We start from the raw sequence: 55,203 nt of genomic DNA, 5'->3' as shown, positions 1-55,203 counted from the left end.
GCCATCGCATCCCACAAGGCCATGTCGAAGGCGGACAGCGCCATCCGCACGATGCCAGTGACGCCGATCAGCGCGAAGCGGCGCTGCAGCTTGGTGGCGAGGGCCACGGGCGCGATGCGCTCGCCGCGCACCAGGTCCGCGGCGTCCTCCACCACCGCGGCGATCGGCCTGGCGCCGCTGCGCCGGTAGCAGAAGACGTACGAGCGGCCGGAGATGCCCTGCTCCGTCAGGACCTCCACCAGCAGCAACGGCGCGGCCTTGACGGTGGCGGCACTGGTGCCCAGCACGTAGCGCAATGGCACCTCCACCGCGGTGCAGGTCACGCCGCGCAGGCGCAAGTCGGAGATCCGGTGCAGTGCGGCGTCAGCCACGGTTGGCTCCATTCGCGTGCAACGCAAGGATGTCGGCAATGGCGCGGTTCAGCGGCGTCGGCACGCCCTTGGCCTGCCCGAGTTCCACCACGCCACCGGCGAGCCAGCGCACCTCCAGTGGATTGCCGCGCTCCAGGTCGTGGTGCATGGAAGACGTCATCTCCGGCGAGACGGTGTCGGCGCGCTGCATGGCGGCGTCGATGTGATCCTCCGGCAAGGCGACGCCGTGGGCACGGCCCACCGCGATCACCTCCCGCATCACGTCCATCAGGAAGGCGCGCGTCTGCGGATGCGAGCGGATCGGCCCGATCGTCCTGCGCATCGTGGTCGTCGTCCCGGACAGCCCCACCAGGAAGACGAACTTCTGCCAGATCTCCCGCACGATCTCCGAGGACAGCTCCGCGTTGATGCCCCCGGCCTGGCACGCTGCCAGCAGTGCCTCGCCGCGCGCGGAGCGGGAACCATCGAACTCGCCGAACAAGAGCCGCTGCATGGGCCCGGTCTGGCGGATCACGCCCGGCGACGCGATCGTGGTGGCCACGTAGCCGACGCCGCCCATGATCTGGCGTTCGCTGAACGCGGCGCGCAGGTACTGGTCTTTCAGCACGCCGTTCTGGAAGGAGATGACGGCGGTCTCCGGCCCCACCATGGCACGCATCTGGGCAATGGCCTGGTCCGTGTCCCAGAGCTTCACGCCCAGCATCACGACGTCCATCACGCCGGCGTCGGCGGGGCGGTCGGTGACCTTGACGTCGCGTACGTGCAGCGGCTCGGGGCCTTCGATCCGCAGGCCGTCACGGCGCATGGCTTCGAGGTGCTTGCCGCGGGCGATGAAGTGGACGTCGGCTCCGCCGAGGGCGAGTCGCGCGCCGAAGTAGCCGCCGAGGCCGCCTGAGCCCATGATTCCGATGCGCATTGGGGGTCTCCGATTGATGCGCGGTTATATCGGAAAACGCAATCTCCCCTCCGGTCGTCGTTTCAAGCAGGTTCCCCACGTGGCGACCGCGTGGGGCCGGCACGCTGCGCCAACCACCAAGCTACGCAGGCACGCGCCAAGGCGGCTGTCGAATCAATGCATTGCGCGCGCAATGGTGAGCCGACAGCATCCAGCGCCAGCGGCGTCTCGGTACACGCAAGGATGACGGTTCCTGCTCCCCGGTCGAGCAGGGCCTGCACGCTGCCGGCCAGCATGGCGCCAGCTTCGCAGGGGAAGCCTGCCTTGACTCGTTCGATGGCAGGCAACACCACCTCCTCGAGTTCATCGTCGGGCGGCATGATCGGCACGTAACCGCGCAGTTGCAGCGGCACGGAGAACAGGCCCGTGCTCAAGGTCGCGCCCGTGGCGATGAGGCCGACCTGGGCGCCGGGCGCCTCGCGCTTTGCCGCTTCGTCGCAACAGGCCTGCAGGATGCTGAGGAAGGGCACGCTGCAGCCCTCGGCCAACTGCGGGTACCAATAGTGCGCAGTGTTGCAGGGCATGGCCAAGGCCATGGCGCCGGCTCCGATCAGCCGGTCACGCCCGGCCAGCAACTGCACCAGTGGCGATGCACCGCCTCGCAAGATTGCGGCGGGACGGGAGGGCACCCGGGGATCGCTCTGGATCAGCAGCGGCACATGGTCTTCATCTCGCGCGGCCGGGGTTGCGGCGATGACCTTGGAGAAGAAGTCGGCGGTGGCCAGAGGCCCCATTCCCCCCAGAACACCAATCATGTGAGCTCCTTTCGAGCGCCGCCGTCCCCGGATGCCGCTCAGAGCGGCTTCAGGCCGGCGAACGCATCCATGTACCCATACAGCGCGACGGCACCGCCGGTGTGCAGGAACACCACGTTCTGGCCCTTCTTGAAGTGACCTTTCCGGCACAGGTCGATCAGGCCTGCCATCCCTTTGCCCGAATAAACGGGGTCGAGAAGAATCCCTTCGAGCCGCGCCATCATGGTCACGGCTTCCACCATGCCGGGGGTCGGAACGCCATAGCCGCCCCCCACATAGTCGCAATTGGCCTTGACGCTGTCGCGCGCCACGGCCCCGGGGACCCCGAGCAGTTCGGCGGTCTTGACCGCCAGGTTGTAGACGCTCGTTTCCTGGGCCTCCTGCGCTGCGCGTACACCGATGCCGAGCACCGGAATCTGGCTGCGCGTGCCCTCGAATCCGGCGACCAGGCCGGCCTGGGTGCCCGCACTCCCCGTGGCATGCACCACGCAGTCCACGGCAAGCCCTTGATCGTTGAACTGATCCACCAGTTCAAGCGCGCACACCACATAGCCCAGTGCGCCGATCGGGTTCGAGCCGCCGCCGGGAATGATGTAGGGCTTGCGCCCTTTGGCTTTCAGTTCCTCGGCCAGGTGGGCCATGGCGGCATTCATGTCGGTTCCGCCCGGCAACTCCTGGACGTTGGCGCCGTACAGATGGTCCAGGAAGACGTTGCCGGACCGCTTGTAGTTTTCGGCCTTGGAGCCGGTGCGATCTTCCAGGAGGATCTCGCACTTCATGCCCATCCTGGCGGCGATGGCCACTGTCTGGCGCGCGTGATTGGACTGGGTGGCGCCCTGGGTGATGATCGTATCGGCCTGGTTGCGCTGGGCATCCGCCATCAGGAACTCGAGCTTGCGCGTCTTGTTTCCACCCGTGCCCAAGCCGGTGCAATCGTCGCGCTTGACGTACAGGTTCGGGCCACCCAGGGCCTCGGTCATGCGCGGCATGAACTCCAGCGGAGTGGGACCATGCGTGATGCGAACGCGGGGAAAGCGGGTCAGTTTCATGAGCTTCTGTCCTGGGTTTGATAAAGGGGAACGAGGTCAGGTCGCCGACGAGGCGACGGCGCTGGCCGCCACCACGATCTTTCCGATCAGCGCGCAGTCGGCGTCGGTGAGGGACAGCGGCGTGCGCAGGTCCAGCAACTGCCGCAGCACGCCCATGGAGCGAGGCGAGTCCGGCTTGGCATCGAGGTAGTGCCAGTGTTCGTAGTTGCTGGTGAAAGCCACGGGGTTGGGCGCCCCGAACCACTTGATATACAGGCCGCGCAGATCGCATTCACTCAGGAAGCGCTCGATCTGCGCCGGGGACAGATCCAGGGTGAACTGGATCGAACTGGCGACGAATTCTTCTTTCTCCGGGCGCCGGGGAAACCTCAGGTGGGCCGCGTGCCCCAGTTCACGTACCAGCGTGGCGTAGATGTGATTCCAGCGCAGGGCTCGATCCGCAAGGGTCGCGATCTGCGGCCGCAGCAGCGCCGCGGCGAGATTGGACATGCGCATGCTGAAGTTGGGCGTCCGGTACTTCCAGCGCTCGAAGACCGCCGCGTCCGGCTTGAGGATGTGCTGGTCGTACATCATGTAGCAGCCGGACATCAGGATGGCCCGGGCAGCCACGTCGTCGTCGTCGGTGACCAGCAAACCGCCTTCGCCCGAGTTGATGTGCTTGTACGTCTGCGAGCTGTAGCACCCGACCTTGCCCCAGGTGCCGGTGTGCTTCCCATCCCACCTGGCACCCATGGTGTGGGCGCAGTCCTCGATCACCGCGACGCCGTGGCGGCCGCAGATGTCGAGCACCGCCCGCAGATCCGTGATGTGGCCTCGCATATGGGACAGCAGGAGCACCTTGGCGCCGCTGCCGGCGGCTTTGCGCTCCAGGTCCGCCAGGTCGGTCAGGTAGTCGGCATCGGTCTCCACCAGCACGGCGGTCGCGCCGGCGTGGGCAATGGCCCCCGGCACCGGGGCCAGCGTGAACGTGCTGGTCAGGACCTTGTCGCCGGGCTTCACCCCCAGCGCAAGCAGGGCGAGGAACATGGCCGCGCCGCAAGAGCTGACTGCGACACAGTACCTGCTGCCTGCGTATGCGGCGTATTCCTGCTCCAGCAGGGACGCCTCGGCGCTTCCCGAGCCTTGCTCGCCGTATCGGTGCAGCCGCCCCGAGCGCATGAGCGCGACCGCGCGCTCGATGGCAGCCTCTGGAATGGGCTCCGGCGTGCTCAGGTCCTTGCCGAACCACAGGCCGTCCGGTGCCCGGGGCCGGGCCGCGGACCTTGAGGGACTCGTGGATGCAGTCATGGTCAGGCCTCAGTGCTGGTGACCTGCCAGCGTGCCCAGCTCGAACGCCTCGTTCGGGTAGTACTTCTTCAGGCGGATGTCACCGGTGCGGGCGTGGCCTTCCATTCCTTCAAGGCGGGAGATCCGGGCCGCAACCTGCCCGACTTCCCGGCTGGCCCCCCTCGTCAGGCGCTGGTAGGTCACGGTCTTGATGAACTTGCCGACACTCAACCCGCCCGAGTAGCGCGCCGCACCCCGCGTCGGCAGGATGTGGTTGGGGCCGGCGCACTTGTCGCCGTACGCCACCGTCGTTTCCTCACCCAGGAACAGCGATCCATAGTTGGTCAGGTGCTCGAGCCACCAGTCGAGATCGCGGGCGAAGACCTGCAGGTGCTCGGGAGCATATTGGTCACTGATTTCGACCATCTCTTCGCGACTTTCCACCAGCACCACCTCGCCGTAATCGCGCCAGGCGGCGGTGGCGGCGGTACGAGCCAGCTCCGGCAACGCCGCAATCACTGAAGGCATCAACTCCATCACCTTGAGGCCCAGCGCGCGGGACGAAGTGAACAGCCAGACGGGCGAATCCGGGCCGTGTTCGGCCTGCCCGGCCAGGTCAGCGGCCACCAGATGCACGTCGGCGGTGTCGTCGGCAATGATGGCCGACTCCGTCGGTCCAGCCACCACATCGATTCCGACGCGACCGAACAACATGCGCTTGGCCTCGGCGACAAAGCGGTTGCCGGGTCCGACGATCACGTCCGCAGGCATGGACGAGTACAGGCCAAAGGCCATGGCGGCGACGCCCTGCACCCCTCCCAGCGCCAGCACGGTATCGGCGCCGCAGAGCTTCATCGTGTGAAGGATGGCGGGATTCACCCCAGCTTCCTTGTGAGCTGGCGAGGTGGCCACGATGTTCGGCACGCCTGCGACCTTGGCCGTGCACACGCTCATGATGGCCGATGCGGCGTGTGCGTAACGACCGCCCGGCACGTAGCAGCCAGCGGTGTTGACCGGAATCAGCTTCTGCCCTGCAACGAGCCCGTCGATCAGTTCGACCTCGAATTCGTGCAGCGATTCGCGCTGCCGCACCGCGAAATCCCTGACCCGCGCATATGCGAAGGCGATGTCGTCCTTGACGCCTTGCGACAGTCCCTTGCTGGCCGCTGCGAAATCATCCTCGCTCACCACGATGCTTCCATGCCAGCCGTCAAAGTCGCGGGCGTAGCGTTGGACGGCGTCCCGGCCATTCTTCTGGATGTCGCCCAGGAGACGCTGCACCGTCTCGGCGGTGGCGTTGTCGATCGACTCCTGCGGCGGCGTGGCCTTCTTGAGGTATTCAATGGTCATCTGGAGCTTTCCAAGATCGAGGGAAGGGGCCGCTGCATCAGGCGCGCCCCTTCCAGGGCACGACGCGGCGTTCGACAAATCGCACGAGGTGATCGAACGCGTAGGCAATCGCGGCAATCACGACGATGCCCATGATCACGATCGGCGTCTGCAGGAACTTGGACGCCGACAGCACCATGTAGCCAAGGCCCGAGGTGGACGCCACCATTTCGGCGGCAACCAGCGTGGTCCAGCCGAAACCGATGCCGATGCGCATCGCGGTGAAGATCTCGGGCATCGCGGCCGGGAAGATCACCATCCGGATGACCTGCCAGCGCGTCGCGCCAAAGGAATAGGCCGCATGGATCTGCTCGATCGCAGCGGACTTGACGCCCGCCCGGGCGCCGAGCGCCATCGGCGCCAGCACCGACAGGAAGATCAGCAGGATCTTGGACAGCTCGTCGATGCCGAACCAGATGATCATCAGCGGCAGGTAAGCCAAGGGCGGAATGGGCCGATAGAACTCGATCGGAGGGTCGAACACCCCACGTGCCACCGGGCTCATGCCCATGGCAATGCCCAGGGGAATACCGATCACGCATGCCAGCACGAATGCGCCGAAGACCCGCGCCGTGCTGATCCAGGTGTGCTCCCAGAAGCTGGCTCCCGTGAAGCCATCCCGCAGTACGTCGAAGAACGCGCCAATCACGGCCATCGGCGAGGGCAGGAACAGCGGTTTGATCAGTCCGACCTGCGTCACCAGCCACCAGACGAACAGCAGGCCGACGATGACCACCGTGCTCACGCGAAGGCTGTCCCCCTGCCCCGGAACGCCGTAGATCTCCCCTGGCTGCGCGGGCTTCGACCGCATCAGCCCGGCCCACATCGCATTGCCGCCCGTCGAACTCGCGTCACTCATGATGGGCTCCTTCTTCGTCGGTGAAGATGATCTGCAGGATCTTTTCCCGCAGCGCAATGAAATCCGCCGAGGCCTTGATCTCGCGGGCATTGCCGGTTTCGAAGTAGCGGCGGCTGAAAGGCAGGTCGAACACGTGCGAGATGCGGCCTGGACGGGGCGACATCACCACCAGCTTGGTCCCCATGAACAATGCCTCTTCGACGCTATGCGTGATGAAGAAAACCATCTTGCCGGTGTCGCGCCAGATCTTCAGGATCAGTTCCTGCGCTCGCTCGCGCGTCAAGGCATCCAGCGCGCCGAGCGGCTCGTCCATCAAGAGGATGTCCGGATCGCTGGTCAGGGCCCGCGCGATGCCCACGCGCTGCTGCATGCCGCCCGACAGCTGGTAGGTGGCGGACTGTTCGAACTGCTCCAGCCCCAGCAGCTTGATGAAACCGCGCGCGATCTCTTCGCGCTTGCGCCGCTCGTGGCCCTGGATCTTCAAGCCGAAGGCGACGTTCTCGAGCACGTTGAGCCAGGGCAACAAGGCATGCTTCTGGAAAACCACCGACCGGTCTGCGCCCGGGCCTGTCACCACCCGATCGCCAAGGCGGATGTCGCCCTTGCTCGGCGCCATGAAGCCCGCAATGAGGTTGAGCAACGTCGACTTGCCACAGCCGGAGGCGCCAAGCGCCACCACGAAGTCCCCCTCGTTGATGTCGAGCGTGATGTCCTTGAGCGCATGGACCGGCGCCTTGCCGGGGACTGGATAGAACACCGATGCGTTGCGGATGGCGAGTGCGGTCATAGGGCCTCGGCAGGTGGACGCCGCCCCGACCCGACCGGCCGATCCGGTCAGGCGCGAGGCAGGGAGCTCTTCAGGGTTACTTTGCGGCTGCGGCCTTGGCAAAGTCCGCGTTGACGAATTTGCTGTAGTTGTCGGCCACGGTATTGATGCGGCCGGCGCTCTTGAGAAAATCGGCCGTGGCCTTCATCGTGGTGGCGGCGCCGCCCCCCATCCAGGCCGGCAGCATTTGCGCATCTCCATCCGGATAGGAAGCGCCGTCCAGTGCCGCCACGGCGTCTTGCGGCGTCGAGCCGACATTGGCCGCAATCGCCTTGATCTGCGGCGAATCGGCGGTCCACGCTGCCTTGTTCTTGGTGTACTGGCCGTTGACCTCGTTCATGACGCGCAGGAAGTTCACCACGCCGGCACGATTCTCGGCGCCGAACTTGGTGTTGACGACCCAGCCGTTGAAAGTCGGGAAACCCGCCTTGGCAACTTCACCGGCTGTGGTCAGCGCCTTTCCGTTCTCGCGCAGCTTGGCCTGGACAGGGTTCCAGACGAACGCTGCATCGATCGCGTTCTGGCTCCAGGCCGCGGCGATCTCCGGTGGTGACATTCCGATGATCTGGACGTCTTTCTCGGTCAGCCCGAAGGTCTTCAGCGCGCCCATCAACGAGAAGTGCGCGGTGGAGCCGATCGGCACTGCGACCTTCTTGCCCTTGAGGTCGGCGGGCTTCTCGATGCCGGCGCCGTTGCGCGTGATCAGCGATTCGGATGTCACGATGGATTTGCCGATGGAAACCAGCTGGTAGTCGACCCCGGTGCTGGCGCCGGCGGACAGCGGCACCGAGCCGATCTCGGAAATCACGATGCCGCCCGATGCCATGGCCGCGTTGACCTCGGCCCCCGAATTGAACTTGCGCCACTCGATGGTCCAGCCCGTGGCCTTTTCGAGCCGGCCGTCGGCGACTGCTGCCTTGTAGGGCGCGGGGTCGCCGAAGTGGCCGATGACGACCTTGGTCTGGGCCGACACGGTGCCGGCAAGCAGCAGGGCGAAACTCGCGCCGGTCAGCAGCGTAGTGAGGACGGATTTCATGGTGTCTGGCTCCAGGTTGTCTTGCGGATTTGAAGCGGCTCCAGGCGACTGCACGCCGGGAACCTGTGCGGATAGTAGGCAGGAGCCATCTTGCGAACTAGGTCCAAATCAAGTTAACTCTGGTGCCAGAATCAACTTCGTGGATTTCGCTCGGCAGGCGATTCGATCGTGCGTCCACAAGCATGGGGATTACCCTGACCGCGCCGGGCACCGGCAGGGTTCCCGATGTTGTCCACCAGGGGAGAACGACTTGCGCAACCGGCACGAGATCACGGGCATCTGGGTCAAGCTCTTCCCGCAGTTCTCAGGCAGCAGCGCCACGCTGCAGGGGCGGGTGAAGGAGATGATGGTCCACAGCATCTTGCAAGGGCTCGTGCCGGCCGGGGCCAAGGTTCCTCCCAGCCGCGTGCTCGCCGACGCACTCGGGCTGTCGCGCAACACCGTCTCCCTTGCGCTGCAGGTCCTGGTAGACAAGGGCTTCCTGGTGGCACGGACCCGCAGCGGCCTGACGGTCAACGGCGAGATGCTGCTGGGCCAGGCCAGCCGCACCAACTTGATCCAGGCGCCCGCGACCGACCTGCAATGGAAAGACCGCCTGGTCTCCCGGTTGGGGCGGCAGCGAAACATCGTCAAGCCGGCCAACTGGCAGGACTTTCGCTACCCGTTCGTCTACGGGCAGTTCGACGCAGGGTTGATGCCGCTGAAGGACTGGCGAGCCTGTTCGCACCAGGCGCTGTTCGCTCCCGCCGTCAAGAAATGGGCGCAAGACTTCGTGGACCGCGACCATGACTTGCTGATCGACCAGGTCCAGCACCGGCTGTTGCCGGCCCGCGGCATCATGGCCCACCGCGATGAAATCCTGCTGACCGCCGGCTCCCAGATGGCCTGCTACCTGCTGGCAAATGTGCTGCTGGACCGAAATACCGTCGTCGGTGTCGAGGACCCGGGTTACCCGGATGCGCGCAACAACTTCAAGTTGCGCAGCGACCGGGTTCGGGCGCTGCCAGTCGACAGCGACGGCTTGATCCCATCACCCGGCATGAGCCAGTGCTCCTATGTCTATGTGACCCCCAGCCACCAATGCCCGACCACCGTCACCATGTCCATGCCGCGCAGGCAGCAAGTGCTGGAGCTGGCGCGCAAGAAGGACATCATCCTTTTCGAGGACGACCATGAGAGCGAACTGAATTTCTCCGGCAAGCCGCTGCCTGCGCTCAAGAGCCTGGATCCAGACGGTCGGGTCATCTACCTCGGGAGCCTGTCCAAAACCCTGGCGCACGGACTTCGGATCGGCTTCATCGTCGGTCCGGCTGAGCTGATCGCGGAGTTGCGCGCCTTGCGGCGCCTGATCCTGCGCCACCCGCCGACCAACAACGCCCACATCGCCGGGCTGTTCATCGCGCAGGGACACCATGACGCCTTCATCCGCAAGCTCAACCTCACGTACCGCGAGCGCCGCGAGTTGCTGGACAACGCCTTCGCCGAATGGCTGCCACAGTTCGAAGTCACCCCATCGCAGGGAGGTTCGGGCGCCTGGGTCAAGGGACCGGCGGGCCTGAGCAGCGCAGACCTCGCACGGCGCTGCGCGGCCCGGAGCGTGTTGATAGAACCCGGCGAGATCTTCTTCTCCAAGCCTGCCGGTCCGACGCAACGTTATTTCAGGCTGGGCTACTCGGCCATCCAAAGCGGCGCCATCTCGGCGGGCGTCCGTGAAATCGCCGCGGCGGCGCAGGAGCTTGGCTAGCGACCACCCGGTGGAACGTGCCGAGCGACCAACCCAGGGCACGAGAAAACAACTCGCAGGATCACCTGGCGAGTGCCAACAGCCGCCCCGCATTCCCCACCGCATCCGAAGCCACCTGCTTGAACACTTCCTTCGTCGCCGCCACCCGAGGATCGTCCCTGTACTTTCCCAGTCCCCCCAACGGATTCAACCGCGACCCCTTGGCCCACGCAGCCACCGCCGGATGCGCCGCCCTCGCCCGCTCACTGGCCAGCAGCGCGAGATACGCAGACAGGTAATCCGCAGGCCGGTCCCAATAGGCGATGGGCCGACACAGCCGATTCCGCTCCTCGTCGCTACCCACGAGTGACTCCACCACCCCCAGCAACTCGATCTGGAAGTTGTAGAAGCCCCAGGCGGTGGGCTGCACGGTCACCCGGTCCGCTTCGAAGATGGGCCGCAACGGCGGATGCCGCAGCCCCTGCGCCGCACAATGCACATGCACGGTGGATTCGTCGGTGGGCACTTCGCCTTCGTCCAGCACGATGCGATCACGCTCGATGCGCCGCACCCGGCCCAGGCGCACCACGTCATGGATGCGCCTGAGCTGCTCCACCTCCGCCTCGCTCACGATCGCGCCATGCAACATGGTCGCCGGCACGGTCGGATCGACGCGCAGGAAGAATCCATCCGCCTCCAGCTGGGCGAACATCCCGTCGATGGAGGTGGCCTTGGCCATCGCCTGCATCTGCAGGCCTTCGCCGGCGTAGAAGTCGGGCAGCATCTCGTGCGGCTGGTGGTAGCGGCGGTTCAACCACCAGGCCTCGCGCGGCTTGACCCAGCGGATCTTCTCCGGCGCCACGCCTTGCCCCAGCAACCACACGCAAGTGTCCAGCGCCGTCTTGCCCGCACCGATCACGCAAAAGCGCTGTGCGCTGCCCTCGATGCGCGTGACACCACCCGCCGGTACGAAGCGCACGCCGGGCGCCACCTCGAACGGCGGGTTCGACGTCGCGGGGATGTCGCCTTCCATGTACGTGGTGTCCACCAGCTTGCGGCGCACGCGCACCTCCTGCGTCACGCCGCTCAATCGCGACGTGAGGCGGTGGCCGCCGCCTTCGCTGCCCGCGTAATCCGTGCACGGCAGGAAACGCACCCTCCCGGTCGGCAGGAAGTGTTGCTGCATCACCCGGTCGTAGTAGGCCCGCAGTTCATCCGGGCCGGCCATCTCGTAGAAGCCGGCGTTCAGCCCGGAGCGCTCGATGGCATCGTTGCCCAGCGGCACCGAGTCCACGCCGTAGAAGGCCGATGGCTGGTGCAGGCGCACGAAGGGGTAGGCGTCCACCCAGTGGCCGCCGGGGGCGTGGCGCCGGTCCACGATGGTGACGGTGGCATCCGAGTGCGTGAGCAGTGCGTCCGTGAACGCCATGCCCGCCGCGCCGGCGCCCACCACCAGGTAGTCGGTGTCGATCACGTCACCGTTCGCAGACAGGTTCATGCTGAAATCCCCCGACCCATTCTAGGCATAACATGGCCATCGCCATGAAAGAACAACCCTCCCTGCTGGACGCCTTCCGTCTCGACGGCCGCGTGGCCGCCATCACGGGGGGCGCGCGCGGCATCGGCCTGGCGACGGCATCGCTGTTCACGGCGGCGGGCGCACGCATCGTGCTGCTCGACATCGATGCAGAAGCGGCTGCCAAGGCTGCCACGGGCCTGGGGCCGTTGGCCAGCTCCATGCAGCTGGACGTCTCGTCGGAAGCGGACGTGAACCGCGTGTTCGACGAGATCGCATCCACGTGCGGCGGGCTGGACGTGCTGGTGAACAACGCCGGCATCGCCTTGCGTCGGGCCAGCACCGAACTGTCGCTGGCCGACTGGCAACGCGTGGTGGACGTCAACATGACCGGCGTGTTCCTCTGCGCCCGTGCGGCCGCCGCCCACATGCTTCGGCGCGGCAGCGGCGCGATCGTCAATACCGCGTCGATCATGGGTTTCTCCGGCGGTGGCCTCTACCCGAACATCTCGTACCAGGCCACCAAGGGGGCGGTCGTCAACATGACCCGGGCACTGGCGGTCGAATGGGCCGCCGGCGGGATCCGCGTCAATGCGGTCGCGCCCACCTGGGTGGACACGGACTTCATCGGCAGCCTGAAGACGCAGCCCGAGCTGATGGCCCGCATCCGCGCCGTCACGCCGATGGGCCGCATGGCGCAGCCGCACGAGGTGGCCAATGCGATCCTGTTCCTGGCGAGCCCGGCCGCGGCGATGGTCACCGGGCATGTGCTCGCCGTGGACGGTGGCTTCCTTGCGCAATAGACACGCCTGGCTCGGAGCGGCCGCCCTTGCGGCGACCTTCTCCCAAGGCGCGGCTGCGCAGCCCGCGCCGCCCTTCGACGTTGCGTACCGTGCCTGGGACGCCGTGACCGACATCGCTCGCCATAACCGGGAGCCGGAACTCGGCGGGGAATGCGCAAAGACCTTCCGCCCTTTCGTCACCCCCGCCCTGCGAAGGCAGACCCGGGAGGAGCAGGACCTTGCCGCCACGGCTTGCGTCACCACAGCCCGATCGGTCTGCGCCACCGCCCGCTTGCAGCGGACGGCGGACATGGCGCGCAAGTGCCAGGAGTTCACGAGCGGTAGAACAGGTAGTCCGCCGTATACGGCACCTTCTCCGTCGCGCCCACCGTAGCCGCGTCGCACGCGCGCGCCGGAGCGATCCCGCCGAAGGTGTTGACGCGCTGGATGCTGCTCACCTGGGCGAACCGCCCGTTGCCGCCGGCGTGCCTGGCAGACAGCAGCAGCCACGGGATGGCGTCGGCTTGCGGTGCATCGGCGCGCGCGTCCACTGCGCCCAGCACCTTGCTGCCATCGACCGCCTCCCAGTGAGGGCCGGCGTAGTGCACGCCGACGGTCGCGCCGCTGCGATCGAAGAGCGTGGCCTCCGGCGCAACGAAGACCCACTTCGCGCCGCCCGGCGCCGCCGCATCGGCGCGGCACTCGTAGACCTGCGTTCCGCGCGCGGCGATGCTTTCGACGAGGGCCCCGCTCCGGGGAGCGATCGCAGCCGGAACCGCTGCCGTGGCCGGCGATGGGGCCACGCGCACCGCGGCCAGCGCCCCGATGCGCTTGCCCATGTCCAGCCCCACGTCGACGGACGTGCGGAAGTGGATGCCTTCCCACACGCGGGCGTCCGCCACTTCCTGCATGAAGGCCTCCGCCGTGCTCCAGCGGCGCGTCGCACCATTGGCGGTCGGGCTGGTGGTGGACAGTTCCGGCATGCGGCCGCGGCCCACTTCGGCCTTCAGCAGCGTGCCGACCGCGCCGGCCAGGATGCTGTGCGCGCTCGGGTACTCCGGATGGCCGGGGTTGTCGATCAGGGGCGTCCAGCCGGCTTCCATCTCGGTGCCCGGGTGGTCGTCACGGTCGCCGTTGCGGATGGCAGTGACGGGGCGCCAGAAGCCGTAGTGGTACTTCGCATCCATCACGGCGATGAGCGCATCGTCCATGGCCTGGCTGGCGGCCGCGAGCAGGCGCGCGTTCTGCGCCAGGGTGCGACCCGGCGCCTGCGCCACCGACCGCGTCACGGCGTTGTAGATCGGCGGCAGCGAGTACTCCCAGAAGCGCGCCACTTCGGTCTGCTGCGCGCTGCGCTGCGTGCTGGCCTTGCTGCCCAGCGCCTTGACCTCGTTGTAGTCGCGCACCCACTGCGCGCTGTCCAGCGCGGGCGGCGGGCCGGGGCGGAACTGCGCAGCGCCGGCCAGCAGCCAGGTCTTGCGCTGCGGCCACTGCGGTGCGGCCACGCTGGCCGTCGGCACATAGGCGCCGGGCGCGGCGTGCGGGCGGTAGCGGTCGGCGGCGGCAAAGCCATCGTCGGCGCGCCAGGCCACCACGCGCGCTGCGGCCTGTTCGCCGGCGGCCACGCCCGCGGACCGGGCGGCGCCATTGGCGACCTGCGCCATCGCGGCTTGATAAGCCTTGGCGATGGCCGGCTCCTGCTGCGGCAGCAACTTGACCAGGCTGGCGCGGGTGGCCGCGGCCACGGCTGCGTCGGCAGCAGCGGCGCCGTCGGCCGGTTGCAGCAGCGGCACGGCGGCAACGGCTTCGTGCACGGCGGTCTGCACGATGGCCATGATGCGGACAGCTGCGGGCGTGCCGATGCGGGCCTGCACGATGATGTCGCCGGCGACGGTGTTCCAGTCGGTCACGGCGTCGGCCGGGGCACGCGGCGCCACGGCCAGCAAGGCGGCCGCGACGACCAGCGTGGATTGGAATGCGTGTTTCATGGGGATCTCCTTGCGGGCCGCTTCAGCGGCGCGTGATCACGATTTCGAGGTAGTCGCTGGCCACCACCAGGCCGCGGTCGCCGCCCTTGTCGAAGCGGTGCATCTGGGCGACCAGGTCTTCGGCCAGCGCGGCCTGGCCGTCGGCGTCGAGCGCGGCGAAGGCCTTGAGGATCGGCCCGTAATAGCCGCGGAAGACTTCCAGCATGTGCTCGGCCGAGCGGTAGCGGAACATGAACTGGCGCGTCTGCGTGTCGATCTTCGTGGCCTCGTCGCCGAACAGCGCCACGATGCGATCGCGCGTGCCCCACATCGCCGGTGAGCTCACGCCCGCGGGCGGCGGCACGTGCTTGCCCACCGTCTTGAAGACCTGGCCGATGAAGCCTTCCGGCGTCCAGTTGGCCATGGCGATGCGCCCGCCCGGGCGGCAGACGCGCAGCATCTCGGACGCGGTGCGCGGCGGGTTCGGCGCGAACATGCAGCCGAAGGTGGACAGCACCGCGTCGAAGCGCGCGTCGTCGAAGGGCAGCGCCTCGACGTCGGCCTCGCGGAATTCGATGCCGTGCAGGCGCTCGGCGGCGGCGCGCTCGCGGCCACGTTCCAGCAGCGCCGGCACGTAGTCGGTGGACGTCACCTCGCACCAGCGCCGCGCGGCCGCCAGGGTGGCATTGCCGTTGCCGGCGGCCACGTCCAGCACGGTCTCGCCGGCGCGCAGGTCGGCGGCCTCGCACACCGTCTCGCCGACGATCTGCAGGGTGGTGCCGACCACGGCGTAGTCGCCGGAGGCCCAAGTCGCCTTCTGGCGCGCCTTGATGGCGGGGAAATCGGGTGTTGCAGGGGCCGCTTGCGGCGCGGCGACGGTTGAGGACAATGCGGTCATGGGGGCTCCTGTGGGATGACATGGGCGGCCCCGCGCATCGGGACCGTGCGGCCGCACGCGGTGCCAAGCGGCCGTCCACAGGACTTTCATCGCGGCGCATGGAATCCGGCGTTGGAGCCGGCATGGGAATTTGCGTGGAAACAGCCAGCAGGGTCGACGCCATGCCAGCCCCGGACGGGCTGGCGCTGCGCCTGCTCGGGCCGCTGGAGGTGCGCCTGGGCGGCGCGCCGGTGGAGCTGCCTCCGTCCCGCAAGGTGCGCGCCCTGCTCGCTTACCTGGCCCTCGTCGGCCGGCCCGTGTCGCGCAGCCACCTGTGCGAGCTGCTGTGGGACTTGCCCAGTGATCCGCGGGGGGAGTTGCGCTGGGCCCTGAGCAAGCTGCGCACCTTGCTGGAACGCAGTGGCCAGGCAGCGGTGGTCGCAGCGGGTGAGACGATCGCCTTGCAATTGCCCGACGGCTGTGTCGACGCGCGCACCGTCGCCAGCGCACTGCAGGAAGGCATCCCCACCCTGAGCCTCGACCGCCTGCAGGCATTGGCCGGGCTGCTCGAGGCCGGCGATTTGCTGGAGGGCCTGGACCTGCCGCGCAGCCCGGTCTTCACCGGCTGGCTGGTGGCCGAGCGCCGGCGCTTCCGCTCGGCGCACGCCGCCGTGCTGGAACATTGCGTGCGGCTCCTGCCCGCGCAGAGCGATCGGCTGCTGCCCACGCTGGAACGCTGGCTCGCCGTCGCCCCCTTCGACCGGCAGGCGCACGAGCGGATGCTGCAGGCGCTGGCCGCCCGTGGCCGCCTGCGCGAAGGCGAGGAGCACCTTGCGGCCGCGGCCCGCCAGTACGAGGCGCAAGGCCAGGACTGGGCGCCGATCGGGCATGCGTGGCGGGCGGCGAAGGCGCGGCACGCCGCCGGCGCCCTGCAGGCGATCGCGGTCGCGGCGGCGCCCGAATCGGACGTGCCCTCATTGCCCGCCGATGGCCGCGCCTCGCTGGCCGTGATGCCCTTCACCGACCGCACGCCAGGCGCCGCGCTGCGCGGTGGCGTGGGCGACGGCATGGCCCACGACATCATCACGCGGCTGGCCAAGCTGCGCAGCATGTTCGTCATCGCCGAAGGCACGATGTTCGCGCTGTCCGAGCGGCGCGTCGGCTCCGAGGATGCGGGCCGCCGCCTGGCCGTGGACTACGTGGCCAGCGGATCGCTGCGGCGCACGGCGGATGCGCACCTGCACGTGAGCGTGCAACTGGCCGAGACGCGCGGCTCCAGGATCGTCTGGGCCGACGAGTTCAGCGGCCGCCTGGACGAGACTTTCGCGGTGCTCGACGACATCGGCAACCGCATCGTCACCGCCATCGCGTTGCAGGTCGAAGTGGCGGAACGCAACCGCGCGATCCTCAAGAATCCGAACTCCCTGAACGCCTGGGAAGCGCACCACCGCGGACTGTGGCACATGGTGCGCTTCGACCGCGACGACAACGAGCAGGCGCGCCAGTTCTTCCAGGCCGCCGTGCGGCTGGACCCCGCCTTCGCGCGGCCGCACGCCGGGTTGTCGTTCACGCACTGGCAGGACGCCTTCCAAGGCTGGCGCGACGCGGCGCCCGCCATCGAGCAGGCCTACCGCGCCGCGTCCGAAGGCTTGATGGCGGACGAGAGCGATCCTTCGTCGCACTGGTCGCTGGGCCGGGCCATGTGGCTGAAAGACCGGCCCGATGATGCATTGCGCGAGCTGCAATACGCAGTGGACCTGAGCCCCAACTTCGCGCTCGGCCACTACACCATCGCCTTCGTGCATGCGCAGACCGGCGACCCCGAAATCGCGGTCGCCGAAGCGGACCACGCGCGTGCGTTGAGCCCGATGGACCCCTTGCTGTTCGGCATGCTCGCGTCGCGGGCGCTGGCGCTGGTTCGCCTCGGGCGGTATGAGGAAGCAGCCGATTCGGCAGTGCGCGCCGCGGCACGGCCAAACGCGCACGTGCACATCCAGGCGATCGCCCTGCTCTGCCTGGCGCTGGCAGGCAAGACTGCAGCGGCGAGGGAGATGTCCATCGCCCTGCGCCGCGCGCGGCCAGGCTACGGGGTGGACGATCTGCTGAAAGCCTTCAAGGTGGGGCCGGAGCTGCAGGCGCTGACGCGCAAGGCGGCGCGCATTGTCGACGCCTGACCCTCGCAAGCCCGAGCCAAGCTCAAGCGGCCGCGGGCCCTGGGCCCTGTTCGAGGACGACGGTCGGGATGTCGGTGACGCTGACCGCGCCCATCACCTGCCTTTGCGGCAGGTAGTGCAGCAGCAGGTCGGTTTCCTTCTTCACCACGCGATAGCACTCGCAGCTCAATGACTCGAGCTTCGCGCGGTCCAGCACGTGGATCAGGCCACGCTGGTACGAAATCACCTTCAGTTGTTCCAGCTTCGATGCCGCTTGCGTCACCCCGGAACGCCGGACACCGAGCATGTTGCTGATGAATTCCTGCGTCATGGTCAGCCGGTTGTCCGAGAGGCGGTCCATCGACAGGAGCAGCCAGCGGCAAAGCTGCTGGTCGATCGTATGGTGCCGGTTGCACACGGCGGTCTGCCCCACCTGCGTGATCAACGCCTGCGTGTAGCGCAGCATCAGCAGCAACAGTTCGCCGTGGCGCTCGAACTCCGCCTTGACCTTGGGGCGTGGCAGGCGATACGCGTAGCCCGCGCTTTGCACCAGCGAGCGGCTGGGCGTGCTCTCCCCGCCCATGTACAGGGTGATGCCGAGGAGGCCCTCGTTGCCCACCACCGAGATCGCCGTGGAGGCGCCGTTCTCCATCAGGTACTGCATGGAGATGATCGAGTCCGTCGGAAAGTAGACGTGTCGCATCGTCCGACCCGCCTCGTACATCAGCGCGCGCAGTGGCAGCTCCGCCAGTTCCAGGTGCGGGAACAGGCGCCCTTGCACCTCGGGGGACAGCGCCGCCAGCAGGTGGTTCTGCCTCGGGTGCGGTTCAGCGAGGCGGCGAGCGCCTGCCGAGCTTGAGCCGGGTGCGGGTTTCTTCGCCATCAGGGCCGGAGTGTAGTCTCGCGACTGCCTTCACCTCGCAAGGCGCGATGCCCCCACAATGAGCGGCTGACTCCCGGAGATTTCCATGACTGTCACCGTTGCCGGACTCCAGGCATTCGCCGAGGCGTGGAACAGGCACGACCTGGACGCGCTCATGGGATTCATGACGGACGACTGCGTGTTCGAGGCGTCTGCCGGGCCCGAAGTGCGCGGAGCTTCGTACACCGGCCGCGAAGCCGTCCGGGCCGGGTTCGCCGAAGTGTGGAAGACCTACCCCGATGCGCAGTGGCAGTCGCCCCGGCATTTCGTCTGCGGCGAGCGGGGCGTGTCCGAATGGACGTTCACCGGAACGCGCAGCGACGGCTCGCGCGTGGAGGTGAACGGGTGCGACGTGTTCACGTTCCGCGGCGGCAGGATCGCCGTGAAGAATTCGTACCGGAAGAACCGGCCGCCGCTCAAGTGAGCTGCTTCTCCAGCCGGTCCAGCACCTCGTAGCAAGCCAGCACCTTGCCCACGCTTGAATTCGGCTCCCGCCCCTCGCGGATGGCGGCGATGAACTCGCGGTCCTGCAGCTCGATGCCGTTCATGGAGACGTCCACCTTGCTCACGTCGATCTTCTCTTCCTTGCCGTTGAACAAGTCGTCGTAGCGCGCGATATAGGTGGCGGTGTCGCCGATGTAGCGGAAGAAGGTGCCCAGCGGGCCGTCGTTGTTGAACGAGAGCGACAAGGTGCAGATCGCGCCATTGGCCGCCTGCAGCTGGATGCTCATGTCCATCGCGATGCCGAGGGTCGGATGGATCGGGCCCTGCACGGCGTTGGCCTTCACGATCGGGCTGCCGCACTGGTAGGCGAACAGGTCCACCGTGTGCGCCGCATGGTGCCAGAGGAGGTGGTCCGTCCAGCTGCGCGGCTGGCCCAGCGCGTTCATGTTGGTGCGGCGGAAGAAGTAGGTCTGCACGTCCATCTGCAGCACGTTGAATTCGCCCGACTGGATTTTCTTGTGCACGTACTGGTGGCTCGGGTTGAAGCGGCGCGTGTGGCCGCACATCGCCACCAGGCCGGTCTTCTTCTGCGCCGCGACGACGGCCCGGCCCTCTTCGAGCTTGTCGCACAGCGGAATCTCCACCTGCACGTGCTTGCCGGCCTTCATGGCGGCGATCGACTGCTGCGCATGCATCTGCGTCGGCGTGCACAGGATCACCGCGTCCACGTCGGGGCGCGCCAGCGCTTCATCCAGGTTCGTCGTCACGTGCTTCGCGCCGTATTTCTGCGCCACTTCCTGCGCCTTGGGCAGCTCGCGGCCGATGATCGACGTGACCTCCACGCCCTCGATGTTCTTCAGGCCGTCCAGGTGCTTGATGCCGAAGGCGCCGGGCCCGGCCAGTGCGATGCGGATCGGTTTGGTCATGCGAGCCTCCGCAGAGCCGCCTCAAGGAGGCTCAGCCCCCCTTGGGGGGGCAGCGAACGAATGTGAGCGTGGTGGGTCATTTAGTTCTCCAGGATCATGTGGCCCACCGCGGTGTTGGATGCGGGGACGTGATAGAAGCGGTGGCGCAGGCTGGGCTTGGGGCCGCCGGCGACGTCGGACATGGCGCCGCGCGCGATCAGCCACATCACCAGCTCGATGCCTTCGCTGCCGGCTTCCTGCACGTACTCCATGTGGCCCACGCTGGCCAAGCCTTCCGGGTCGGCGACCAGGCGGTCGAGGAACTTGTTGTCCCACTCCTTGTTGATCAGGCCGGCGCGCGGCCCCTGCAGCTGGTGGCTCATGCCGCCCGTGCCCCAGATCTGCACGTTGACGTCCTCGTCGTAGCTCTCCACGGCCTTGCGGATCGCCTGCCCCAGCTTGAAGCAGCGCATGCCGCTCGGCACCGGGTACTGCACCACGTTCACGGCGAAGGGAATCACCTTGAAGGGCCACGCCTTGGCGTCGCCGCACATCAGCGACAGCGGCACGGTCAGGCCGTGGTCGACGTCCATCTTGTTGACGATGGTCAGGTCGAAGTCCTGCTGGATGACGGAGTGGGCGATGTGCGCCGCCAGGTCCGGCGCGCCCTCCACCTTGGGCACCGGGCGCGGGCCCCAGCCCTCGTCGGCCACCGCGTATTCAGCGGCGGTGCCGATCGCGAAGGTGGGAATGATGTCCAGGCTGAAGGCGGTGGCGTGGTCGTTGAAGACCAGGAACACCACGTCGGGCTTGTTGTCCTTGATCCACTGGCGGGAATACTCGTAGCCGGAGAAGACTTTCTTCCAGTACGGCTCCTCGGTCTTGCCCAGGTCCATGGCCGCGCCGATGGCGGGCACGTGCGATGTGTAGACGGATGCGGTGATGCGCGCCATTACTTGCCTTCTTTCTTGTCCTTGCCGGTCCAGGTGGACGGGCGGCCGCCGCCGATCATCATGTCGCGGTACGCCTCTTCGCTCATGCCGGTCATGGAGCCGGCCATCTGCTGGAAGCTCTTGCCGTCCGTGGCGCCGATCTTGGCCAGGAAATAGATGTTGCCGCCCAGCGAGATGCAGCGGTTCAGGTCGCGCGCCAGCACCGCCTGCTTCTGGTCCTCGGTCATCGCCCACTGGTCCAGATAGGCCCGCTCGTCCTTCTTGAAGCGCTCGCGGTTCTCGGCCTTCATCAGCGACATGCAGAACTGGTTGAGCCAGTAGCCCTTGCGGCTCTGGTCGGCGTCGAAGATGGTGGTGCCGGGGATGCCGGCGTAGGGCTTGTCGAGCGGCATGTCAGCCTCCTTGCGACTCTTCCGGCCAGTACAGCCGGTTGGGGTTGTCGACCAGCAGCTTTTGCTGGAGCTCTTTGTTCTTCGCGATGTGCGGAATGAAGTCCACGAGCAGGCCGTCGTCGGGCATGTGGTCCTTCAGGTTGGGATGGGGCCAGTCGGTGCCCCACAGCACGCGGTCGGGGAAAGACTCGACCACCGTGCGCGCAAAGGGTACGACATCCCGGTAGGCATTGCGTTCCCCGTCCAGCGCCCGTGGGCCGGCGACGGACAGGCGTTCGGGACAGCTGACCTTGCTCCAGACGTTGGAGTGCTCGCGCATGAACTTCAGGAACAACTGGAACTCCGGGCCGTCGACGGGCTTGGTGACGTCCGGGCGACCCATGTGGTCCACGACCACCGTCGTCGGCAGCTTGGTGAAGAAGTCCCACAGCTCGGGCAGGTCCACCGACTCGAAGTAGATCACCACGTGCCAGCCCAGCGGCTTGATGCGGTTGGCGATCTCCAGCAGTTCGTCCTTGGGCGTGAAGTCCACCAGCCGCTTGACGAAGTTGAAGCGCACGCCGCGCACGCCGGCCGCGTGCAGGTCCTCCAGTTCCCGGTCGGTCACGCTGCGCTTGACGGTCGCAACGCCCTTGGCCTTGCCATTCGAGCGCTGGAGCGCATCCACCAGGGCGCGGTTGTCGGCGCCATGGCAGGTGGCCTGCACGATCACGTTCTTGGAAAAACCCAGGTGGTCGCGCAGCGCGAACAGCTGCTGCCAGCTGGCATCGCAGGGCGTGTACTTGCGCTCCGGCGCGTAGGGAAAATCGGCGCCGGGGCCGAAGACGTGGCAGTGCGCGTCGACGGCGTTCGGCGGCAGCTTGAACTGCGGCTTGGCGGGACCGGTGTACCAGTCCAGCCAGCCGGGCGTCTTCTCGAAGGGGCCGCTTGTGGGTTTGTTCATGTTGTTTTCCAGGCCGTCATCCCCGCGGAGGCGGGGACGCAGAGCTTCCGCATTCCGGTGCATGGGAGCCCTGGGTTCCCGCCTGCGCGGGAATGACACGTTCTTTCAGTCGATGTATTTCAAGCCCGCCTTCTCCAGCGGCTCCCGCATCTTGTACATGTCCAGCCCCAGCACGCCACTCGCCAGCTTGGCGCGCTTCTCGCCTTCGTTCGCTTCGCGCGCCGCGGCGGCGTCCAGCACCTTCTTTGCCATGCCGGCGGGGACGCAGACGACACCGTCGTCGTCGGCGACGATCACGTCGCCCGGGTGCACCAGCGCGCCCGCGCACACCACGGGAATGTTCACCGAGCCGAGGGTCGCCTTGACCGTGCCCTTGGAGCTGATGGCCCGGCTCCACACCGGGAAGCCCATCTCCGTGAGCGTCCTGACGTCCCGCACGCCCGCATCGATCACCAGCGCCCGGGCGCCGCGCGCCTGGAACGAGGTGGCGATCAGGTCGCCGAAGAAACCGTCGGTGTTGTCCGTCGTGCACGCCGCCACGACGATGTCGCCCGGCTGCACCTGCTCGGCCACGACGTGCAGCATCCAGTTGTCGCCGGGTTGCAGCAGCACGGTGACTGCCGTGCCGGACACCTGGGCGCCGGCATAGATCGGCCGCATGTAGGGCTTCATCAGGCCAACGCGCCCCATCGCCTCGTGCACGGTGGAAGTGCCGAATTGCGCCAGGCCGTCGGCGGTGGCGCGGTCGGCACGCCGGATGTTGCGGTAGACGACTCCGAGTTCGTACATGGTCAGCGTCCTTGCTTCTTCAGGCGCGCGTCCAGGCGCGGGAACACGCGGCGCGTGTTGGCTTCGAAGATCTGGTGCTTGTCTTCGGGCGACAGGAGGGTCGAAGCGTCGATGTACTTCTTGGTGTCGTCGTAATAGTTGCCGGTGGTGGGATCGATGCCGCGCACCGCGCCGATCATCTCGGAGGCGAACAGCACGTTCTTCACCGGGATCACGGTGTTCAGCAGGTCGATGCCCGGCTGGTGGTAGACGCAGGTGTCGAAGAAGACGTTGTTCATGACGTGCGTGTCCAGCAGCGGGCGCTTCATCTCCTGCGCCAGTCCCCGGAAGCGCCCCCAGTGGTAAGGCACTGCACCGCCGCCGTGCGGGATCAGGAAGCGCAGGGTCGGGAAGTCCTTGAACAGGTCGCCCTGGATCAGCTGCATGAAGGCCGTCGTGTCGGCGTTCAGGTAGTGCGCGCCGGTCGTGTGGAAGGCCGGATTGCAGCTGGTGGAGACGTGGATCATCGCCGGCACGTCGTACTCCACCATCTTCTCGTAGATGGGATACCACCACTTGTCCGTCAGCGGCGGCTCCTTCCAGTGGCCGCCGGACGGGTCCGGATTCAGGTTGATGCCGACGCCGCCGTACTGCTCGATGCACCTGACCATCTCCGGCAGGCAGGTGCGCGGGTCCACGCCCGGCGACTGCGGCAGCATCGCCACCGGCACGAACTGCTCGGGGAACAGCTGCGACACGCGGAAGCACAGCTCGTTGCAGATCGCGGCCCAGGTGCTGGAGACGTTGAAGTCGCCGATGTGGTGGGCCATGAAGCTGGCGCGTGGCGAGAACAGCGTCAGGTCGTTGCCGCGCTCCTTCATCAGGCGCAGCTGGTTGGCGTTGATGGACTCGCGGATCTCGTCGTCGCTGATCTTCAGGTCCGACTCCCTGGGCATCAGCGATGCGTCCTGGATGCCCAGGACCTGCTGGTTGCGCCACTTCTCCAGCTGCGGGGGCGCCGTGGTGTAGTGGCCGTGGCAATCGATGATGAGGCTCATGTCTGTCTCTCTTTGGAATGGGGAGCGCGCCGCCCTCAGGCCGCGGGTTCCATGCCGTTGCGGCGCTTGGCCTCGTCGGCGGCGGGGGATGCCATGAAGGCGAGCAGCTCGCGCGCCGCGTCGCCTTGCTTGCTCCTGGCGCAGACGGCGCCGGAGAAAACGGTGTCGATCTCCACGCCCGCGGGCATGGGTCCGAGGATGGTGATGCCTTCCAGGTGGATCAACTCGGCCAGCTGCTGGAAACCGAGCGCCACTTCGCCGCGGGCCACCAGCGCGCCCACGGGCACGCCCGGCGGCGCCTGGACCAGCCGGCCCTGCAGGTCTTGCGCGATGCCCCATCGCTGGAACAGCTGGATCAGCGCCACCCCGCTCGGGCCGGTCGAATAGCCCACGGTCGGTGCGGCCAGCACCGCGGCTTTCAAGGCATCTTCGCTGGAAATGTCGATGCGCTTGGCGGTGTCGCGCACGGCGATCGCGACGCCCGACTCCACCAGGTCGACGCGGCTGCCCGCGACCAGGTGCCCGGCCGCTTCCAGCTTCTGGATGGCGTCGATGGCCAACACCACGACGTCGAACGCTTCGCCGGCCGCGACGCGCCTGGCCGCATCGACCCCGCCGACGGATTCGATGTCGACGTTGCCGCCGGTGCGCTGCTGCCAGTCGCGTGCGAGCTCGCCCAGCACCTGGCGCGTGGCCATCGACGAAATTCCCTGGAGGGTGGCAGTCATGGGCGGATTGTGTTCGCGGCTGGCCGCAGCAGGAAGCGAGCACGCAGACTAGCAGCTATACCCGTTCGGCATAATTGCCACCAAGGTATTCCACTTCATGGATCTCAAGCAGCTTGAATATTTCGTTCGCGTGGCCGAGCTCGGCAGCTTCACGCGCGCGGCGATCGAGCTCGAAGTGGCCCAGCCGGCGCTCAGCCGGCAGGTGCGGCTGCTCGAGGTGGAGCTGCGCCAGACCCTGCTGGTGCGCAACGGCCGCGGCGCCCTGCCGACCGAAGCCGGCAAGCTGCTGCTGGACCACGGCCGAGGCATCCTGCACCAGGTGGAGCGGGCGCGCGAGGATCTGGGCCGGCTGCGCGGCGGCCTGGCCGGGCGCGTCGCCGTCGGCTTGCCCACCAGCGTGGCCAGGGTGCTGACCGTCCCCCTCACCCGCGCCTTTCGCGAGGCCTTGCCGGAAGCGCGGCTCTCGATCAGCGAAGGCCTGTCCAGCGGCCTGCAGGAGGGGCTGGTCAGCGGCCGGCTGGACATCGTCGTGCTCTACAACGCCCAGCCCTCGCGCGAGCTGGACCTGGCGCCGCTGATGGAGGAAGACCTGCTGCTGGTGCGGGCCCGGCCGCGCGGCCTGCACGAGGATCCGCCGCCCGGGCCCGTCACGCTGGAGGAAGTCGCCGGCCTGCCGCTGGTGATCCCGACGCGCCCCAATGCCATCCGCATGCACGTGGAAGCCGCCATGGCCGACTTCGGCTGGCGGCCGAACGTGGTGCTGGAGATCGACGGCGTCTCGGCGATCCTGGACCTGGTGCTCGATGGCGCGGGCTGCGCGATCCTGTCGCGCAATGCCTTGTTGAACACACCGCGGCCTTCGGCGTATACCGCGCAGCAGATCGGCAGTCCGCCCTTGCGCATCCGCCTGTCGCTCGTCACCAGCCTGCAGCGGCCGGCGACGCCGGTGCAAAAGGCCACCCACGATCTCATTCGCGCCAAGGCTCCCGCCGTGATCGCGCATTCGCTTTGAAGGAGGATCCATGCGTTCGAGCCGATTCCTGTTGGCCCTTGCCTGCGCAGGCATCGCGCAGGTGTCATCGGCTGCCGAGCTGCGGGTGCTCACCGCCGGTGCGTTCAAGCCAGTACTGCTGGCGCTGCAGCCGGCGTTCGAGCGGCAGACCGGGCACCGGCTGGTGATCGACAACGACACGGCGGGTGCGCTGCAAAAGCGCATCACCGGCGGCGAAGTCTTCGACGTGGTGTTCTCCAGCCCCGCGTCACTGCAACCGCTGCGCGCGGCCGGCAAGCTGGCGGCCGAGGAACCGTTGCCGCTGGCACGCGTGGCGATCGGCGTCGCCGTACGCAAGGGCGCGCCGCTGCCGGACATCGGCAGCGTGGATGCATTCCGGGCGATGGTCGTGAACGCGCGATCGGTCGCGTACATCGACCCGGCCGCGGGCGGCTCGAGCGGCATCTACCTGGACCGTCTGTTCGAGCGCTGGGGCATCGCGCCGCAGGTGCGGGCCAAGGCGGTGCTGGTGCCGGGCGGGCTCGTCGCGCAGAAAGTCGTGGACGGCAGCGCCGACATCGCGATCCACCAGATCAGCGAGATCCTCGCCGTGCCGGACGCGGTGCTGGTCGGTCCGCTGCCGGCGGAGATCCAGAACTACACGGTGTATGCGGGAGCCGTTTCCGCGCAGGCCACGCAGCCCGGCGCTGCGCGCGAGCTCCTGGATGCACTGCGCGGCCCCCAGGCCAGCCAGGTGTTGGCGACGAAGGGGATGGAGAAGCCCTGATCGCCGGGTTCGGCCGCTACTGCCGCGGAATCTTCGCCCGCTCGATCACGTCGCTCCAGCGCTTCGTCTCGCTGGCCAGCAGGTTGCCCAGGTCCTCGGGCGTGCTCCAGCGGGCATCGACGTTCAGGTCGGCCAGCTTCTTCTTCAGCTCGGCGCTGCCCAGCGCCTTCTGCAACTCGCGGTTCAACCGTTGCACGACATGCTGCGGCGTCCTGGCCGGCGCGGCCAGCGCGTTCCACGACGCGACGTGGAACTTGGCCAGCGCGCCGCCGGTTTCGGCAGCCGTCGGAACATCGCCAATCCCCGTTGCCCGGTTCTCGCCGAAGGTCACCAGCGCCCGCAATGCCTTGCCGGTGATCTGCGACTTGATCGGCGCCAGGATCTCGACGGCCGCGTCCACCTCGCCGCCGCGCAAGGCAGTGACCACCGCCGGCGTGCCGTTGAACGGCACCACCTGCGCATCGACGCCGGCCGTGCTCTTGAACAGTTCGGCGGAGAGGTTCTGCGTGCTGCCGATCGCAACGGTGGCCAGGTTCAACTTGCCGGGGTTGGCCTTCGCGTAGGCCAGCAGGTCGGCCAGCGAGCGGAACTTCGAGTTGTCGGCGACCACGAGCGCGATGTCGAAAGTGCCCAGCAACGAGATCGGCGCGAAGTCCTTCTGCGCCTGGAACGGCAGTTTCCTGAACAGGCCTTCGCTCACCGCCGTGCCATTGCTCATGAGCAGCAAGGTGTAGCCGTCCGGCTCCGCCTGCGCCACCAGCGAACCCGCGGTCACGCCGCCGGCGCCGGGGCGGTTGTCGATGACCACGCTTTGCTTGAGTTGGTCGCCCAGGTGCTGTCCGACCGCGCGTGCGGTGAGGTCCGCCACCCCGCCCGCGCCGAACGGCACGACGATGCGGATCGGCTTGGCCGGCCAGTCGCCCTGCGCCGCGACCCAGGGGCTCGCCAGCGTGGCGGCAATCAGCGCCAGGCTGCTTCTTCGATGTTGGTCCATTGCGTCATCGTGCCACACCCAGCAGCCGGTCGAGCAGCTCGGGGGCACTTCGCAGCGCCGCCGCCGTGTCGCTGTGGACCACGGTGCCATGGTCCAGGACGATGGCCGTGTCGGAGATGGCCAGGATGGCCTGCGGATGCTGCTCCACGATGATCGCGGACAGGCCTTCGTCGCGCGTGATGCGCGCGATGGCACGCAGCAGCTCGGTCACGATGATCGGCGCCAGCCCTTCGAGCGGCTCGTCCAGCAGCAGCAGCTTCGGGTTGACGACCAGCGCGCGGCCCACCGCGAGCATCTGCTGCTCGCCCCCGGACAGCTGCGTGCCCAGGTTGCCCTTGCGCTCGGCCAGGCGCGGGAACATCTCGTACACGCGCTGCGGCGTCCAGCGGCCGGGCCGTGCGACGGCGGTCAGGTTCTCGTGCACGGTGAGCGACTTGAAGATGTTGCGCTCCTGCGGCACCCAGCCGATACCGGCCGCGGCGCGCTCGTGCGACGGCAGCCTGTGCAGCGCCACGCCGGCCAGCGACATGCTGCCGCCATGCTGGCGCGTCGCGCCGGCCAGCGTGTTGATCAGTGTCGTCTTGCCGGTGCCGTTGCGTCCGAGCAAGGCCAGCGTCTTGCCCTCGTCCAGGGTCAGCGAGATGTCGGTCAGGACCACGGCCTCGCCGTAACCGGCGCTCAGCTTCTCGACCTTGAGGAGTTCAGCCATGCGCCACCACCTCGCCGTGGCCGAGATACACCGCCTTCACCTCGGGGTTGTTGGCGATCTCATCCGGTGTGCCCTCGGTCAGCACCGTGCCGTTGACCAGCACCGTCATGCGCGTGGCAAAGCTGAAGACCAGGTCCATGTCGTGTTCGATCAGCAGCACGGACACGTCGGCGGGCAGCGCCGCCACCGTCTGCAACAGCTCCTCGCGCTCACCCGCGGGCACGCCGGCCACCGGCTCGTCCAGCAGCAGCACGCGCGGCTCGCACGCCAGAGCGATCGCGATCTCCAGCAAGCGGCGCTTCCCGTAGGCCAGGTGCTCGGTCTTCTGCGTGGCCACTTCGGCCAGGTGGAACTGTTCCAGCAGCTGCTGCGCGCGCTGCGCGATGTCCGCATCGGCGCCGAGCGACCGCCACCAGCGCGCACCCAGCCCGCGCTGCTGCGACACGACCAGCGCCAGCGTTTCCAGCGGCGTCATGGAAGCGAACAGCTGGTTGATCTGGAAAGTGCGCACCATGCCGCGGCGCACGCGCCGGTGCGGCGCCAAGCGCGAGATGTCCTGGCCTTCCAGCGTGATGCTGCCCGCCGTCGGTTCCAGCACGCCCGTCAGCAGGTTGATGAGCGTGGTCTTGCCGGCGCCGTTCGGGCCGATCAGCGCGTGGCGCGCACCGCGCCGGAGATCGATGGAAACGTCGTTGGTGGCGGTGATGCCGCCGAACTTCTTCACCAGACCCTGGCAGGAAAGCACGATGTCGTTCATCAACGCTTCCTCCACCAGGTCCAGGGCTTGAACAGGCGCTCGCGCCCCACCAGCACCAGGACGACGAGGAACAGCCCCAGCCAGAAGGTCCAGTACTGCGGCGTGATCTGCGAGAGGAAGTCCTGCATCAGGCGGAACGCCGTGGCCCCCACGATGCCGCCGTACAGCCAGCCCGTGCCGCCGATCACCAGCATCAGCATGACGTCCGCGGAGCGATGGAATTCCAGCACGTCGATGGACGCGAAGCCGGAGGTCTGCGTGAACAGCGCACCGGCCGCGCCCGCCATCGCCGCGGCGACGGTGTACACGGCGATGAGGCGCGCGTTCACCGGCACGCCGATCGCCATGGCGCGCAGGCGGTTGTCGCGGATCGCCTTCAACGTGCCGCCGAAGGGCGAGTTCACGAGGCGCCGCGCGAGGAGGAAGAGGACCAGCAGCACGGCCAGCGAGTAATACGACGCGGTGTGGCCGGCCAGGTCGAATTCAAACTTGCCGAGCACCGGCGAGAACATCAGGCCCTGGATGCCGTCGGTGCCTCCCGTCAGCCAGTCGAGCTTGTTGGCCAGTTCCGCGAGCAGCAGCGCGACGCCCAGCGTCACCATCAGCCGCGTGAGGTCCGACCCGCGCAGCACGGTGAAGCTGGCCACCAGCCCCAGCAGGCCCGCGGTGCCCATCGCCACCAGCAGGCCCAGGTGCGGGTCGGGCATGACGTGCTTGCAGAACAGGGCCGCGGTGTACGCGCCGAGGCCGAAGAACGCGGCGTGGCCGAGCGACACGATCCCGGCGTAGCCGAGCACCAGGTCCAGCGACACCGCGAACAGCGCCAGGATGGCGATCTCGTTGATCAGCGCCGCGTACTTGGGAAACAGCATCGGCATCGCGAAGGCGGCCAGCCACAGCACGGGCTCCCAGGGCTTCATGCGGCTCGCGCGCAGCAGGTTCTTCTGCCCGTCGCCGGGCGTAGCGCTCATGACTTGCCCCCCTGGCGCACGAACAGGCCGTTGGGCCGCCACAGCAGGATGACGATCATCAAGGCATAGACGATGAAGGCGCCCATCTTGGGGATGTAGTACTTGCCGGCCACGTCCGCGATGCCCAGCAGCAGCGCGGCGAGCAGTGGCCCCGTGATCGACGATGTGCCGCCGACGGCGACCACGATCAGGAAATAGATCATGAACTTGAGCGGGAAGGTGGGATCCAGCCCCAGCACCTCGGCGCCGAGCGCGCCGCCCAGCCCCGCCAGGCCGGAGCCGAAGGCGAAGGTGGAGAGGAACACCACGTTCACGTTGATGCCCATGCCGGCGGCCACGCGTTGGTCATCGACGGCGGCGCGCAGCCGGCTGCCGAAGCGCGTCTTCGCCAGGATGTACTGCAGGCCCACGGTGAGCGCTGCGCACACGGCGATGATGAACAACCGGTAGTGGCCCATGCCGAGCGAGCCGATTTCGGTGCGGCCCTTCAGCCACTGCGGCAGCTGCATGATCTGCTGCGTGGAGCCGATGTAGTAGTCGACCGCCGCCACCGCCATGAAGACCAGGCCGATGGAGAACAGCACCTGGTCCAGGTGCGGCTTGTGGTACAGCGGGCGGTAGAGCGTGCGTTCGAGCACGGCCCCCAGCAGCGCACTGCCGGCAAAGGCGATCGGCAGGCACACCAGGAAGGGCACGTCCAGCCGCTGCATCAACAGCACCGTGATGTAGCCCCCGGCCATGGCGAAGGCCCCGTGCGCCAGGTTGATGAAATTCATCAAGCCCATGGTCACGGCCAGTCCGACCGCCAGCACGAACAGCAGCATGCCGTAGGCGATGCCGTCGAAGAGGATGGTGAGCATGGCTTCTGGTATTCACTCCCTCCCCCACCGGGGGAGGGTTGGGGTGGGGGCGCCGCGCCCGCGCCGGACGGCACGAACACGAACAGCGCGTCCGGCTTCAGGTCACGCACTTTCTGCAGGAACGGCGCGAAGTCCGGGTTGGCCAGGGGCACGCGCAGCTTGTCGCTCACCTTGCCGCCGTTGAACAGGAAGCGGTCGTTGAAGAACTTCTCGGCGTCGATGCCGGGGCCGTAGTCGGACACCAGGGTCACGACGGACTTGATGCCGTTCTTGGGCGCCCAGTCGGCCAGCGCGACGGACGCCTGCGGCAGCGTGAAGCTGGTGCGGATGATGAAGGGCGACGCTTCCGTGATGCTCGACGTGGCGGCGGCCATCACCACCAGCGGCGTCTTCGACTGCGTGGCGATCGGCGCCACGGCCAGGGCGGACGGCGTGATGCCCATGCCGGCCAGCACGTCGACCTTGTCGTTGACCGCCAGTTCCTGCGCCAGGCGGCGGGTGTTGGCGGGCACGCTGGCGTCGTCCTTGACGATCAGCTGCACCTTCTTGCCGGCCACGGTGTCGCCGTTCTGCGCCATCCACAGCTTGGCGGCGGCTTCGATCTGGCGGCCGGTGGTGGCCTGCTGGCCCGTCATCGGCAGGATCAGGCCGATCTTGAAGCTGTTGTCCTGGGCCAGGGCGAAGCCGCTGGCGCCGAGCGCGGCAACGGCCACGGCGGTGTGCAGGAAGGTTCTCTTGTGCATGCGGGAGTCTCCTTTTTGGAAAGCGGTGGGCTGGCGGGCGCGCGACGCCGCGCAGCCTGGTGCGTCGGTGCGCATTCTGAGCGCGTCCGGCGCGGGAACGAAGCGAGGCAGGTGCACTAGCAGTTATCTCGAATTGCGATACCGGGGCGGCTGATATTCAGGCTGCGGGTTGAGCCGCCGAGCTTACCTTCTATCCATGCTGGCGGATCAACCGCACGCCGGGCATGCGGTCCAGGTGCGGGCTCTGCACCGCCTCGCGCAAGTTGCGCTGGGCCAGCCGGGAGTGCTCGCGCATGATGGCCTCGGCCCGCGCGCCCTCGCGCCGCTCGATGGCGTCGAGCACCTGCCGGTGCTGGTCCTGCGCCACGATCAACATGTCGCGGGCCCTGGGCGTGTCGGCCTGCACGACCACGAAGCCGGAAGGCGAGGCGAAGGGCAGGTTCACGACCCGCTCCAGCTCGCGCGCCAGCACCGTGCTGGCCGCCATGTCCGACAACAGGTTGTGGAAACGCTGGTTCAGGCGCACGTAGCGGGTGAAGGCCTCGTCGTCCAGCGCGGGTTGCCGCAGCACCTCGTCCACGCCATCGAGGCAGGCGCGCGCATCGGCCAGCACCTGCGCCGGCACGCCCCGCTCGGCCGCCAGCCGCGCCGCCAGGCCCTCGACCGTGCCGCGCAGCTCGATGGCATCGGCCACGTCGCGTTCGGAGAAGGTGCGCACGGCGTAGCCGCCATTGGGCAGCGCATCGAGCAAGCCTTCCTGCTCCAGCCGCATCAGGGCCGCGCGGATGGGCGTGCGAGAGACGCCCAGTCGCTCCACGATCGCCAGTTCGGCGATGCGGGCGCCGCCGGGAAGCTCGCCGGCCAGGATCATCTCGCGCAATTTCAGTTGCGCCTTCACCGCCTGGGAGCTGCCCGCCTCGTCCCGTTCTGTATACATCGCGGCAGGTTAACGGGCTTGCGCCGGGGCGTCAACGGGCGCTTCACCAATGAAGAGGAAGAACCCGGATCGGACACGTTGTATACAACGGCCGGCGTTTTCAGCATAATCGGACCCCTCCGCCAACTCCCCTCCGCGCCCGCCATGTTTCCGAAAAACGCCTGGTACGTCGCCTGCACCCCCGACGAAATCGACGCGAAGCCCCTGGGCCGCACCATCTGCAACGAGAAGATCGCCTTCTACCGCGGCGCTGATGGCAAGGTGGCGGCGGTGGAAGACTTCTGCCCGCACCGCGGCGCGCAGCTCTCGCTGGGCTCGGTGTGCGAAGGCAACCTGGTGTGCGGCTATCACGGCCTGGTGATGGGCTGCGACGGCAAGACGGTCTCCATGCCCGGCCAGCGTGTCGGCGGCTTCCCCAGGATCAAGGCCTATCCCGTCGCCGAGAAGTACGGCTTCGTCTGGGTCTGGCCGGGTGACGCCGCGCAGGCGGACGTCGCCGGGATCCACCACCTGGAGTGGGCCGACAATCCCGAGTGGGCCTATGGCGGCGGCCTGTACCACGTGAAGTGCGACTACCGCCTGATGGTGGACAACCTGATGGACCTGACGCACGAAACCTACGTGCATTCCACCAGCATCGGGCAAAAGGAAATCGACGAGACGCCGGTTGCGACCAGGACGGTGGGCGAAACCGTGGTGACCAGCCGCTTCATGAACAACGTGATGCCGCCGCCGTTCTGGAAAGCCAACCTGCGCGGCAACAACCTGGCGGACGACGTGCCGGTGGACCGCTGGCAGGTCTGCCACTTCGTCCCGCCCAGCCACGTGATGATCGAAGTCGGCGTGGCCCACGCCGGCAAGGGCGGCTACGACGCTGACCCGAAGGACAAGGTGTACTCCATCGTGGTGGACTTCCTCACGCCCGAGACCGACACGACCATGTGGTACTTCTGGGGCATGGCGCGCAACTTCAATCCGAAGGACCGCAACCTCACGGCGCAGATCCGCGACGGCCAGGCCCGCGTGTTCTCCGAGGACACGGAGGTGCTGGAGGCGCAGCAGCGCAACCTGCTGGCGCACCCGGACCGCAAGCTGCTGCTGCTGAACATCGATGCCGGCGGCGTGCAGGCGCGCCGCATCATCGACAAGCTGGTTGCGGCGGAACAACCGCAGAAACTGGCAGCGTGATCCCATGACCCAGATCGCAGTCAAGGTCCTGCGCAAGCAGCAGGAAGCGCTGGACATCACCAGCTTCGAACTGGGCAAGCCGGATGGCAGCGCCCTGCCCGGCTTCAGCGCCGGGTCGCACGTGGACGTGCAGGTGCCGGGTGGCGTCACGCGCCAGTATTCGCTGTGCAACGATGCCGCCGAGCGGCACCGCTACCGCATCGCGGTGCTGCGGGATCCCGCGTCGCGTGGCGGCTCGGTGGCCATGCACGACCGTCTGAAGGAGGGCGACACCCTCCTGATCAGCGAGCCGCGCAACCACTTCCCGCTGGTGCACGCCAGCCGCACGCTGCTGTTCGCCGGCGGCATCGGCGTGACGCCGCTGCTGGCCATGGCGCAACGCCTGTCGTCCATCCAGGCCGACTTCACGCTGCACTACTGCACGAGGTCGGCCGAGCGCACGGCATTTCGCGACGAGATCGCGGCTTCCGCTTTCGCCGGCCACGTGAAGTACCACTTCGACGACGGGCCGCCTTCGCAAAAGCTGCACCTGGAGCGCGCCTTCGGCCCGCCGCAGGCGGACACGCACCTGTACGTGTGCGGCCCGACCGGCTTCATCGACTGGGTGGTGCAGAGCGCGAAGAAGCTCGGCTGGGCCGATGCCAACGTGCATGTCGAGTACTTCGGCGCCACGCCACAGGACACGGCGGGCGACAAGGCTTTCACGGTGAAGATCGCCAGCAGCGGCGCCACCTACGAAGTGCCCGCCGGCCAGTCGGTGGTGCAGGCGCTGCAGCCGCACGGCATCGAGATCCTCACGTCGTGCGAGCAAGGCGTGTGCGGCACGTGCATCACGCGCGTGCTCGAAGGCGAGTGCGACCACCGCGACTTGTACTTCACCGATGCGGAGAAGGCCAGGCATGACCAGTTCACGCCTTGCTGTTCGCGGGCGAAGACGGCCGTGCTGGTGCTGGATCTTTGATACCGGGGTTCGGCTTCGCGCTCACCACCGGCCTACGGTTCGGCGATACGGCCTGCCTCGTAGGCCGGCGGTGAGCGCGACAGCCGAACCCCGGTAATGCACCCGTCTAGAATTCCAACATCCCCCGAGAGAGACACCGAAATGATGCAACTCCCCGCCCGCTACGACCACGTCGGCAGCTTCCTCCGCCCCCAGTACCTGCTCGAAGCGCGCGCCCAGAAGGCCCGCGGCGACATCACGCCGCAGCAGCTGCGTGAGGTGGAAGACAAGGCCATCACCGAGATCGTCAAGTTCCAGCAGGACGTCGGCCTGAAGAGCGTCACGGACGGCGAGTTCCGCCGCACCTACTTCCACCTCGACTTCCTCGAGCAGCTCGGTGGCGTCAAGACGGACATCCCGGTCACCATCCGCAAGCCGGACGGAACCGAGGAACTGGCGCCGCCGGTGATCCGCGTCACCGGCAAGGTGCACCACGCCAGGGACATCCAGAAAGCCGACTTCGAGTACCTGAAGTCTCAGGTGGCCGCCGGATTCACGCCCAAGGTGACGATCCCCTCGCCCACCATGCTGCACTTTCGCGGCGGTCGCGCGGGCATCAGCAAGGACGCCTATCCCGAACTCGAACCCGCCTTCTACGACGACGTGGCCAAGGCTTACGGCGAAGAGCTGCGCTCGCTGTACCAGGCCGGATGCCGCTACGTGCAGATGGACGACACCAACCTGGCCTACCTGTGCGACGAAAAGATGCGCGAGGCCGCCCGCCAGCGCGGCGACGACCCCAACGAACTGCCGCACCGCTACGCCAAGTTCATCAACAAGGTCGTCGCCCAGAAGCCGCAAGGCATGCTGCTGGCCATGCACCTGTGCCGCGGCAACTTCAAGAGCACGCACGCCGCGGCGGGCAACTACGAGCCGGTGGCCGAGGCGCTGCTGAAGGAGATGGACATCGACGCGTACTTCATGGAGTACGACGACGCGCGTTCCGGCGACTTCCGCCCGCTGCGCTACCTGCCCAAGGGCAAGACGGTGGTGCTGGGCCTGGTGACCACCAAGTTCGGCCAGCTCGAGGACAAGGACGCGCTCAAGCGCCGCATCGAGGAAGCGGCCAAGCACGCTCCCATGGAGCAACTGGCGCTCTCGCCCCAATGCGGCTTCTCCAGCACCGTCCATGGCAACAACATCGCGGTGGAAGACCAGCGGACCAAGCTGCGCCTGGTGATCGAGACGGCGCAGGAGATGTGGCGCTGAAATAGCCCCTGCCCCCCGGCCGCGCCCGTGCCGGGTGACAATGCGGGCATGGCGAACGTATTGTTGATCGAGGACGACGATGCCCAGCGCTTCGTCGCCAGCTTTGCGCTGAAGAAGGCCGGCCACCAGGTGCGAGAGGCCTCGGACGGCTCCCAGGGCGTGACCGCCGCCCGGCACGAGCGGCCCGAGGTGATCGTCTGCGACGTGATGATGCCCGGCATGACCGGCTACGAGGTCGTCGGCATCCTGCGGGCCGACCCCGAGCTCGCCAACGTGCCGGTCATCCTGCTGACGGCCATGTCAGACCGCAAGCACATGCGCCAGGGCATGACGGCCGGCGCCGACGACTACCTGACCAAGCCGTACCGGCCGGACGAACTGTGCGAGGCCATCGATTCGGTCATCGCCCGCCGGCAGGTGCAGGAAGATGCCTTTCGCAGCTCGATGTCGGGCCTGGTCGAAAGCGCCCTGGAAAAGCAGAAGGAGTCGCTGGGCCGCCAGTACGAATCGCAACTGCAGCGCGAGATCAATGCGCGCTGGACGCGCAGCGCCAATGCGTCCGGCGACGTGCACCTGGACCAGGCTTGCGTGCTGCTGGCGGACCTGCTGGGCGGCATCCTGCCCGCACCCGAGGCCGAGCTTGCGGGCCGGGTGAAGAAGGTGCAGCAGGTCGCCCGCGACACGCTGTACCTGTTCGGCGCGGACTATGTCCTGCCGTACGGCACCAAGCTGGTGGCGGTGTTCCGCGGCGACGAGGCCACGCTGACCACGCCGGTGGAGCTGCGCGTGCTGCGCGCTGCCCTGGCGCTGTCGAAGTCCGCCCCTCGCTTGCGCTCCTACACGGTGGCCATCCACACCGGGCCGGTGGCGCTGGTGGCGGTGAGCGACGAATTGCACGGCGACCTGGGCCACACGCTGGTGCCGGGCGAATGCGTGAGCGCCGCCTCCGCGATGGAAGAAGCGGCGGCAGTCAATGGCTGGCGCATCGCGGCCTCCGAAGCGATGCTGAAGGCCATCGAGCACCAGGCAACGGTGGGCCGCCGCGCGACCACCGAGCGCGGCGATCCGACCGTCGAAATCACGGGATTGGCTGCCTAGCCCGTCGGGGTCGGCTGCGCCGAACCCGGACCGACACCAACTTCATCCGTTGCGCACCGTGAAAACGTGCGCCTGGATCTTGCCGTCCACCGGGCCGCGGCCGAAGCGGCGCGCGATCGCCTGCATGGCCGCGTCCGTGGCCATCACGAGCCGGCCCTCGCCCCTTGCCTCGATCTCATTGCGCAGCGGCGTGCCCTGGCAGTAGGCCACGGCGGGGATGTTCGGTGATGGCGCGCGGCTGCGGGCCGTGACGGTCTCCACCTCCGGCGCGCGCGCGAAGCCGGCCCGCGCCAGGTCGACCGTCAGCGCGTCGGTGTCGTGGCTGCCGTGCGGCGTGCGCGCCAGGAAGAGGGGAGGATCGGCGGGGAAGACGTGGGCCAGTGCCTGCGTCACCGTGTCGGCGAACTCGTTGTGCTCGATGGCGTCCCACACGTTGAACAGGAACACGCCTCCCGGCCGCAGCACGCGCCGCGCCTCGGCGAAAGCCGCGCGCTTGTCGGGGAAGAACATCACGCCGAACTGGCAGAGCACGGCGTCGAACGATGCGTCGGGAAAGGGCAGCTGCATCGCGTCTGCCTGCCGCCACTGCACGGGGCGGGACATGGCGACCGAGGCCGCCTGGTCCAGCATCGGCTGCTGCAGGTCGGTAGCGACCAGCTCGCAGGCCGCCGGCAGGCAGCGCGCCAGGTGCCGGGTGACGGCGCCGGTGCCGGCCGCGAGTTCGAGCACCCTGTCCAGGCGACGCCCCCGCACTCGCTCCGCCAGGTCGGCGCCGTAAGGTTCGAAGATCAGCGGGACCAGGTACCGCTCGTACATCTCGGGAATGGAGCCCAGGAACTGGCGATCGACGGTGGAATCAGGCATGGTGCACCTCCGCCGTGGATTTCACTCCTGCCGCGCACGATCCGCAAGGTGGGATCCGCCGTGTGACAAGTCGGGACCGACGAGGAAGCGCCTTCAGATGACGATGCTGCGCAAGCACCAACGGCGTGTGGATGGCATGCCCGTGCGTCCCTAAGCGGCGCGCCATACGCTGGCCAGCCAGGGCTGTTGCGCCAGGGGCAAGCCCGGGGGACGGTAATAGTGCTCCAGTTCCGTGAAACCGGCGGCCTGCAGGAACGCGCGCCAGGATGCCATGTCGTGAAACACGCCATAGCGGCCGCCGTTCCAGCCCTCCTGGTTTTCGCCGCGAGGATTGGAAGTGAAGAGCACGCCGCGCGGCTTGAGCGCGGCATGCAGTTCGCGCAACACACGCGGCAGCTCCTTGCGTGGCACATGGAACAGCGAGGCATTGGCGAAGATGCCATCGAAGTGCGCGGCCGGCAGCTCCAGCGCCAGGAAGTCCTGCTGCCATACCTCGCACCCGCTGTGTTCCCGGGCCATGGCGACGAACGCCGGCGAGCCATCGAGTCCCACCGGGTGGTGCCCGAGCGACTTGAAAGCCGCCAGGTCCCGCCCGGGTCCGCAGCCGAGATCCAGGATGCGCAACGGCGGCGCACCTTCCACATGCCGCAGCAGCGCGTCGATGTTCTGGGTGACATCGTGCCCGCGCGTGCCTTGCCAGAAGTCCGCGGCTCGTGCTTCGTAATGCGCGAGGGTGCCCGCGCTGGTGGGGTCGGATTTGTCGGATGGGTGCACGCAGATGCGATCAGTGGTCCGTCACGGCCAGCCGCGCGCCCAGGCCGGCGAAGGCGGCGGAAAAGCTGTAGCGCAGCCACGTCTGCACGCGCGGCGACTCGATCACAAGCGTACGGAACGCATGCGCGATGAAACCGTAGATGACGAAGACCACGAAGGTCATGGCCATGAACACCGCGCTCAGCTTCAGCAGTTGCCACAGCGGCTGGCTGGCGGCCGGGTCCACGAACTGCGGCAGGAAGGCCAGGAAAAAGATGGTCAGCTTCGGGTTGAGGATGTTCAGCAGGAAGGCCTTGACCACCAGCCCGGCAGCCGTCGCCCGCGACACCCGCGCATCCACGGCGAAAGCCGACTTGTCGCGCCAGGTCGCATAGGCAACGTGGAACAGGTACAGCACGCCGGCAATGCGGAGCACCTGGAAGGCCAGCGCACTCGTGTGCATGATCGCTGCCAGGCCCGCCACGGTGGCGGCAAGGTGCGGCAGGATCCCGGCAGTGCAGCCCAGCGCGGCGTAGACGCTGGCGCGCCGGCCTTGCACCAGACCCGTGGACACGGTGTAGATCACGCCGGTGCCGGGGATGAGCACGACGATCAGGGAGGTGATGAGGAATTCGAGGGTGATCATGCACAAGCACCGGGCTGCAGGACGCCAGATGGTGCCGCGTCCACCGCGTCCCTGCAAGGCCCGCGAAGACTTACAGTGATGTCATGCACCTCATCCAGCTGCTGCTTCCGCTTTACGACCGTGCCGGACAACCGTTTCCCCCCGGGCTGTACGACAGAGTCCGCAAGGAATTGGTGGCACGCTTCGGCGGCCTGACCACTTACAGCCGGGCTCCCGCCAAGGGCCTGTGGAAGGAAGACGGCGACTCGGTCCGGAGGGACGACATCGTGGTCTACGAAGTGATGACGGACGCGGTCGACCGCGCGTGGTGGGCGACCTGGCGCAAGCAGCTGGAGTCGGAGTTCCAGCAAGACGAACTGGTCATCCGGGCACAGGCGATCGAACAGCTCTGACGGCCGCGCGCCGCGCGCGCCTTACTGGCGGGAATGCAGCCCGATCATGTTGCCCTCGCTGTCCGTCACCAGGGCTATGAAGCCATGCGCGCCGATCGAGAACTTGTCCTTGAAGACCTTGCCGCCGCTGGCTGCGGCACGGCGCGCTTCGACCGCGCAGTCGGTGCAGGCGAAATACACGATGGTGCTGTTGCCGCCCGACGTCAGGCCCGGCATCCGCACCAGCGCGCCACCGGCGCCCGCAGCCTCCGGCTGCATCGGGAAAGCCCACATCTCGAGCTCCGGGTTGTCCAGCCGTTGCAGGCGGACGCCGAACACGGCCTCGTAGCACGCGGACCAATTCGCTGCCACGCCCGGCTTTCGTCGTGACGAGAACGTCAGGTTGCGTCCGGCTCCACGCCATCGTGAAGGTTGCGTTCGGCAGCCGAACATCTCTGGCGGACATCACGGCACCGTGCTGGATTTCAAGCGACTTGGCATGCACCGCGTCGCCCCTGCCCTGCCAGGCGATGAGCAATTGCTTCCCATCAGGGCTGAGAGCCAAGAGCGTGGAATTCGGCAACCCGCCATCAGGACGCTCCGACGGCATGGAACTGCATGCTGCGGTCAACATCGCCAGTATCCAGAGCAGCCCAGCCAGCGCGATGTCACTGAGGCGGTTCGACGCTTCCGATTTCATCGTACCCCTTGCCGAGGAATTGAACGAGGCAGAAGCCGTGGCCGAAGGGGTCGGCCAGCAGTGCCAGCTTGCCCCAGTTGCTGGTGCGAATTGGCTGCTCCAGCCTGGCGCCGGCCGAGATCGCTTTCTGCAGCGCAACCTCGATGTCATCAACGACAAAATCCAGGTGGACCGGGCTCCAGTGCCGCCGGTACGTCCGGCGCTGGTCCGTGAATTCCGAGGGGGTGCTGCCCTCGGCCTTCGCGAGCAGATAAATGGCAGACGACGCGCCGAGCAGTTCGACGCCGTCGGCCCCGAAGCGCCGGCCGACAGTGAGGTCGACCGCGTTGCAGTAGAAAGCGGCAGCCTTGCGGAGATCGTCGACGTCGATGTTGACCAGCAGCTGCATGGCGGTGGCGCCCTGCATGCGGATTCGCCGGGCGGCCGTCCGGCCGCTCAGCCCTTCTTGCTACCCATCACCAGCAGCAGGCCGCCGATGACGATCGCACCCACGCCGGCCCACATCGGAACGTTGACCGTTTCCTTCTCCTTGACCTTCAGCTCCAGCGGGCCGACCTTCACCGCTGTCGTGTCCTTGGTGTAGCTGAAGCCCCCGTAGGCGAGGCCGAGCACGCCGGCGATGATGAGGGCGATGGCAGCGATCCTGATGGGGGTCATGGGTCAATCTCCGTGTGCGTGGCTCCAACCCTCGCCGCGAGGATCGCGGACGGGGTTGCAACCCATTGGAGCACAGGAAGGCGCATTCTCACCAAAGGGCGCGTGGTCAGTGTTGCGTGGTGTCGATACAGGTCAGACGTCCACCGGGTAGCCGAGTTCCACGTCGCAGAGCGCCTGGCCTCCGCGCACGCCGAAGTTCTCTCCTGGAAGTTCGTGAATCCGGACCAGCACACACACGCTCGGGATTCCAAAGGCTTCGAGGCGCTGCACGAGCGATCGGTACAGGCGGCGCTTGGCCGCCAGCGAGCGCCCGGGCAGCAGGAAGATGCTGACGTTGGTCAGGCGATCGGGATCCGGGCAATCGGTGCGGCCGATGAAGCGATGGGGGGCGTGCGCCACCAACGCGACGTTGCGGTGCACGGGGGAAACCTCGAAGGCCTCGACAATGGCTGCGTGCACCGCTTCCATGAGCGCCACTTCCTCGTCGGGCGAATAGCTGTGGCGAACTTCGATGGTTGCGCTGGGCATTCGGCGGCGCGCTGGCGGAGTGACAGACGTCGAGATTTTGCCTCAGGCAGCGCTGAAACCAGCGTGCCTGTGTTGCCTAAGTGAGACCCCGACTTGCTTTACCGTGTTACCAAGTTCCAGCTGGTCACTGGCACATTTCGCCTCCTTGTCGGGCAGCGTTCTCGCGATGGGAAGGGTCAGGCCGCTGCCACGGGCACCGACCTGCGATGCGTGGCCCGGTGGGCCAAAGCGATGACGAATGGCAGCAGCAGCTCCGGCACGAGGTAACCGAGCCACAAGGCCGCCGGTTCGGGAAGTCCGACTTGACTGATGGACACGAGCCTTCCCAGGCCGGCAAGGAGGACGCCCAGTGCGATCAGGTACACAAGCGTGCCCTGCTGCCGGATGGTGCTGGCTGCCCACAAGCTGATGAAGCCGGAGGACAGGTACACGCCGGCCATGAAGCGATGCACGTTGTCGAGGCGGGGGGAGACCTGTGGCTCTCCGAGGTACATCTGCAGCGTGCCGCCGATGATGGAAATCGCGGCGACGACGAACAAACTGATTTGCACGACGCGCTGGCTGGCGGGCATGGATGGGGCGGATCTCACGATGTGTTCTCCTGTTCAAGCCACTTGCGGCCGGATCCTACCCTCCCCTCTTCTGCCTGTCCTTCTCGTTCTGCTTATCGATCCGCTCCCGCGCCTCCGCCCACTCCTTGTCACTCCACTCGCGCAACTCATAGAAGTTGCCACCCGTGGCCAGTGCATTGCCTCCATCCATCATGATGCTCTGCCCGGTCAGCCAGTCGCATTGTCCGGGCGCCATCAGGAACGCGGCCAGGTTCTGCAGCTCCGCCATCCTGCCGGGCCGCGCCATCGGATTTCGCTCACGGCTGCGGGCCCCGGGTTCCTCGCCCGGATTCAGGCGCTTGCTCATCCCCTCGGTCGGGATCTCGCCCGGCCCCACCGCGTTCAAGCGCACGCCGTGTCTTGCCCATTCCACTGCCAGCGACTTGGTCATGACGTCGATGCCCGCCTTGCTCATGGCCGACGGCACCACGTACGGGCTGCCGTTGTCGACCCACGTGGTGATGATGCTCATCACGCTGCGGAAAGGCCGGGCCGGCGTCCACCTGCCGGCTTTCGCGTCGGCCACCCAGCGCTTGCCGACGGCCTGTGTCACGTAGAAGGTGCCGTGAAAGACGATGTTGGCGATGGCGTCGAAGGCGCGTGGCGACAGGCTTTCGGTGGGCGCGATGAAATTGCCCGCGGCGTTGTTGACCAGGCCGGTCAGGCCGCCGTCGCCCCACAGCGCGTCCACCATCTCCTCCACGGCTTGCGCCACGCGGATGTCCACCCCGAAGGTGTCGATGCGGCGGTCGGGGAATTGCCCGCGCCAGGCCGCGGCCGTCTCGTCGCACACGGCCTTGCGGCGGCCGCAGATGGCGACGTCGGCGCCGAGCGAGAGGAAGCGTTCGGCCATCGCCTGGCCGAGGCCGGTACCGCCGCCGGTGACCAGGATGCGCTGGCCGGAGAAGAGTTGGGGTGCGTACATGCGGATGACCTCCGGATGCGCAGTGTACGGCGGGGTCGCTGGCGCGAACCCGCCCTACGGGAGGGATGGGATTCGTAGGGCGGGTTCGCGCCAGATTCGTAGGGCGGGTTCGCACCAGCGACCCCGCCAGGCCCCCTCGGATCAGTGATGCGCCGGCGGCGTCACTTCCCAATGCTGCATGACACGCTCGTGCCCGTCCACGCTCTCCAGCCGCACGCGGAAGCCCCACAGGCGGGCGACGTGCTTCACCACCTCCTCGGCGCTGTTGTCCAGCGGACGGTCGTTGTGGCGGATGTGGCGCAGGGTGAGGGAGCGGTCGCCGCGGGCGTTGACGTTCCACACCTGGATGTTCGGCTCGCGCCAGCCCAGGTCGTGCTGCCGTGACAGCGACTCGCGCAGCCGGCGGTAGCCGTTGTCGTCGTGGATGGCCGCAACCTCGAGCTCCGACTGCGCCGCGTCGTCGAGCACCGCGAACATGCGCATCTCGCGCATCAGCTTGGGCGACAGGTACTGGCCGATGAAGCTCTCGTCCTTGAAGTGCCGCATCGCGTAATCGAGCGTCTTGATCCAGTCGCTCCCGGCGATGTCCGGGAACCAGGCGCGGTCCTCGTCGGTCGGGTTCTCGCAGATGCGGCGGATGTCCGTGAACATCGCGAAGCCCAGCGCATACGGATTGATGCCGCTGTACGCGGGGTGCGTGATCGGCGGCTGGAACACCACGTTGGTGTGCGAGCTCAGGATCTCCATCATGTAGCCGTCGGAGAGCATGCCCTCGTCGTACATGGTGTTCAGCAGCGTGTAATGCCAGAACGTGGCCCAGCCCTCGTTCATCACCTGCGTCTGCCGCTGCGGGTAGAAGTACTGCGCCACCTTGCGCACGATGCGCACGATCTCGCGCTGCCACGGCTCCAGCAACGGCGCGTTCTTCTCGATGAAGTACAGGATGTTTTCCTGCGGCTCCTCGGGGATGCGCTTGGCCTCCTTCTTGGCCTGCTTGCCGGCCTTGGTGGGCAGCGTGCGCCACATGTCGTTCACCTGCTGCTGCAGGTACTGCTCGCGGTCCTTGCGGCGGATCTCTTCTTCCACCATGCTGATCTTCTGCGGCCGGCGATAGCGGTCCACGCCGTAATTCATCAGCGCATGGCAGGCATCCAGCGTCTGCTCCACGGCCTCGATGCCATGGCGCTCCTCGCAGTCCGTGATGTAGCTCTTGGCGTACACCAGGTAGTCGATGATGGAGCTGGCATCCGTCCACATGCGGAACAGGTAGTTGCCCTTGAAGAACGAGTTGTGCCCGAAGCACGCATGCGCCATCACCAGCGCCTGCATCGGCATCGTGTTCTCCTCCATGAGGTAGGCGATGCAGGGGTCGGAGTTGATGACGATCTCGTAGGCCAGGCCCATGTGGCCGCGGCGGTAGCTCTTCTCGCTCTGGATGAAATGCTTGCCGTAGGACCAGTGCCGGTAGTTCACCGGCATGCCGACGGAGGCGTACGCGTCCAGCATCTGTTCGGCGGTGATCACCTCCAGCTGCGTCGGGTACGTGTCCAGCCCGAAGCGCTCCGCCGTCTTGCGGATTTCGTTGAAGTACTGGTCGATCAGCTCGAAATTCCAGTCCGACGGGCTGGGCAGGCGCGCCCGCTTGCCGCTCGCCGCCGCGTCGGAGGGAGTGAGGAGTTCTGCTGTGCTCATGTCACCGCCGGTGTTTTCTTGAACAGGTCCCGAAAGACGGGGAAGATCTGCGCAGGCGTCACGATCTTCTGCATGGCGAACTGCGGATTGGCATCGCGCACCCGCGTGTATTCTTCCCACAGGTTCTGGTCTTCGTCCGCCACCTGCACGTAGGCGTAGTAACGCACCAGCGGCAGGATCTTGCCGTCCAGGAGCTCGCGGCACTTGGACGAATCCTGCTGCCAGTTGTCGCCGTCGGAGGCCTGCGCGCCGTAGATGTTCCACTCGCTGCCCATGTAGCGCGAGCGGATGATCTCGTTCATCAGCGTCAGGGCGCTGGAGACCACCGTGCCGCCGCTTTCGGTGGCGTGGAAGAATTCGTCTTCCGTGACTTCCGCGGCCTGCGTGTGGTGGCGAATGAACACCACCTCGGTCTTCTCGTAGTGGCGCGAGAGGAACAGGTAGAGCAGGATGAAGAAACGCTTGGCGAGGTCCTTGCGCGATTCGTCCATCGAACCCGACACGTCCATCAGGCAGAACATCACGGCCTTGCTGGTGGGCAGCGGCTCGCGCACCCGGTTGCGATAGCGCAGGTCGAACGGGTCCAGGAAGGGAACGCGCTTGAGCCGCTCGCGCAGTTCGGCGACGCGCTTGCGCAGGATCTCCAGCTCCGGCGGCGGACCGTCCGGCCGGCGCTCCAGGTCCTCCAGCTGCCTTTCGGCCTCTTTCAGTTCCGCCCGGGCGTCGCCGCCCATGGCGATGCGGCGGGCCAGGCCCGTGCGCATCGAACGCACGATGTGCAGGCTGGTCGGGTTGCCTTCGCTGACGACGCCGGCGCGCCGCACCTTCCATTCAGGCACGTCGGCCAGCAGTTGCGTGCGGATCATGCGGGGCAGCGCAAGGTCGTCGAAGAAGTAGTTCATGAACTCTTCGCGACTGATCCGGAAGCTGAAGTCGTCTTCGCCCTGCCCGTCCTGCGAGGCGCCCTGCCCGCCCGAGCCGCCGCCCCCGCCGCCCTGCGGCCGCTGGATGCGGTCGCCGCGCAGGTATTCCTGGTTGCCGGGGTGCACCAGTTCGCGGCTGCCGCCCGGCGCATGGCCGAAGGTCGGCTCCGTCACGTCGCGCTTGGGCAGCGTGATGTCGGCGCCCGCCTCGATGTCGCGGATGCTGCGGTCGCCCACCGCCTTGCGCACCGCGTCCTTGATCTGCTCGCGGTAGCGGCGCAGGAACCTTTCGCGATTGCCTATCGACTTGTTCTTGCCCGAAAGGCGGCGATCGATGACCTGGTGGAGCAAGGACCGCTCAGTGCTGCTCATTCTGGTCGGTCGGTTACGAGCTCTTTCGAACGCGGAGGTACCACTCGCACAGCAGGCGCACCTGCCTTCGCGTGTAGCCTTTTTCTTCCATCCGGTGCACGAAGTCCTCGTGCTTCTTCTGCTCGTCGGCCGAGGCCTTGGCGTTGAAGCTGATCACCGGCAGCAGTTCCTCGGTGTTCGAGAACATCTTCTTCTCGATCACGGTGCGCAGCTTCTCGTAGCTGGTCCACACCGGGTTCTTGCCCGCGTTGTTGGCCCGCGCCCGGAGCACGAAGTTGACGATTTCGTTGCGGAAGTCCTTGGGGTTGGACAGGCCGGCCGGCTTCTCGATCTTCTCGAGCTCGGCGTTCAGCGCCGAGCGGTCGAAGATCTCGCCGGTGTCGGTGTCGCGGAATTCCTGGTCCTGGATCCAGAAGTCGGCGTACGTGACGTAGCGGTCGAAGATGTTCTGGCCGTATTCGGAATACGACTCCAGGTACGCCGTCTGGATTTCCTTGCCGATGAATTCGGCATAACGGGCGGCCAGGTGCTCCTTGATATAGGCAAGGTACTTCTGCTCGGTCTCCGCCGGGAACTGCTCGCGCTCGATCTGCTGCTCCAGCACGTACATCAGGTGCACCGGGTTGGCGGCGACTTCCTCGGACCCGAAGTTGAACACCTTGGACAGGATCTTGAACGCGAAACGCGTGGAGATGCCTGTCATGCCCTCGTCGACGCCCGCGTAATCGCGGTATTCCTGGTAGCTCTTGGCCTTGGGGTCCGTGTCCTTGAGGTTTTCGCCGTCGTACACCAGCATCTTGGAGAAGATGCTGGAGTTCTCCGGCTCCTTCAGGCGCGTCAGCACCGAGAACTGCGCCATCATCTTCAGCGTGCCGGGCGCGCAGATGGCGTCCTTGAGCGAAGAGTTCTGCACCAGCTTTTCGTAGATCTTCACTTCCTCGGTGACGCGCAGGCAGTACGGCACCTTCACCACGTAGATGCGGTCGAGGAAAGCCTCGTTGTTCTTGTTGTTCTTGAAGGCCTTCCACTCGCTTTCGTTGGAGTGGGCCATCACGATGCCGTCGAACGGGATCGCGCCGAAACCTTCGGTGCCCTTGAAGTTGCCTTCCTGGGTGGCCGTCAGCAGCGGGTGCAGCACCTTGATGGGCGCCTTGAACATTTCCACGAATTCCAGCAGGCCCTGGTTGGCCAGGCAGAGGCCGCCGGAGTAGCTGTAGGCGTCCGGGTCGTCCTGGGCAAAGCTTTCCAGCTTGCGGATGTCGACCTTGCCGACCAGGGCGGAGATGTCCTGGTTGTTCTCGTCGCCCGGCTCGGTCTTGGCGATGCCGACCTGCTTGAGGATGGAGGGGTAGCGCTTGACGACCTTGAACTTGCGGATGTCGCCGCCGAATTCCTCGAGCCGCTTGACGGCCCAGGGCGACATGATGCGTTGCGTATAGCGGCGCGGGATGCCGAACTGCTGCTCCAGCAGGGGGGCGTCCTCGTCATTGCTGAACAGGCCCAGCGGCGACTCGTTGACCGGGGATCCCTTGAGCGCGTAGAACGGGACCTGCTCCATCAGCTGCTTCAGGCGCTCGGCGATGGACGACTTGCCGCCGCCGACCGGGCCGAGCAGATACAGGATCTGCTTTTTCTCTTCCAGGCCCTGCGCGGCGTGGCGGAAGTGCGAGACCACCTGCTCGATCGGATCTTCCAGGCCGTAGAAGTCCTTGAACGCCGGATAGACGCGCAGCACCTTGTTGCCGAAAATCCGCGAGAGGCGCTGGTCGTGCCGCGTGTCCACCATCTCGGGCTCGCCGATGGCGGCCAGCATGCGCTCGGCGGCCGTGGCGTACGTCAGCGGTTCCCGTTTGCAGAGGTCGAGGAATTCCTCGATCGACAACTCTTCCTCACGCTTGGTCTCGTAACGCGTAAGGAAATTGCGGACGACGTCCATGAAGCCTCCTTCGTTAACGGTCTGCACCGGTAGCGCAGCGCGGTGTCACTGTACTCCCACAGGGCTGGTTCTGCAGCAACGCGCCATGTAGGTCGATCGCCGACTTCACTGTAGGTGAACGGTAGATAAAAACAAGGGGTGCGAGTTCATCGACTGCGTGTAAACGACAGTGGGGCGCGCGCGGCCGGCGCTCAACGGGTGCGCGTCACTTTGTTCAGGTGCGGCGGCCGGTCCGGGTCGTTGCCGCGAGCGCGCGCGAGGGCTTCGACCATGGGATAGAAACTCTGGATGGCGCACACCGGGTCGAGCTCCGGCACGCTGGCTTCCACCAGCGGCAGGTTGGCGCCCGGCGTGCCCTGCGGCGCCGCCAGCAGCACGCGTGCACCGCGATCGCGCATCGCCTGTGCGAGCGCCAGCAAGCCGGCCTGCGCGGGCCCGCGCGGCGCGAACACCAGCAGCGGGTAGCCCTCCTCGATCAGCCGCATGGGGCCATGCTGCACCTCCGCGCCGCTGAAAGCCTCGGCCTGGATGCCGCAGGTCTCCTTGAACTTCAACGCCGCCTCCATCGCCACCGGCATGCCCAGCCCCCGGCCGATGACAAACAGGCGGTCGGCGGCGGCCAGGGGACCGACGGCCGAGGACCAATCCGCCGCGCAGGCACGTTCCATGCAATCGGGCAGTTGCTCCAGCGCCGAGGCCAGCGCGGCGTCGTCCTGCCAGGCCGCCGTCAGCCGTGCGCCGGCGACCAGCTGCGCGATGAAACTCTTGGTGGCCGCGACGCTGGTTTCCTGGCCGGCATGCAGGCCGAACATCCATTCGGCGGCGCGCGCCAGCGGGGAATCGGTGTCGTTGACGAAAGCGCAGGTGACAGCGCCATGTGCACGAAAGTACTCCGTCGGGCCCACCAGGTCGGGGCTCTGGCCGGATTGGGAGAAGGCGAAAGAGCCCAGCCCCTCGCAACGAATCTCCGACTGGTAAAGCGTCACCAGCGACATCGGCATGGACGTCACCAGCCGTCCCATGCGCGCCATGATCAGGTAAGCCGCGTAATGCGCGGCATGGTCGGAACTGCCGCGGGCAATGGTCAGCAGCGACGTCGGGGGCTGCGCACGCAACCTGGCACCGAAAGCCTGCCAGCGGTCGCCGTCCTGGCGCAACTGGTACGCGACGGCGGCCGGCGCCTCGCGGGCTTCATCCAGCATGCGCGACATCGACCGCTGCTCCTTCGACGAAGACTTCGTGCACCCGCAAGCCGGCGTCGACCACCACCACGTCGGCCCAGCCGCCCACTGCCAGCCGGCCGCGGTCCGCGACGCCCAGGAAATCGGCCGCATGCGTGGACACGCGACGGACGGCGTCAGCCAGCGGCACCCCGATCACGTCGACCAGGTTGCGCAAGGCCCGGTCCATGGTCAAGGTGGAGCCGGCCAGGGTGCCGTCGGCCAGCCGCACCCCGCCCAGGCACTTGGTGACCGGCTGCCGCCCCAGGCGGTATTCGCCATCGGGCATGCCGGTGGCCGCCGTCGAATCCGTCACGCAATACAGGCAGGGGATGCTGCGCAGGGCGGCGCGGATGGCGCCGGGATGCACGTGCAGCAGGTCGGGAATGACTTCGGCGAACTGCGCGTGCGCCAGCGCGGCGCCCACCATGCCGGGCATGCGGTGGTGCAGCGGCGTCATGGCGTTGAACAGGTGGGTGAAGCCGCTGGCGCCGCGTTGCAGCGCCTGCACGCCGTCCTCGTAGGTGCCGAGCGTGTGGCCGATCTGCACGCGATACCCGGCGGCGACCAGCGACGCGATCGCCTCCATGTTGCCGGGCACCTCCGGCGCCAGCGTCAGCAAGCGGATCGGCGCCAGCGCGTCCAGCTGCCGCAGCTCCGCCAGCGCCACCGGCCGCGCGTAGTCCGGCTGTGCGCCCAGCTTGCCGGCGTTGATGAAGGGGCCTTCGAGGTGGATGCCGAGGATGCGCGCCGCCCCGGGGGCGGCGGCACGGCACAGCGCGCCGACCGGCTGCAGCGCCATGCGCAAGTCCTCGACCGGCGCGGTCATCGTGGTGGCCAGCAGCGACGTGGTGCCGTGCTGCGCGTGGCGGCGGGCCACCTGCAGGGCGGCGTCGCCGCCTTCCATCACGTCGCGGCCGCCGCCGCCGTGGACGTGCAGGTCGATGAAGCCTGGCAGCAGCAGGCGGGTCGCGCCTTCGCGCTCGCGGCCTGCGGGGACCGGGGCGCCGTCGATGGCTTCGATGCGGCCGTCCGGCCCGATGCGGAGGGCGCCGTCGATGGCGCCCTGGGGGGTGAAGATCCGGCCTGCCAGCGTCCGCGTCACAGGGCCACTTCCGTCACGTTGCGCATCGCGCGGCGGGCCAGCATCAGCGCGCCTTCCGCGGCGCCCGCCTGCGCCGGCACGATGCGCGCGCGCAGGGCGGGCCGCATGCGCGGCGTGAGCCGCTCGCCGATGCTGCCGGCCACGGCCAGCGGCAGCCGGCCGCGCGGGTCGATCGCCAGGGCGAGGTTTTCCAGGGACTCGGTGGCTTGCTGCAGCAGGCGCGCGGCGGCCTGATCGGTGGCCTCGCACTCGAAGACGGCGCGTGCGAGCTGGGCGAATTCGAACTGGCCGGACTCGGCGCACCAGGACTGCAAGGTTTCGCGTTCGTCGCCGCAGTGCATCCAGACGCGGCGCGCCAGCGGGCTCACGTTGGCCCGTCCGTCGAAGGCGGCAAGCCCATGGCGCACGGCCTGCAGGCCGAGCCAGCCGCCGCTGCCTTCGTCATCCACGCGAAAACCCCATCCGCCGACTGTAGCGCGGCTGCCGTCGGCGCGCACCGATTCCGCGATGCTGCCCGTGCCGGCGATCACGATGGCTCCCGCCCTGCCGCCGTGGGCGCCGAGCAGCATCGTGTAGGAATCGGTTTCGGCGTCGATCCGCGCAAAGCCGGGATTGCGCGCCAGGAATGCGTCGCGCCAGGGACGGTGGCTGACGCCGGACAGGCCGACCGCCAGGGCGCAGTGGCGCCAAGGCGGGACGTCCACCCCGCCCGCCGCGAACGCCTGCCGGACCGCGGCTTCGACGTTGGCCCAGGCCTGGTCGATCCCCTGGCCGAGCGCGGACGGCCCCGCACTCGCGGCGCCCACCAAGCCGTGGCGGACGTGCTCGACCACGGCGCGCGTTCCGCTGCCGCCGCCGTCCACGCCGATGAGGTAATCAGCCGTCAGGACGGGGCCCTCCCTCCGTCGGCTTCCTGTTCTTGCATGGTTGTTAGACCACGGGCGCGTGCCGAGTTGCAGCTCAGCAGGGCGCCCGGCTGCTCGTCGGTGCGTCGGACGAACCTTGCGCCGGGCAGCACGGTAAGCTCGCGCGCAACCCATGCCAGCTCCCCTGCCCTTCTACTTCGACTTCATTTCGCCCTACGGCTATTTCGCCAGCCTGGAGGTGGAGCAACTCGCCGCCCGGCATGGCCGCGTCGTTGAGTGGCGGCCGATGCTGCTGGGCGTGGCGGTGATGAAGGTGATGGGACTGAAGCCGCTGCTGGACACGCCGTTGAAGGGCGACTACGTGCGCCGCGACGTCCTGCGGCATGCGCGCAAGCGCGGCTTGCGGCTCGGGCGTGACCTCAATGCGCCTGTCGGCAACCCGCTGCCGGCCGCGCGCGCCTTCTATTGGGTGCGGCAACACCATCCCGGGCTGCAGGCTGCGCTGGTGCATGCGCTGTACCACGCCTTCTGGGCGGAGGGCCGCGACCTGTCGACGCCGGAAGCGGTGGCGTCGATCGCATTGCCGGCGGGGCTGGTTCCGGGCGAGCTGGCAGCGGGCGTGGCGTCGAACGAAGCGTCGACGCTGCTGCGCAGCGCGGTTTCGGCGTCGATCGAGGCCGGAGTGTTCGGATCGCCGACGCTGGTGGTGGACGGCGAGCCATTCTGGGGGGTGGACCGGTTGGGGGAGGCGGAGGAGTGGTTGGCTACGGGGGGGTGGTAGTTTGAAAGCGGACAGCCAAACAGCCGGACGCAGAAGGCGCAAAAGTTACGCAGAAGTCGCAGAAGAGTCCAAGAGAAAAATCCTGAGGAAATCCGGAAGTCCTTTTGCGACTTCTGCGCAACTTCTGCGCCTTCTGCGTCCGGTTGTCCGCATTCCGGTTGTCCGCATTCCTCACCGAAAGCTGAAACTCGTCTCAACCGCGCTAGCCCCCAGCGCCTCGCGCAGCTTCCGCTCCAGCCGGGCGTCGCGATCCCCTTGCACGACGACCTCGGCAACGCACCCCGCGCCCTTCTCTTTCGCACTCACGCGCAACGCCACCCCCGGCGCCGCGGCTGACAGGAGCTCCTGCAACTTCAACTCCACCGCCCGCACCCGCAGCGCCGGCTTGTAGATCTTGCCGACGGCGGTGAGCGGCAAGGCGTCCAGCACCACCACGCGCTTGGGCACGGCGGGGCGTTCGTAGACACGCGGCGCCACTTCGGCCAGCAGGGACTCGCCCGTCACCTGCACACCCGGCTTGAGCATCACGAAAGCCGCCGGCACTTCTCCTGAATGCGCATCGGGTTCGCTCACCACCGCGCACATGGCAACCGCGGGGTGCGCCAGGAAGGCGTCCTCCACCAGTCCCGGGTCGATGTTGTGCGAGCCGCGGATGATGACGTCCTTGGCCCGGCCGGTGACGTGCACATAACCCTGAGCATCGACATGCCCGAGGTCGCCCGACACCAGCCAGCCGTCGTCGAACATGCCGGCGTTGCGCGCGGCATCCGTATAGCCCGGGCTGACGTTGGGCCCGCGCAGCACGACCACGCCGGTCTCGCCCGCGGCGCAGGTCTCACCGAGTTGCACGCCGCCATCGCGCCAGGGCACCACCCGCACCTGCGTGTAAGGCAGCGGAAGCCCGGCGGAACCCGGCACGCGCGGCGCGTGGAACGGTTCGATCGACACCAGTCCCGCGCACTCCGTCATGCCCAGGATGTTGCGCACGGCGATGCCCGTCGCCTGCTCGAACCGCGCGGCCAGCTCGGTGGGCAGCGGCGAGCCGCCCGTATACGCGACCTGCACGCGCGAGATGTCCGCATCCACCGGCAGGTTGCACAGCCCGGACAGGATGGTCGGCACGCAGGCCAGCGCCGTCACGTGCTCGCTCTCGCAGAATTTCCAGTAGTTGCGCAGGAACGCTGCATTGCGCATGCCGGTGACGGTGGGCAGCACCTGCCGCGCACCGATGGCCAGCAACGCCAGCCCGTAGACGAATGCGCCGGCCACGTGGAACAGCGGAAAGCCGTTGACCTCCACCGTGTGCTCGTCGAAGCCGTAGAAGCGATGCGCGAACCACGACGCATGCGCCTCGTTGCCGTGCGTGTGCTGCACCAGCTTCGGCGCGCCCGTCGTTCCACCCGTGTGGAACAGCGCGGCGACGCGGTCCGGCGTGAGATGCGGATCGAACGCCAGCACGTCCGATTCCCGGGCCAGCCGTTCTTCGAAATCGCCACCGATCGCAAGCACGGTGCGCGAAGCGAGCCCGGGCACTTTCTGCAAGGTGCCCCACACATCGAGTTCAGCACAAGGCCCGAGCGCCACCACCACCTTGGCGCCGCTCGCATCGAGCAGAGCCGCGATGTGGTCCGGCTGCAGCATGAAGTTGATCGGGCAGGCGCGCCCCGCCACCTGGGCGCCCCACAGCGCGTAGTGCGTGGACGGAATGTTCGGCCCCAGGATGGCGACCGCATCCTGCTCGCCGACGCCGAGCCGGCGGAACAGGTTGGCGGCGCGATGGATGTTGGCCAGCAGCTCGCGGTACGAGGTGCGCAGCGGCGCCGTGCCGAGCTCGCCATCCTGCAGGTAGGTGAAGGCGGCGCGCTCACCGTAGCGCTGCGCCGCCCGCGCGATCAACCCATAAGTGGTGCGCGCCGGGATCGCTTCCTCATACGGCGTTCGTTCCAGGGCCTCGATGTCGGCGAGCTCCCGGAAGGTCACAGGAAACCTCCGCGCGGCGCGCTGCGGTTCTCGCGCCTTCGGGCGGCCGTGCGGCGCGCCGTGGTCACGCAAACCCCAGCAACCGCACCGCGTTGCCTTTCAGGATGCCGGGCATCACCTCGGGCTTGAACCCCGCTTCCTCGAAGTCCTTCATCCAGCGCTCCGGCGTGATCAGCGGGTAGTCGCTGCCGAACAGGATGCGGTCCTTCAACAGCGTGTTGGCGTATTGCACCAATTGCTTGGGAAAGTACTTCGGGCTCCAGCCGGAAAGGTCGATCCACACGTTGGGCTTGTGCGTGGCGACGGACAAGGCTTCGTCCTGCCACGGGAAGCTGGGGTGCGCCATCACGATCTGCATGTCGGGGAAGTCGATGGCGACGTCGTCCAGGTGCATCGGGTTGCTGTACTCCAGCCGCAAGCCGCCGCCGCAGCGCATGCCGGAACCGATGCCGCTGTGCCCGGTGTGGAAGATCGTCGGCATCTTGTGCGCGTTGATCACCTCGTAGATCGGCCAGGCCATCTTGTCGTAGGGGTGGTAGCCCTGCACCGTGGGGTGGAACTTGAATCCCCTGACGCCCTCTTCCTTGATCAGCCGCTCTGCCTCGCGCGCGCCCATCTTGCCCTTGTGCGGGTCGATGCTGGCGAAGGCGCACATCATGTCGCTGTTCTCGCGCGCGGCCTGCGCGATCTCCTCGTTCGGGATGCGGCGGCGGCCGAGCTTGGACTCGCTGTCCACCGTGAACATCACCAGGCCGACCTTGATCTTGCGGTAGTACTCGATCGTCTCGGCGATGGTGGGACGGCGGCTGTTGCGGAAGTACTTGTCCGCCGCGCGGTCGTACTCCTCGCCGTAGTTGTCGAAGGGGTTCCAGCAGCTCACCTCGGCGTGCGTGTGCACGTCGATGGCGATCAGGTTGGCGTGGTCCATGGGCCTTGTCTCCGAAGTATTTGGCTAGGGTAAGTCCTAGGCCTTTGTCCTTGAATTGGTTATTGTTTATAACAATAATCCATCCACTCCGCAAATGGCCCCCATGACTTCCCATCCCGACATCCAGCTCGAAATCGACGGCGACGTCGCCGTCGTCCGGCTCAACCGTGCGGCCAAGCGCAATGCGCTCTCCGACAGCCTGATCCTGGGGGTGCGGGCGACCTTCGAGAACCTGCCGTCCAGTGTGCGCGCGGCCGTGCTCGACGGTGCCGGCGACCACTTCTGCGCCGGGCTGGACCTGTCCGAGCTGACGGAGCGCGACGCCGGCGCCGGGCTGCACCACTCGCGCATGTGGCACGCGGCGCTCGAAGAGGTGCAGTACGGCCCGGTGCCCGTGGTCGCGGCCCTGCACGGCGCGGTGGTGGGCGGCGGGCTGGAGCTCGCGGCCTCCTGCCACATCCGCG

56 protein-coding genes and 1 pseudogene (2 of these 57 running past the window's edge) are annotated in these 55,203 nt (G+C 67.4%); 13 read left to right on the top strand and 44 right to left on the bottom strand.

The features are described 5' to 3' along the window. The 9 genes from WG902_RS17640 to WG902_RS17600 form a co-directional block, all read right to left on the bottom strand. On the bottom strand, positions 1–371 hold the 5' end (the start) of the coding sequence (locus tag WG902_RS17640; RefSeq protein ID WP_340061454.1) for an enolase C-terminal domain-like protein. 742 nt of this gene lie to the left of the window's left edge; 371 of the gene's 1,113 nt are visible here — the first part of the coding sequence; its start codon is at positions 369–371; its stop codon lies off the left edge, out of view. Then, positions 364–1,287, bottom strand: coding sequence for a ketopantoate reductase family protein (locus tag WG902_RS17635; protein ID WP_340061453.1), 924 nt, complete (start codon positions 1,285–1,287; stop codon positions 364–366). The genes WG902_RS17640 and WG902_RS17635 overlap by 8 nt, the downstream gene beginning before the upstream one ends. Before the next feature lie 62 nt (positions 1,288–1,349). Further along, positions 1,350–2,081 (bottom strand): aspartate/glutamate racemase family protein, encoded by a 732-nt coding sequence (locus WG902_RS17630; RefSeq protein WP_340061452.1) that lies wholly within the window; start codon positions 2,079–2,081, stop codon positions 1,350–1,352. A gap of 38 nt (positions 2,082–2,119) precedes the next feature. Continuing rightward, positions 2,120–3,130 carry a D-cysteine desulfhydrase gene (locus tag WG902_RS17625; RefSeq protein ID WP_340061451.1) on the bottom strand — a complete coding sequence of 337 codons (1,011 nt, stop codon included), beginning with the start codon at positions 3,128–3,130 and terminating at the stop codon, positions 2,120–2,122. A 36-nt stretch (positions 3,131–3,166) separates the two neighbouring features. Beyond that, on the bottom strand, positions 3,167–4,417 hold the full coding sequence (locus tag WG902_RS17620; RefSeq protein WP_340061450.1) for a DegT/DnrJ/EryC1/StrS family aminotransferase: 1,251 nt from the start codon (positions 4,415–4,417) through the stop codon (positions 3,167–3,169). Between the two features lie 9 nt (positions 4,418–4,426). Next, positions 4,427–5,746: a histidinol dehydrogenase gene (gene hisD, locus WG902_RS17615; protein WP_340061449.1), complete on the bottom strand. Its 1,320-nt coding sequence runs from the start codon at positions 5,744–5,746 to the stop codon at positions 4,427–4,429. 37 nt (positions 5,747–5,783) lie between these two features. Next, complete coding sequence (locus WG902_RS17610; protein ID WP_340061448.1) at positions 5,784–6,644, bottom strand: ABC transporter permease subunit; 861 nt, start codon at positions 6,642–6,644, stop codon at positions 5,784–5,786. Next, positions 6,637–7,431 carry a taurine ABC transporter ATP-binding protein gene (locus WG902_RS17605; protein WP_340061447.1) on the bottom strand — a complete coding sequence of 265 codons (795 nt, stop codon included), beginning with the start codon at positions 7,429–7,431 and terminating at the stop codon, positions 6,637–6,639. Before WG902_RS17605 ends, WG902_RS17610 begins: the two co-directional genes overlap by 8 nt. A 76-nt stretch (positions 7,432–7,507) precedes the next feature. After that, positions 7,508–8,506, bottom strand: coding sequence for a taurine ABC transporter substrate-binding protein (locus WG902_RS17600; protein WP_340061446.1), 999 nt, complete (start codon positions 8,504–8,506; stop codon positions 7,508–7,510). A 250-nt stretch (positions 8,507–8,756) separates the two neighbouring features. Here WG902_RS17600 and WG902_RS17595 point away from each other — a divergent pair, with 250 nt between their 5' ends. After that, positions 8,757–10,250, top strand: a complete 1,494-nt coding sequence (locus WG902_RS17595; RefSeq protein WP_340061445.1) for an aminotransferase-like domain-containing protein — start codon at positions 8,757–8,759, stop codon at positions 10,248–10,250. A 61-nt stretch (positions 10,251–10,311) separates the two neighbouring features. Here WG902_RS17595 and WG902_RS17590 read toward each other — a convergent pair whose 3' ends face one another. After that, positions 10,312–11,727 (bottom strand): NAD(P)-binding protein, encoded by a 1,416-nt coding sequence (locus WG902_RS17590; protein ID WP_340061444.1) that lies wholly within the window; start codon positions 11,725–11,727, stop codon positions 10,312–10,314. A 44-nt stretch (positions 11,728–11,771) separates the two neighbouring features. On the opposite strand from WG902_RS17590, the gene WG902_RS17585 reads away from it, so the two are divergent. After that, the gene (locus WG902_RS17585; RefSeq protein ID WP_340061443.1) at positions 11,772–12,548 is read left to right on the top strand and encodes an SDR family NAD(P)-dependent oxidoreductase; all 777 of its coding nucleotides are present in this window, start codon (positions 11,772–11,774) and stop codon (positions 12,546–12,548) included. Positions 12,549–12,859: 311 nt separating this feature from the next. On the opposite strand, the gene WG902_RS17580 is transcribed toward WG902_RS17585, so the two are convergent. Together WG902_RS17580 and WG902_RS17575 are read right to left on the bottom strand one after the other, a co-directional pair. Next, positions 12,860–14,515, bottom strand: a complete 1,656-nt coding sequence (locus tag WG902_RS17580) for a DUF3455 domain-containing protein (protein WP_340061442.1) — start codon at positions 14,513–14,515, stop codon at positions 12,860–12,862. A 22-nt stretch (positions 14,516–14,537) separates the two neighbouring features. Beyond that, the gene (locus tag WG902_RS17575; RefSeq protein WP_340061441.1) at positions 14,538–15,392 is read right to left on the bottom strand and encodes a class I SAM-dependent methyltransferase; all 855 of its coding nucleotides are present in this window, start codon (positions 15,390–15,392) and stop codon (positions 14,538–14,540) included. Positions 15,393–15,553: 161 nt separating this feature from the next. On the opposite strand from WG902_RS17575, the gene WG902_RS17570 reads away from it, so the two are divergent. Further along, positions 15,554–17,545, top strand: a complete 1,992-nt coding sequence (locus WG902_RS17570; protein WP_340061440.1) for a transcriptional regulator — start codon at positions 15,554–15,556, stop codon at positions 17,543–17,545. Between the two features lie 22 nt (positions 17,546–17,567). On the opposite strand, the gene WG902_RS17565 is transcribed toward WG902_RS17570, so the two are convergent. Continuing rightward, positions 17,568–18,407: a Crp/Fnr family transcriptional regulator gene (locus WG902_RS17565; RefSeq protein ID WP_340061439.1), complete on the bottom strand. Its 840-nt coding sequence runs from the start codon at positions 18,405–18,407 to the stop codon at positions 17,568–17,570. Between the two features lie 85 nt (positions 18,408–18,492). On the opposite strand from WG902_RS17565, the gene WG902_RS17560 reads away from it, so the two are divergent. Beyond that, positions 18,493–18,870, top strand: coding sequence for a nuclear transport factor 2 family protein (locus WG902_RS17560; RefSeq protein ID WP_340061438.1), 378 nt, complete (start codon positions 18,493–18,495; stop codon positions 18,868–18,870). Here the strand turns inward: WG902_RS17560 and WG902_RS17555 are convergent. The 7 genes from WG902_RS17555 to WG902_RS17525 all read right to left on the bottom strand — a co-directional run bounded on the left by WG902_RS17555 (position 18,863) and on the right by WG902_RS17525 (position 24,637). Then, positions 18,863–19,816 carry a Gfo/Idh/MocA family oxidoreductase gene (locus WG902_RS17555; RefSeq protein ID WP_340061437.1) on the bottom strand — a complete coding sequence of 318 codons (954 nt, stop codon included), beginning with the start codon at positions 19,814–19,816 and terminating at the stop codon, positions 18,863–18,865. The two genes, WG902_RS17560 and WG902_RS17555, sit on opposite strands and share 8 nt — an antisense overlap. Positions 19,817–19,896: 80 nt before the next feature. Beyond that, positions 19,897–20,748 (bottom strand): class III extradiol dioxygenase subunit beta, encoded by an 852-nt coding sequence (locus WG902_RS17550; RefSeq protein WP_340061436.1) that lies wholly within the window; start codon positions 20,746–20,748, stop codon positions 19,897–19,899. Beyond that, the gene (gene ligA, locus WG902_RS17545) at positions 20,748–21,140 is read right to left on the bottom strand and encodes a protocatechuate 4,5-dioxygenase subunit alpha (RefSeq protein ID WP_340061435.1); all 393 of its coding nucleotides are present in this window, start codon (positions 21,138–21,140) and stop codon (positions 20,748–20,750) included. The genes WG902_RS17550 and ligA overlap by 1 nt, the downstream gene beginning before the upstream one ends. A 1-nt stretch (position 21,141) precedes the next feature. Continuing rightward, a complete protein-coding gene (locus WG902_RS17540) occupies positions 21,142–22,083 on the bottom strand; it encodes an amidohydrolase family protein (RefSeq protein WP_340061434.1) in 942 nt (313 codons plus the stop codon). A gap of 105 nt (positions 22,084–22,188) precedes the next feature. Continuing rightward, positions 22,189–22,872: a 4-carboxy-4-hydroxy-2-oxoadipate aldolase/oxaloacetate decarboxylase gene (gene ligK, locus WG902_RS17535; RefSeq protein ID WP_340061433.1), complete on the bottom strand. Its 684-nt coding sequence runs from the start codon at positions 22,870–22,872 to the stop codon at positions 22,189–22,191. Positions 22,873–22,874: 2 nt separating this feature from the next. Next, a complete protein-coding gene (locus tag WG902_RS17530; RefSeq protein ID WP_340061432.1) occupies positions 22,875–23,909 on the bottom strand; it encodes an amidohydrolase family protein in 1,035 nt (344 codons plus the stop codon). Between the two features lie 35 nt (positions 23,910–23,944). Next, positions 23,945–24,637 (bottom strand): substrate-binding domain-containing protein, encoded by a 693-nt coding sequence (locus WG902_RS17525; protein WP_340061431.1) that lies wholly within the window; start codon positions 24,635–24,637, stop codon positions 23,945–23,947. 97 nt (positions 24,638–24,734) lie between these two features. Between WG902_RS17525 and WG902_RS17520 the strand changes: the two genes are divergently transcribed. Together WG902_RS17520 and WG902_RS17515 are read left to right on the top strand one after the other, a co-directional pair. Next, complete coding sequence (locus WG902_RS17520) at positions 24,735–25,649, top strand: LysR substrate-binding domain-containing protein (RefSeq protein WP_340061430.1); 915 nt, start codon at positions 24,735–24,737, stop codon at positions 25,647–25,649. Between the two features lie 10 nt (positions 25,650–25,659). After that, positions 25,660–26,415, top strand: a complete 756-nt coding sequence (locus WG902_RS17515) for a molybdate ABC transporter substrate-binding protein (protein ID WP_340061429.1) — start codon at positions 25,660–25,662, stop codon at positions 26,413–26,415. Between the two features lie 16 nt (positions 26,416–26,431). Here WG902_RS17515 and WG902_RS17510 read toward each other — a convergent pair whose 3' ends face one another. The 7 genes and pseudogenes from WG902_RS17510 to WG902_RS17480 form a co-directional block, all read right to left on the bottom strand. Continuing rightward, positions 26,432–27,409: a Bug family tripartite tricarboxylate transporter substrate binding protein gene (locus WG902_RS17510; RefSeq protein WP_340061428.1), complete on the bottom strand. Its 978-nt coding sequence runs from the start codon at positions 27,407–27,409 to the stop codon at positions 26,432–26,434. A gap of 4 nt (positions 27,410–27,413) precedes the next feature. Beyond that, positions 27,414–28,118, bottom strand: a complete 705-nt coding sequence (locus tag WG902_RS17505; protein ID WP_340061427.1) for an ABC transporter ATP-binding protein — start codon at positions 28,116–28,118, stop codon at positions 27,414–27,416. Continuing rightward, complete coding sequence (locus WG902_RS17500; protein WP_340061426.1) at positions 28,111–28,875, bottom strand: ABC transporter ATP-binding protein; 765 nt, start codon at positions 28,873–28,875, stop codon at positions 28,111–28,113. The genes WG902_RS17505 and WG902_RS17500 overlap by 8 nt, the downstream gene beginning before the upstream one ends. After that, positions 28,875–29,846, bottom strand: coding sequence for a branched-chain amino acid ABC transporter permease (locus tag WG902_RS17495; protein ID WP_340061425.1), 972 nt, complete (start codon positions 29,844–29,846; stop codon positions 28,875–28,877). Before WG902_RS17495 ends, WG902_RS17500 begins: the two co-directional genes overlap by 1 nt. Continuing rightward, entirely contained in the window at positions 29,843–30,706 is an 864-nt protein-coding gene (locus tag WG902_RS17490) for a branched-chain amino acid ABC transporter permease (RefSeq protein WP_340061424.1), read from the bottom strand. Before WG902_RS17490 ends, WG902_RS17495 begins: the two co-directional genes overlap by 4 nt. A gap of 50 nt (positions 30,707–30,756) precedes the next feature. Continuing rightward, positions 30,757–31,449 (bottom strand): annotated as a pseudogene (locus WG902_RS17485) (ABC transporter substrate-binding protein); the annotation flags it as partial. A 190-nt stretch (positions 31,450–31,639) separates the two neighbouring features. Further along, on the bottom strand, positions 31,640–32,386 hold the full coding sequence (locus WG902_RS17480) for a GntR family transcriptional regulator (protein WP_340061423.1): 747 nt from the start codon (positions 32,384–32,386) through the stop codon (positions 31,640–31,642). A 144-nt stretch (positions 32,387–32,530) separates the two neighbouring features. On the opposite strand from WG902_RS17480, the gene WG902_RS17475 reads away from it, so the two are divergent. The 4 genes from WG902_RS17475 (at position 32,531) to WG902_RS17460 (ending at position 36,881) form a co-directional block, all read left to right on the top strand. Beyond that, a complete protein-coding gene (locus WG902_RS17475; protein WP_340061422.1) occupies positions 32,531–33,574 on the top strand; it encodes an aromatic ring-hydroxylating dioxygenase subunit alpha in 1,044 nt (347 codons plus the stop codon). A gap of 4 nt (positions 33,575–33,578) precedes the next feature. Further along, positions 33,579–34,535, top strand: coding sequence for a PDR/VanB family oxidoreductase (locus tag WG902_RS17470; RefSeq protein WP_340061421.1), 957 nt, complete (start codon positions 33,579–33,581; stop codon positions 34,533–34,535). Positions 34,536–34,676: 141 nt separating this feature from the next. Next, positions 34,677–35,783 carry a 5-methyltetrahydropteroyltriglutamate--homocysteine S-methyltransferase gene (locus WG902_RS17465; RefSeq protein ID WP_340061420.1) on the top strand — a complete coding sequence of 369 codons (1,107 nt, stop codon included), beginning with the start codon at positions 34,677–34,679 and terminating at the stop codon, positions 35,781–35,783. 48 nt (positions 35,784–35,831) lie between these two features. Further along, entirely contained in the window at positions 35,832–36,881 is a 1,050-nt protein-coding gene (locus WG902_RS17460) for a response regulator transcription factor (protein ID WP_340061419.1), read from the top strand. A gap of 42 nt (positions 36,882–36,923) precedes the next feature. Here WG902_RS17460 and WG902_RS17455 read toward each other — a convergent pair whose 3' ends face one another. The 3 genes from WG902_RS17455 to WG902_RS17445 form a co-directional block, all read right to left on the bottom strand. Continuing rightward, on the bottom strand, positions 36,924–37,745 hold the full coding sequence (locus tag WG902_RS17455) for a class I SAM-dependent methyltransferase (RefSeq protein WP_340061418.1): 822 nt from the start codon (positions 37,743–37,745) through the stop codon (positions 36,924–36,926). 150 nt (positions 37,746–37,895) lie between these two features. Then, entirely contained in the window at positions 37,896–38,519 is a 624-nt protein-coding gene (locus WG902_RS17450; RefSeq protein WP_340061417.1) for a class I SAM-dependent methyltransferase, read from the bottom strand. A 10-nt stretch (positions 38,520–38,529) separates the two neighbouring features. Continuing rightward, complete coding sequence (locus tag WG902_RS17445; protein WP_340061416.1) at positions 38,530–39,144, bottom strand: LysE family translocator; 615 nt, start codon at positions 39,142–39,144, stop codon at positions 38,530–38,532. 83 nt (positions 39,145–39,227) lie between these two features. Between WG902_RS17445 and WG902_RS17440 the strand changes: the two genes are divergently transcribed. Next, positions 39,228–39,536, top strand: a complete 309-nt coding sequence (locus WG902_RS17440) for a hypothetical protein (protein ID WP_340061415.1) — start codon at positions 39,228–39,230, stop codon at positions 39,534–39,536. 21 nt (positions 39,537–39,557) lie between these two features. Here WG902_RS17440 and WG902_RS17435 read toward each other — a convergent pair whose 3' ends face one another. The 12 genes from WG902_RS17435 to WG902_RS17380 form a co-directional block, all read right to left on the bottom strand. After that, positions 39,558–39,887 carry a VOC family protein gene (locus WG902_RS17435; protein WP_445263704.1) on the bottom strand — a complete coding sequence of 110 codons (330 nt, stop codon included), beginning with the start codon at positions 39,885–39,887 and terminating at the stop codon, positions 39,558–39,560. A 296-nt stretch (positions 39,888–40,183) separates the two neighbouring features. After that, positions 40,184–40,621, bottom strand: coding sequence for a VOC family protein (locus WG902_RS17430; RefSeq protein ID WP_340061414.1), 438 nt, complete (start codon positions 40,619–40,621; stop codon positions 40,184–40,186). 29 nt (positions 40,622–40,650) lie between these two features. Further along, positions 40,651–40,872 carry a hypothetical protein gene (locus WG902_RS17425; protein WP_340061413.1) on the bottom strand — a complete coding sequence of 74 codons (222 nt, stop codon included), beginning with the start codon at positions 40,870–40,872 and terminating at the stop codon, positions 40,651–40,653. A 132-nt stretch (positions 40,873–41,004) separates the two neighbouring features. Further along, positions 41,005–41,400, bottom strand: coding sequence for a tautomerase family protein (locus WG902_RS17420; RefSeq protein WP_340061412.1), 396 nt, complete (start codon positions 41,398–41,400; stop codon positions 41,005–41,007). A gap of 176 nt (positions 41,401–41,576) precedes the next feature. Continuing rightward, positions 41,577–41,990 (bottom strand): DUF4345 domain-containing protein, encoded by a 414-nt coding sequence (locus WG902_RS17415; RefSeq protein WP_340061411.1) that lies wholly within the window; start codon positions 41,988–41,990, stop codon positions 41,577–41,579. A 37-nt stretch (positions 41,991–42,027) separates the two neighbouring features. Continuing rightward, a complete protein-coding gene (locus tag WG902_RS17410; RefSeq protein WP_340061410.1) occupies positions 42,028–42,936 on the bottom strand; it encodes an SDR family oxidoreductase in 909 nt (302 codons plus the stop codon). Between the two features lie 141 nt (positions 42,937–43,077). Further along, a complete protein-coding gene (locus WG902_RS17405) occupies positions 43,078–44,628 on the bottom strand; it encodes a SpoVR family protein (protein ID WP_340061409.1) in 1,551 nt (516 codons plus the stop codon). Next, positions 44,625–45,923, bottom strand: coding sequence for a YeaH/YhbH family protein (locus WG902_RS17400; protein ID WP_340061408.1), 1,299 nt, complete (start codon positions 45,921–45,923; stop codon positions 44,625–44,627). The genes WG902_RS17405 and WG902_RS17400 overlap by 4 nt, the downstream gene beginning before the upstream one ends. Positions 45,924–45,936: 13 nt before the next feature. Then, positions 45,937–47,859, bottom strand: coding sequence for a PrkA family serine protein kinase (locus tag WG902_RS17395; protein ID WP_340061407.1), 1,923 nt, complete (start codon positions 47,857–47,859; stop codon positions 45,937–45,939). 191 nt (positions 47,860–48,050) lie between these two features. Next, entirely contained in the window at positions 48,051–49,061 is a 1,011-nt protein-coding gene (locus WG902_RS17390) for an SIS domain-containing protein (RefSeq protein WP_340061616.1), read from the bottom strand. Next, complete coding sequence (nagA, locus tag WG902_RS17385) at positions 49,051–50,184, bottom strand: N-acetylglucosamine-6-phosphate deacetylase (RefSeq protein ID WP_340061406.1); 1,134 nt, start codon at positions 50,182–50,184, stop codon at positions 49,051–49,053. Before nagA ends, WG902_RS17390 begins: the two co-directional genes overlap by 11 nt. Further along, the gene (locus WG902_RS17380; protein WP_340061405.1) at positions 50,181–51,224 is read right to left on the bottom strand and encodes a BadF/BadG/BcrA/BcrD ATPase family protein; all 1,044 of its coding nucleotides are present in this window, start codon (positions 51,222–51,224) and stop codon (positions 50,181–50,183) included. The genes nagA and WG902_RS17380 overlap by 4 nt, the downstream gene beginning before the upstream one ends. On the opposite strand from WG902_RS17380, the gene WG902_RS17375 reads away from it, so the two are divergent. Further along, the gene (locus WG902_RS17375) at positions 51,223–51,831 is read left to right on the top strand and encodes a 2-hydroxychromene-2-carboxylate isomerase (protein WP_340061404.1); all 609 of its coding nucleotides are present in this window, start codon (positions 51,223–51,225) and stop codon (positions 51,829–51,831) included. The two genes, WG902_RS17380 and WG902_RS17375, sit on opposite strands and share 2 nt — an antisense overlap. 171 nt (positions 51,832–52,002) lie before the next feature. On the opposite strand, the gene WG902_RS17370 is transcribed toward WG902_RS17375, so the two are convergent. Beyond that, positions 52,003–53,811 (bottom strand): AMP-binding protein, encoded by a 1,809-nt coding sequence (locus WG902_RS17370; RefSeq protein WP_340061403.1) that lies wholly within the window; start codon positions 53,809–53,811, stop codon positions 52,003–52,005. 64 nt (positions 53,812–53,875) lie between these two features. After that, positions 53,876–54,739: an amidohydrolase family protein gene (locus WG902_RS17365; protein WP_332824157.1), complete on the bottom strand. Its 864-nt coding sequence runs from the start codon at positions 54,737–54,739 to the stop codon at positions 53,876–53,878. Between the two features lie 103 nt (positions 54,740–54,842). Between WG902_RS17365 and WG902_RS17360 the strand changes: the two genes are divergently transcribed. Continuing rightward, positions 54,843–55,203, top strand: partial view of a crotonase/enoyl-CoA hydratase family protein gene (locus WG902_RS17360; protein ID WP_340061402.1) — the start only. It continues 416 nt past the right edge of the window; 361 of the gene's 777 nt are visible here — the first part of the coding sequence; the start codon lies at positions 54,843–54,845; the stop codon falls past the right edge of the window.

The sequence above is a fragment of the Ramlibacter sp. PS3R-8 genome (assembly GCF_037572435.1).
Lineage (GTDB): Bacteria > Pseudomonadota > Gammaproteobacteria > Burkholderiales > Burkholderiaceae_C > Ramlibacter.
The sequence above is the reverse complement of the archived record's forward strand: the minus strand, read 5'-3'. Positions and strand labels throughout refer to the sequence as shown.

Excerpts from the sequence above, each read along its gene's own strand:
- WG902_RS17635 (WP_340061453.1), bottom strand. The coding sequence starts at position 1,287 with ATGCGCATCGGAATCATGGGCTCAGGCGGCCTCGGCGGCTACTTCGGC.
- WG902_RS17630 (WP_340061452.1), bottom strand. The coding sequence starts at position 2,081 with ATGATTGGTGTTCTGGGGGGAATGGGGCCTCTGGCCACCGCCGACTTC.
- WG902_RS17625 (WP_340061451.1), bottom strand. The coding sequence starts at position 3,130 with ATGAAACTGACCCGCTTTCCCCGCGTTCGCATCACGCATGGTCCCACT.
- WG902_RS17620 (WP_340061450.1), bottom strand. The coding sequence starts at position 4,417 with ATGACTGCATCCACGAGTCCCTCAAGGTCCGCGGCCCGGCCCCGGGCA.
- hisD (WP_340061449.1), bottom strand. The coding sequence starts at position 5,746 with ATGACCATTGAATACCTCAAGAAGGCCACGCCGCCGCAGGAGTCGATC.
- WG902_RS17610 (WP_340061448.1), bottom strand. The coding sequence starts at position 6,644 with ATGAGTGACGCGAGTTCGACGGGCGGCAATGCGATGTGGGCCGGGCTG.
- WG902_RS17605 (WP_340061447.1), bottom strand. The coding sequence starts at position 7,431 with ATGACCGCACTCGCCATCCGCAACGCATCGGTGTTCTATCCAGTCCCC.
- WG902_RS17600 (WP_340061446.1), bottom strand. The coding sequence starts at position 8,506 with ATGAAATCCGTCCTCACTACGCTGCTGACCGGCGCGAGTTTCGCCCTG.
- WG902_RS17590 (WP_340061444.1), bottom strand. The coding sequence starts at position 11,727 with ATGAACCTGTCTGCGAACGGTGACGTGATCGACACCGACTACCTGGTG.
- WG902_RS17585 (WP_340061443.1), top strand. The coding sequence starts at position 11,772 with ATGAAAGAACAACCCTCCCTGCTGGACGCCTTCCGTCTCGACGGCCGC.
- WG902_RS17580 (WP_340061442.1), bottom strand. The coding sequence starts at position 14,515 with ATGAAACACGCATTCCAATCCACGCTGGTCGTCGCGGCCGCCTTGCTG.
- WG902_RS17575 (WP_340061441.1), bottom strand. The coding sequence starts at position 15,392 with ATGACCGCATTGTCCTCAACCGTCGCCGCGCCGCAAGCGGCCCCTGCA.
- WG902_RS17570 (WP_340061440.1), top strand. The coding sequence starts at position 15,554 with ATGCCAGCCCCGGACGGGCTGGCGCTGCGCCTGCTCGGGCCGCTGGAG.
- WG902_RS17565 (WP_340061439.1), bottom strand. The coding sequence starts at position 18,407 with ATGGCGAAGAAACCCGCACCCGGCTCAAGCTCGGCAGGCGCTCGCCGC.
- WG902_RS17560 (WP_340061438.1), top strand. The coding sequence starts at position 18,493 with ATGACTGTCACCGTTGCCGGACTCCAGGCATTCGCCGAGGCGTGGAAC.
- WG902_RS17555 (WP_340061437.1), bottom strand. The coding sequence starts at position 19,816 with ATGACCAAACCGATCCGCATCGCACTGGCCGGGCCCGGCGCCTTCGGC.
- WG902_RS17550 (WP_340061436.1), bottom strand. The coding sequence starts at position 20,748 with ATGGCGCGCATCACCGCATCCGTCTACACATCGCACGTGCCCGCCATC.
- ligA (WP_340061435.1), bottom strand. The coding sequence starts at position 21,140 with ATGCCGCTCGACAAGCCCTACGCCGGCATCCCCGGCACCACCATCTTC.
- WG902_RS17540 (WP_340061434.1), bottom strand. The coding sequence starts at position 22,083 with ATGAACAAACCCACAAGCGGCCCCTTCGAGAAGACGCCCGGCTGGCTG.
- ligK (WP_340061433.1), bottom strand. The coding sequence starts at position 22,872 with ATGTACGAACTCGGAGTCGTCTACCGCAACATCCGGCGTGCCGACCGC.
- WG902_RS17530 (WP_340061432.1), bottom strand. The coding sequence starts at position 23,909 with ATGAGCCTCATCATCGATTGCCACGGCCACTACACCACGGCGCCCCCG.
- WG902_RS17525 (WP_340061431.1), bottom strand. The coding sequence starts at position 24,637 with ATGACTGCCACCCTCCAGGGAATTTCGTCGATGGCCACGCGCCAGGTG.
- WG902_RS17520 (WP_340061430.1), top strand. The coding sequence starts at position 24,735 with ATGGATCTCAAGCAGCTTGAATATTTCGTTCGCGTGGCCGAGCTCGGC.
- WG902_RS17515 (WP_340061429.1), top strand. The coding sequence starts at position 25,660 with ATGCGTTCGAGCCGATTCCTGTTGGCCCTTGCCTGCGCAGGCATCGCG.
- WG902_RS17510 (WP_340061428.1), bottom strand. The coding sequence starts at position 27,409 with ATGGACCAACATCGAAGAAGCAGCCTGGCGCTGATTGCCGCCACGCTG.
- WG902_RS17505 (WP_340061427.1), bottom strand. The coding sequence starts at position 28,118 with ATGGCTGAACTCCTCAAGGTCGAGAAGCTGAGCGCCGGTTACGGCGAG.
- WG902_RS17500 (WP_340061426.1), bottom strand. The coding sequence starts at position 28,875 with ATGAACGACATCGTGCTTTCCTGCCAGGGTCTGGTGAAGAAGTTCGGC.
- WG902_RS17495 (WP_340061425.1), bottom strand. The coding sequence starts at position 29,846 with ATGAGCGCTACGCCCGGCGACGGGCAGAAGAACCTGCTGCGCGCGAGC.
- WG902_RS17490 (WP_340061424.1), bottom strand. The coding sequence starts at position 30,706 with ATGCTCACCATCCTCTTCGACGGCATCGCCTACGGCATGCTGCTGTTC.
- WG902_RS17480 (WP_340061423.1), bottom strand. The coding sequence starts at position 32,386 with ATGTATACAGAACGGGACGAGGCGGGCAGCTCCCAGGCGGTGAAGGCG.
- WG902_RS17475 (WP_340061422.1), top strand. The coding sequence starts at position 32,531 with ATGTTTCCGAAAAACGCCTGGTACGTCGCCTGCACCCCCGACGAAATC.
- WG902_RS17470 (WP_340061421.1), top strand. The coding sequence starts at position 33,579 with ATGACCCAGATCGCAGTCAAGGTCCTGCGCAAGCAGCAGGAAGCGCTG.
- WG902_RS17465 (WP_340061420.1), top strand. The coding sequence starts at position 34,677 with ATGATGCAACTCCCCGCCCGCTACGACCACGTCGGCAGCTTCCTCCGC.
- WG902_RS17460 (WP_340061419.1), top strand. The coding sequence starts at position 35,832 with ATGGCGAACGTATTGTTGATCGAGGACGACGATGCCCAGCGCTTCGTC.
- WG902_RS17455 (WP_340061418.1), bottom strand. The coding sequence starts at position 37,745 with ATGCCTGATTCCACCGTCGATCGCCAGTTCCTGGGCTCCATTCCCGAG.
- WG902_RS17445 (WP_340061416.1), bottom strand. The coding sequence starts at position 39,144 with ATGATCACCCTCGAATTCCTCATCACCTCCCTGATCGTCGTGCTCATC.
- WG902_RS17440 (WP_340061415.1), top strand. The coding sequence starts at position 39,228 with ATGCACCTCATCCAGCTGCTGCTTCCGCTTTACGACCGTGCCGGACAA.
- WG902_RS17430 (WP_340061414.1), bottom strand. The coding sequence starts at position 40,621 with ATGCAGGGCGCCACCGCCATGCAGCTGCTGGTCAACATCGACGTCGAC.
- WG902_RS17425 (WP_340061413.1), bottom strand. The coding sequence starts at position 40,872 with ATGACCCCCATCAGGATCGCTGCCATCGCCCTCATCATCGCCGGCGTG.
- WG902_RS17420 (WP_340061412.1), bottom strand. The coding sequence starts at position 41,400 with ATGCCCAGCGCAACCATCGAAGTTCGCCACAGCTATTCGCCCGACGAG.
- WG902_RS17410 (WP_340061410.1), bottom strand. The coding sequence starts at position 42,936 with ATGTACGCACCCCAACTCTTCTCCGGCCAGCGCATCCTGGTCACCGGC.
- WG902_RS17405 (WP_340061409.1), bottom strand. The coding sequence starts at position 44,628 with ATGAGCACAGCAGAACTCCTCACTCCCTCCGACGCGGCGGCGAGCGGC.
- WG902_RS17400 (WP_340061408.1), bottom strand. The coding sequence starts at position 45,923 with ATGAGCAGCACTGAGCGGTCCTTGCTCCACCAGGTCATCGATCGCCGC.
- WG902_RS17395 (WP_340061407.1), bottom strand. The coding sequence starts at position 47,859 with ATGGACGTCGTCCGCAATTTCCTTACGCGTTACGAGACCAAGCGTGAG.
- WG902_RS17390 (WP_340061616.1), bottom strand. The coding sequence starts at position 49,061 with ATGCTGGATGAAGCCCGCGAGGCGCCGGCCGCCGTCGCGTACCAGTTG.
- WG902_RS17375 (WP_340061404.1), top strand. The coding sequence starts at position 51,223 with ATGCCAGCTCCCCTGCCCTTCTACTTCGACTTCATTTCGCCCTACGGC.
- WG902_RS17380 (WP_340061405.1), bottom strand. The coding sequence starts at position 51,224 with ATGGGTTGCGCGCGAGCTTACCGTGCTGCCCGGCGCAAGGTTCGTCCG.
- WG902_RS17365 (WP_332824157.1), bottom strand. The coding sequence starts at position 54,739 with ATGGACCACGCCAACCTGATCGCCATCGACGTGCACACGCACGCCGAG.